Raw genomic sequence first — 55683 nt, 5'->3', positions numbered from 1 at the left:
CCGCTCCAGCACCTTTGTGGAGGGGCAGCCGAAGGTGAAGCTCACGACGCTGACGGGGGAGCCCACCAACAGGTCGATCTTGGCGTCCCAGGCGTCGTCGTCGTACGTGGACGGGCCCACCTCGGCCCCGTGCCGCACGGACTCCGCCGCGAGGTCCCTCCGGTAGCCGTCCAGCACGGACACCGGAGCCGGTGCACCGGAGGGGACGAACACGTTCACGCCGAACACGTCGGTGCCCAGCCCGCGTACCCCGCTGATCCGTTCTGCCAGCGCCTCCACGGACAGGTACCCGGCGGCCAGGGAACCCAGGCCGCCCGCGCCGTCCACCGCGTGGACCAGGGCGGGGGTGGACGCGCCTCCGGCCATGGGGGCCTGGAGGACGCGGCGCGCACCGAGGAGTTCGTGCAGATCCATGTTCCCGCCTTCCGGGATCCGGTGCGGGACGCTCCCCGCGTGACCTGCGCGCAGGCTAACAGGCGCGCCGGATCAGCCCCGGGCCGCGTCCTCGTTCCGCCGCACCGCCCAGGTGAAGTCCGCCGACTCGGGCAGCAGCCGGGTGAGGACCAGCGCGGCGGCGGCCAGGGCCAGGGCGAACCCCGCCAGGACGGACACGGCCGTGGCGATGCCCCACAGCTCCCACAGCCCGCCGAACGAACTGGTCGTGAGCGCGCTGCCGAGCAGGGTCACCACCGTCACCGCCGAGAACATCGTGTTCCGGTTGGCGTCGGTGAACATCAGCTGGCACCAGGCCCCGGAGAGCACCCCCGCGAGCCCGATGAGGAACTCGGCCGCCACCAGTCCCGCCACCAGCGGAACCACTCCGTGGGCGGCCAGGACCAGCGGGAGGCCGATCCCCATCGACAGGAGCGGGCCCCACACGTGCGGGCGGTCCTGGTGCACCCAACGGGCGGCGGCCGCCCCGGCGGCCAGGGAGAGGCTCATGACCAGGAGGACCAGCCCGTTCAGGCGCACGTCGTCGCCGTACTCGGCCAGCAGCATGGGCTGCCAGGACACCACGAGCAGCATGGTCGCGACCATCAGGGACAGGGCCAGCACGATCGGCGGGAGGAAGCGGCGGGAGGCCACCAGGACCACCGACTCCAGGACGATGGCGCCGATCCGGCGGTCCCGCCGTCCCAGCGTCGGCGGGAAGCACACGGGGGCCAGCACGCCCAGGAGGAGGACGAGGGCGCCGCCCACGGCGATCATCGTGCCCGCCGACAGCCACGTGCCCCCGACCATCACCGAGGCCGCTCCCAGCACGGAACCCAGGCGCGTGGACACCGAGCCGACCCGGACGATCCTCGTGATGCGCGCGTTCCTCTCGTGGGAGCCGATCCGGTTGATCAGGATCGCTTCGAGGGTGCCGGACTTCAGGGACATGCCGATGTTGCCCAGGCACACGCCCACCACCGTGAACACGAGTCCGTCCGCCAGACCGAGGGCCACGAGCCCCGAACCCCACACCAGGAGGCCGAGTGTCAACAGGCGCCGGTGCCCGTACCGGTCGCCCAACGCGCCGCTGGGCGCCTCCATGACCAACCCGATGAGGTGGCCCCCGGCCAGGACGAGCCCCACGGCCCAGGGGTCGGCCCCGCGCGCGAGGATCACGGTGACGAAGACCGCGCCGTAGGCGAAGTCGGCCGTGGTGCTGACCAGGGTGAAGACGCTGAGCCGGGCCAGGAGCGGGAACCGGCTCCTCTCCGGAACCGGTGCGACCCCGGGGGTCGGGTCGGAAGTGCTGGGGGACATGGGCGGCCCGCTTCCGTCGGGCCCGTGCACCGGGCCGGTGGGGGTTTCGCCGACGCTAACAGCGCCCACCCCCACCCCTCCAGGTGTTTTCCCCCGTGGCCCCACCAGGCGGCGGGGACTACGGTCCCCGATACGCTCGGCGCGACACCTGACCTTGGGAGGAACCACATGACAGCGACCGCGGTCGTCACGGGAGCCAGCAGCGGGATCGGTGCCGCCACCGCGCGCGGCCTCGCCGCCGAGGGCTACGACGTGGTCCTCGTGGCCCGCCGCGCCGACCGGATCGCGGCCCTGGCCGAGGAGATCACCGGAGCCGGTCACTCGGCGCGCGCCCAGGTCCTCGACGTCACGGACCGCCCGGCGGTGGACGCCTTCGCGGAGGCCCTGGGCTCCTGCGACGTGCTGGTCAACAACGCGGGCGGGGCGATCGGCACCGAGACCGTCGCCACCGGCGACCCCGCCGACTGGCGTCGTATGTACGAGGTCAACGTCCTGGGCGTGCTCAACATGACCCAGGCCCTGCTGCCCAAGCTCATCGCGAGCGGGGACGGCACCGTCCTGGTCGTCTCCTCGGTGGCCGGACACGGGGTCTACGAGGGCGGCGGCGGGTACGTGGCCGCCAAGCACGGCGCCCACACGCTGGCCGCCACGCTCCGCCTGGAACTGTGCGGGGAGCCGGTCCGGGTCCTGGAGGTGGCCCCCGGCATGGTCAGGACGGAGGAGTTCTCCCTGAACCGGCTGCGCGGGGACTCCGAGCGGGCCGAGGCGGTCTACGCCGGGGTTCCCGACCCGCTGAGCGCCGAGGACGTGGCCGACACCATCGTGTGGGCGATCACCCGCCCGCCGCACGTCAACGTCGATCTGCTCGTGGTGCGTCCGCGTGCCCAGGCGGCCGCGCACAAGGTTCACCGCATCAGGGAGTAGGCGACGCCCGGGAGCGATCGGGGAGGGCCTTCCCGGGAGCCGGAACGCGTGATTGGGTGTGACCCGTATTACATGGCTGGCGGAGTGGAACCGCGCTGCGCCAGCCGTGGGGTCACCCGTCCCGCACGGCTAGGAGCCTGGACTTGAGTCTGAACGCCGCCCTCCCCAGTTACGCCTCCGGTACCTCGACCACCCCGCTGCTCGGTGACACCATCGGTGGGAACCTGGCCCGGACCGTCGCCGCGCACCCCGACCGGGACGCTCTGGTGGACCGCGCCTCCGGCCTCCGACTCACCTACGCGGAGTTCGGCGCGGAGGTCCAGAGGGTGGCGCTGGGCCTGCTCGACCTCGGTGTGGTCCAGGGCGACCGGGTCGGCCTCTGGTCGCCCAACCGGTCCGAGTGGGTCCTCGTGCAGTACGCGACCGCCCGCATCGGCGCCGTCCTGGTGAACATCAACCCCGCCTACCGGACCCACGAGCTGGAGTACGTGCTCAACCAGGCGGGCGTCTCCGTGCTGGTCGCCGCCCCCTCCTTCAAGACCTCCGACTACGCCGGGATGATCGAGCGGGTGCGCGGGAAGTGCCCCGACCTGCGCGAGGCGGTGCTCTTCGACGGTCCCGCGTGGGACGCCCTGCTCGCGGGCGGTGACGGCGGCGATCCCGGGAGACTGGCCGGGATCGAGGCCACGCTCTCCCCGGACGACCCGGTCAACATCCAGTACACCTCCGGCACGACGGGGTTCCCCAAGGGTGCGACCCTCTCCCACCACAACATCCTGAACAACGGCTTCTCGGTCGGTGAGCTGCTGGGATACACGGAGGCCGACCGTGTCTGCATCCCGGTGCCCTTCTACCACTGCTTCGGCATGGTGATGGGGAACCTCGCGGCGACCACCCACGGCGCCTGCATGGTCATCCCCGGCCCCGGGTTCGACCCCGCCACGGCGCTCGACGCCGTCCAGGCCGAACGCTGCACCTCGCTGTACGGCGTGCCCGCCATGTTCATCGCGGAGCTCGCCCTCCCCGACTTCGACTCCTACGACCTCTCCACGCTCCGGACCGGGATCATGGCCGGGTCGCCGTGTCCGGTCGAGGTGATGCGCCAGGTCATCGACCGGATGGGGATGGCCGAGGTGTCGATCTGCTACGGGATGACGGAGACCTCCCCGGTGAGCACCCAGACCCGCACCGACGACTCGGTGGAGCGCCGGGTCTCCACGGTGGGGAGGGTGGGGCCGCACCTGGAGGTGAAGGTCGTCGATCCCGACTCCGGGGTCACGGTCCCGCGCGGCACCCCCGGCGAACTCTGCACCCGGGGCTACTCGGTGATGCTCGGCTACTGGAACGAGCCCGACCGGACCGCCGAGGTGATCGACGCGGGCCGCTGGATGCACACCGGCGACCTCGCCGTCATGGACCACGACGGCTACGTGGGCATCACCGGTCGGATCAAGGACATGGTGATCCGCGGCGGCGAGAACGTCTACCCGCGCGAGGTGGAGGAGGTGCTGTACACCCACCCTGACCTGCTGGACGCGCAGGTCATCGGCGTTCCCGACCACCGGTACGGCGAGGAGCTCATGGTGTGGGTGCGCATGCGCGACGGGGCCGAGCCCCTCACCGCCGACGCCCTGCGCGCCTTCTGCGAGGGCCGGATCGCGCACTACAAGATCCCGCGTTACGTCCACGTCGTGGACGAGTTCCCCATGACGGTCACCGGCAAGGTCCGCAAGGTGGAGATGCGCGAGGAGGCCGTGCGCCTGCTGGACGCCGGGCTGATCTGAGGGGCGGGCGGGGACGGCCGCCCGCCCCGGTACGGGCTACTTCGGGTCCAGTTCCTTGCCCAGCATCTCCACGAGCCCGTCCAGGGCCGCGTCCGACCCCTCGTCCTCACAGGTCAGCGTGACGGTCTCGCCGTGCGAGGCCCCCATCGCCATCACCGCGAGGACGCTGCGGGCGTCCACCGGCTTGTGGTCCGCGCGGGAGACGGTCACGGGCAGGCCGGTCTCGTTGACCGCCTGGACGAAGAGGGTCGCGGGCCGGGCGTGCAGGCCGAGGAGGGAGCCGATGACAACGGTGCGCTCGGGCATGTCAGTCCTTGGAGGGTGTCGGGCGGGGCCGGGTGGTCCGGCCCCGTTCGCGGCGGGCTGTGGCTGTGGAACGGTCGGTCAGGACGGGTCGATCCGCCAGGACGGGTCGGGCTCGGTGGCCGGGCCGACCGCGTCGGTGGCGACGTCGTCGAGGTGGGGGACGGTCGTCCCGGGGAGTGCGACGGCCGCGGTCCCCCAGGCCACGGCCTGACGGAGGCGCTCCTGGGGGGAGTGCTCTCCGGCGAGGAACCCCGCGAGCGCGCTGTCGCCCGCGCCCACGGTACTGAGGGTGCGTACCCGGGGGCCGCGCGCCCAATGCGCGTCCCGCTCCGTGACGAGCAGGGCGCCGTGGCCGCCGAGAGTGACCAGGGCCGCCTCGTTGCCCCAGGCGAGGACCTCGCGGGCGGCCTCGGTGACGTCTCCGAGGGTGGGGAGCTCCCGGCCGACCAGCGCCGCGAGTTCCTCGTGGTTGGGCTTGAGCAGGGAGATCGACCCCGCCTTGGCGGCGGCCGTCAGGGGCGCTCCGGAGGTGTCCAGGGCCAGCGGCACGCCGTGGGCGGCGGCCAGGCTCGCGACCCGCACGTACAGGTCCTCGGGGACCCCGGCGGGCAGGCTGCCGCTGGCCACCACCCAGGAGGGGGAGCGGGTCAGCTCGTCCTCCAGGGCGCCGAGCAGGGCCTCGATCTCCTCGGGGGACATCGTGGGGCCGGCGGCGTTGAGCTTGGTGGTGGTGCCGTCGGTCTCGGTGACGGTGACGTTCGCGCGGGTCTCCCCGGAGATGGGGACGGTGACGCGGGGCAGGTCGTCGAGGAGGGTGACGAGTTCGGCCCCGCCGCCACCGCCGACGGGGAGGACCGCCCGGGTGGTGATCCCGTTGCCGAACAGGGCCCGGGAGACGTTCACTCCCTTGCCGCCCGCCTGGGAGCGGGTGGCGCGCACGCGGAGGACCTCGCCTCGGACGAGGCGGTCGACCTCAAGGGTGTGGTCGACGCTCGGGTTCGGGGTGAGGGTCAGGATCATGGGTGCTCTCTTCGAGGGGTGTGACGCGCCCGGTCCGGTGCCTCCGGGGTGGAGGGGTGCGCCCGAGGAGGTGGGGGTTCGGCTGGCTGTGGGGTGGCTCCATGGTGATGTGGTTCTGTCTTTGATTATGTGTGTTTGTCTGTGTGTGTCAATGGTGTGACGCGGATCCGATGGGTCCTCTTCGGCGAACCGGGGTGGGTGGGGGTCCTGCTGCCTCCTGGTCACACCGCCCGAGGGTCGGATGATCCCTCTCCTGGCAACGCGGTGGGGTTGCTGGGATATTGGGGGGAGATACCCCTTGTGTGTCCCATGCAACACCATTAAACTCACCGAAAACCACACCGAAACACAGGTGATCCAACATGTACGCGGAAGAGCGCCAGAAGGTGATCCTCGAACGCGCCCGCCACGAAGGCCGGGTCGACGTCACGGGGCTCGCCTCGGAGTTCGACGTGACCTACGAGACCGTCCGCCGCGACCTCACCGCCCTGGAGCGGCACGGGGTCCTGCGCAGGGTCCACGGTGGCGCGATCCCCGTCGAGCGACTGGGCTTCGAGCCCGCTCTCACTGTGCGCGACTCCGTCATGACCCAGGAGAAGGAGCGGATCGCCAAGGCCGCGCTCGCCGAACTCCCCGACGAGGGCGCCATCCTCCTGGACGCCGGATCCACCACGGGGCGCCTGGCCGAACAGCTGCCCACGGACCGCGAGCTCACCGTCGTCACCAACTCCCTCTCGATAGCCCTCACCCTCACTCCCCGAACCAACATCAACCTCATGCTCCTCGGTGGGCGCCTGCGCACCAGGACTCAGGCCAGCGTCGAGGCCTGGGCCCTGCGGGCCCTCTCCGAGTGCTTCGTCGACGTGGCCTTCATGGCCACCAACGGAGTGTCCGTCGAACGTGGTCTGACCACCCCCGACCCGGCCGAGGCCGAGGTCAAGCGCGCCATGATCGCCTCCTCCCGGCGCTCCGTGCTCCTCGCCGACCACACCAAGGTCGGCAACGACCACTTCGCCCGCTTCGCCGCCGTCGAGGACCTCGACCTCGTCATCACCGACGACGGAATCGCGGACGGACTCTCGGACGAACTGGAGACGGCCGGTCCCTCCGTCCGCTCCGTCTGACGACCCACAGCCTGACCACCCCACAGCCATTCCCTTCCCGGCCGAGGCAGACCGCCCGCCGGACCTCCCAGGAGGTTCCCCCATGTCAACCCAGCAAGGCAGACTCGTCGCCGTGCGCTCCCGAGTCCAGCGCTTCGGCGGATTCCTGGCGAGCATGGTGATGCCCAACATCGGCGCGTTCATCGCCTGGGGCCTCATCACGGCGCTGTTCATCCCCGACGGCTGGTGGCCCAACGAGCACATGGCCCAGCTCGTCGACCCGATGATCGGCTTCCTGCTGCCGCTGCTGATCGGGTACACCGGCGGTCACCTCATCTACGACAAGCGCGGCGGCGTGGTCGGCGCCATCGCGACCATCGGTGTGATCGTCTCCGCCGACATCCCGATGTTCCTCGGCGCGATGCTGGCCGGTCCGCTCGCGGCCTACCTGATCAAGCAGATCGACAAGGTCCTCCAGCCCCGGACCCCCAGCGGCTTCGAGATGCTGGTCAACAACTTCAGCGCGGGCATCCTCGGTGGCCTCATGGCCATCACGGGGCTCTACGCCATCGGGCCGGTGGTCACCGCCATCGCGTCCGGGCTGGGCAAGGGCGTGCAGTTCCTGATCGACCTCTCGGTCCTGCCGCTGGTCTCGATCATCATCGAGCCCGCCAAGGTCCTGTTCCTCAACAACGCCATCAACCACGGTGTCCTCGGACCCCTCGGCGTGGTGCGGGTCGCGGACCAGGGCAAGGCCATCGAGTTCCTCATCGAGACCAGCCCCGGCCCCGGTCTGGGCATCCTCCTGGCCTGCATGCTCTTCGGCCCGAAGCTGAGCAGGGCGACCGCCCCCGGTGCGATCATCATCCACTTCTTCGGCGGCATCCACGAGATCTACTTCCCGTACATCCTCGCCCAGCCCAAGCTGATCCTCGCGGCCATCGCGGGCGGCATGTCCGGCATCACCACGTTCCTCCTCTTCGACGTCGGCCTGCTCGCCACCCCGGCACCCGGCAGCATCTTCGCGCTCATGGCGGTCACCCCGCGCGGCGACCACATCGGCGTCCTGGCCGGTGTCCTGGTCGGCACGCTCGCGTCGTTCGCGGTCGCCTCGCTCCTCCTCGGCTTCGGCCGGGCCGAGCGCAAGGCGGAGCGCGAGGCCGCCGAGGCCGAGAAGGCCAAGGCGGACAAGGACAAGGCCAAGGCCGACCAGGGCGAGTAGCCCACCGAAACCCACTCACCACCGAACCGGGAGAACCGTTCATGGCCACCATCGAAGGCTCGGACATCAAGAAGGTCGTCGTCGCCTGCGACGCCGGGATGGGCAGCAGCGTCCTGCTCACCTCGCAGCTCAAGAAGACCCTGTCCCCCCACGGCGTCAGCGTCGAGCACTCGCCGGTCGACCGCATCCCCGAGGACGCCGACCTCGTCCTGTGCCACACCGGCCTGGTCGACCGCGCCCGCCACCGCGTCACCGACACCGTGGTCGTGCCCTTCCAGATGTTCCTCGGCGACCCCGCCTTCGCCCGTGTGGAGGCGGCCATCCGGGACGGTGGCACCCTTGCCGACTGACCTCACCCTCACCGCCGAGTCGGTGCGGCTGGGCGGGACCGCCAAGGACCGCGCGGACGCCATCGACCAGTGCGGCGCCCTCCTCGTGGAGCTCGGCGCCGTCGAGCCCGGGTACGTGCCCGCCATGCACGAGCGCGAGGCCTCCATCCCCACGTTCGTGGGGGAGGGGGTGGCCATCCCGCACGGCACCGACGCCTCGCGGACGATGGTCAGGAACACGGCCCTGGCCGTGATCCAGTTCCCGGAGGGGGTCGACTGGGGCGGGCCCACCGTGCACGTCGCCATCGGCATCGCCGCCTCCGGTGACGAGCACCTCAAGGTGCTGTCCTCGCTGGCCGGGGTCCTCACCGACCCCGAGCGCGCGGCGCGCCTGCGCTCCGCCACCAGCGTGGACGACGTCCTCGAACTCCTCGCACCCGCCGCGGGCTGAGCCCGCACCACAGCACGCTCCACCGGCCGGGGCGGAGGACCCGCCCCGGCCAAGCCCCACCAGAAAGGCCCGAACATGCTCGTCGCCCGCTTCTACGCCCCAGGTGACATCCGTCTGGAGCAGGCACCCGAGCCCACCCCCGGACCGGGGCAGCTCAAGATCGCCGTCGCCAACTGCTCCACCTGCGGCACCGACGTGAAGATCTCCAAGCACGGCCACCACCACATCCGCCCGCCCCGGGTCATCGGCCACGAGATCGCGGGCCGGATCGTCGAGGTCGGCGAGGGCGTCGACGGCTGGGCCGAGGGCGACCGGGTCCAGGTCATCGCGGCCATCCCGTGCGGGAAGTGCGTGGAGTGCTCCGACGGCCGGTTCACGGTCTGCTCCAACCAGGAGTCCATGGGCTACCACTACGACGGCGGTTTCGCCGAGTACATGATCATCCCCGAGGCCGTCCTCGCGGTGGACGGCGTCAACCGGGTGCCCGACAACGTGGACCTCGCGGAGGCCTCCGTGGCCGAGCCGCTGGCCTGCGTGCTCAACGGCCAGGAGATCGCCGGGGTGGGCGAGGGCGACACGGTCGTGGTCATGGGCGCCGGTCCCATCGGCTGCCTGCACGTCCGGCTGGCCCGGGCCAAGGGCGCGGCCAAGGTGTACCTGGTGGACCTGAACCGGGGCCGCCTGGACATGTCCGCCGCCCTCGTGGAGCCGGACGCCTCGATCTGCGGCGAGGAGACCGACGCGGTCGCGGAGGTGCGCCGCCTCACCGGCGAGCGCGGCGCGGACGTGGTCATCACCGCTGCCGCCTCCGGGAAGGCGCAGGAGGACGCGCTCCAGATGGTGGCGCGCAGCGGACGCATCAGCTTCTTCGGCGGGCTGCCCAAGGACGCGCCCGTCATCCAGCTGGACGCCAACGTCGTGCACTACAAGGAGATCTCGATCTTCGGCGCGAACGGCTCCAGCCCCGAGCACAACAAGCGCGCCCTCGAACTGATCTCCACGGGTGCCGTCCCCGTCTCGGACCTCATCACCGAGCGGATGCCGCTGTCCGACGTCCACAAGGCGATCGAGACCGTGGCCTCGGGCACGGCCGTCAAGGTGACCATCGAGCCCTGACGCTCGTCGCACGGATCCCGGATCGACCCTGGCGTCGCACGCCGTTTCCGGGTTGGCTAGTCGAAAACAGACCCCCTCAGGAGAGCACACATGGAGCAGACGAACCCCACCCGGGCACTGGAAGGCATCGCGGCTGGTCCGGGTGGGGCCGTCGCTCCGGTGGCCAGGATGGCGGCCCCGCCCTCCCTCCCGGACGTCGAGCCCGAGGTGGCCGACGTCGGGGCCGAGCAGGAGGCCGCGCGTGACGCGCTGGAGAGCGTGGCCACCGACCTGGAGGGACGCGCCGCCGGGCTCGACGGTGAGGCCGCCGCGGTGCTCAACGCCCAGGCGCTCATGGCCCGGGACCCGGAGCTGCGGCGCCAGGTCGAGGAGGGCGTCGCGGGCGGCCGCGCCGCCGCCTGGGCGGTACGGGAGGCCTGCGGCCGCTACCAGGACCTGCTCCTCGCGGCCGGCGGCTACCTGGCCGAGCGCGCCGCCGACCTGGCCGACATCCGGGACCGGGCGGTCTCCGTCCTCCTGGGCCTGCCCATGCCCGGGCTGCCGGACCCCGGTCACCCGCACGTGCTGGTGGCCGAGGACCTGGCGCCCGCCGACACCGTGCGTCTGGACACCGACCAGGTGAAGGCCATCGTCACCCGCCTCGGCGGGCCCACCAGCCACACCGTCATCCTCGCGCGTTCCCTGGGCCTGCCCGCCGTGGTGGGCTGCCCGGGGGCCGCCGACCTGACCGACGGCACCGTCGTGGCCGTGGACGGGGACCAGGGCACCGTCGAGGTGGACCCGGACCCGGAGGTGGCCGAGCGGGTGCGCCTGCGGGCCGAGCGGCGCCGCGCCGTGCTGGCGGAGAGCTCCGGCCCCGGCCGCACCGCCGACGGTGTCGCCGTGTCCCTGCTGCTCAACGCGGGCGAGGGCGACCCGGACGAGGCCGGTGCGCACGACAGTGAGGGCATCGGCCTGCTGCGCACCGAGTTCCTGTTCCTCGACCGGGCGGAGCCGCCGACGGTCGCCGAGCAGACCGAGTCCTACACCAACCTGTTCCGCGCCTTCGAGGGCCGTACGGTGACCGTGCGGACCCTGGACGCGGGCTCGGACAAGCCGCTGGCCTTCGCTGACACCGGCGAGGAGGACAACCCCGCGCTGGGTGTGCGCGGTTTCCGCACCGCGCGGGTGCACCCGAACCTGCTCTCCGACCAGCTCACCGCCATCGCGGCGGCGACGAAGGCCTGCGAGGGCACCCGGGTGCGGGTGATGGCGCCGATGGTGTCCACGCCCGCCGAGACCGAGGAGTTCGCCACCCTCGCCCGCTCCGCCGGGATCACCGAGGTCGGCGTGATGGTGGAGGTCCCCGCCGCCGCGCTGCTGGCGGACCGTCTGCTGTCCCGGGTGGACTTCGTGTCCATCGGCACCAACGACCTGGCGCAGTACACGATGGCGGCCGACCGCACCCTGGGCTCGCTGCCGGACCTGCTGGACCCCTGGCAGCCCGCGCTCCTGAGCCTGATCGGCCAGGTGGGGTCGGCCGGGCAGCGGGCGGAGCGCTCCGTGGGGGTGTGCGGCGAGGCCGCCGCCGACCCGCTGCTGGCGCTGGTACTGGTGGGTCTGGGCGTGACCAGCCTGTCGGCCGCGCCCCCGGCACTGCCCGCCGTGCGCTTCGCCCTGGCGCGGCACACCGAGGAGGAGTGCCGGGCGCTGGCCAGTCTCGCTCTCAACGCGGAGACCCCCGCGCACGCTCGCGAGTCGGTCCGGAAGGCGGCCCACGCGGAGGTCACCGACCTCTGATCGCGGGAGGTTCAGGGATCGTCCGGATTCCTGAACCGCCGTAGCCCCCGAAGAGGCCCCGGGTTCCCCGGGGCCTCTTCGCGCGTCCGCCGGGGACCGGCGGGCGCGCGGCGTAGCTAGGCCTTCGGGGTGCCCACGCGCAGGCGGTTCCCGTCCGGGTCGCGGAGTTCGGTCTCGCGCGCCCAGGGAGCCTTCTCCACGGCGGCGCCGAACTCGGCGGCGACGGCGTCCACGTCCCGCACCCGCAGGTAGACCAGGGTGTCGGGGCGGGCGTCGCCCGTGTGCTCGGACAGGAAGAGCCGGATCGGCCCCCGTCCGATCTCCATGAAGGTCGGAAAGCTCGGCTCGAAGCGGTGCTCCCACTCCAGAGCGAAGCCGAGCCGCTGGTACCAGCGGAGCGCGACGGCGGCGTCGGTCACGCGCAGGACGGGGACGACCTCCTCAGCCACCATCCCGGCCCCAGTTCCCGCAGACGGCCTCGGGGACGAGGTCGAGCTGTTCGAGGAAGCACCGGAGCAGGCCGTCGGTGTTGTCGCCGCACCCCGAGTCCGCCCAGACCTGGAATCCGTTGTTGAGCGTCGCGTAGAAGACCGCCGCCACCAGGGCGGGCCGGTGGTCGGCCGGGTCCACTCCGGCGCGTTCGGCGATGACGCGCGCGAGACGGGACTGGCGGCGGGCGCAGTAGCGCATGTTCACCTCGATGAGCTCGGGGCTCCGTGAGATGAAGTTGGCCGCGCTCCCCTGGAGGTGCAGCTCCTCGCGCTCCAGCACCTCCCAGTGGTCGCGCATCGCGTTGCGCAGCGCGCGGAAGGGCGGCTCGTCGGCGGGACGTTCGCGCACGAACGAGCAGAGGAGTTCGTCGACCTCCTCGATCGCCTCCAGGACCACGTTCTCCTTGGAGGCGAAGTACCGGAAGAACGTCCGCTGGGAGACCCCCGCGCAGGCGGCGATCTCCTCCGTGGTGGTCGCCTCGTACCCCTTCTCGTGGAAGAGGCGCAGCCCGGAGTCGATGAGGGTGGTGCGCAGCTCCGCCTTCTTGCGCTCACGCAGTCCGACGTTCTCGGGGCTCGTCGTGCTCATGGACGTGCCTCCACTCCCGACTGAGACGCCTGCTTCCTGTCCCTGGAGGATACACGCGGACCGCAGTGATGTCAGTCACTGACAAATGTCAGCGATTGTCTAATGTCAGCGACTGACATAATCTCGCCTGGTACGGGAAGTCGGAAGAGAACACGGGGCGCACATGACCACCCAGGCCGAGCAGAGTCCACGAGACCCGAGGGACCAGCACCCTCCGGTCGCGAACGAGGCGAAGCCCCGCTTCACCGAGAGCCCCTGGGCCACCCTCGTCGCGATCGCCTTCGGCGTCATGATGGTCGCCCTCGACGGCACCATCGTGGCCGTCGCCAACCCCGCGATCGGCGCCAGCCTGGGCGCCTCCCTGGCCGAGCTCCAGTGGGTCACCCACGGCTACCTGCTCGGACTCGCGGTCTTCCTCATCACGGCGGGCAAGATCGGTGACCGCTTCGGCTACCGGAACACCTACCTGGTCGGCGTGATCGGGTTCGTGGTCTCCTCCGTGGCGATCGCCCTGTCGTCCGGTGTCATCATGCTGATCGCGTTCCGGATCGTCCAGGGGATTTTCGGGGCCCTGCTGCTGCCCTCCGCCATGGGGCTCCTGCGGGCCAGCTTCCCTCCCTCCAAGCTCGGCCGCGCCTTCGGCGTGTTCGGCAGCCTGATCGGCGCGGCCACCGCCGGCGGCCCGATCCTGGGCGGGCTCCTCGTCGGCGCCCTCAGCTGGGAGGCCGTGTTCTACATCAACGTCCCGGTGGGCGCCGTCGCTCTGGCCCTGGGCCTGTGGCTGCTCGCCGCCAACCGTCCCACCGACGCCGGGTCCCGCATTGACGTGCCCGGCATCGTCCTGGTGAGCGTCGCGATCTTCGCCCTGGTGTGGGCGCTGGTCGAGGCGCCCAGCATCGGCTGGGCGCACCCCGTCACCCTGGCCTCCCTGGGCGCGGCGGTCCTCTTCTTCGCCGCCTTCCTCGTGTGGGAACGCCGCCCCGAACAGCCGCTCGTCCCGCTGGCCCTCTTCGCGCACCCCTCACTGTCGATCGGTGTGGTCCTGACCGTGGCGATGGCGCTGGGCCTCATGGGCTCGCTGTTCTTCATCACCTTCTACCTCCAGGGCGTGCGCGGCCTCAGCCCCGCCCAGACCGGTCTCCAGCTCATCTCCATGACCGCGATGATGGCGATCACCTCGCCCATCGCGGGGCGCCTCCTGGACCGGGTCGGCGCCCGCCTGCCCACCACGGCGGGCCTGCTGTCCGCGTCGGCGGGCATGTTCCTGCTCTCCCGGCTGGAGGCCGACACCGGCGTCCCCTACGTCTCCGTGGCCTTCGTGCTGCTGGGCGTGGGCCTGAGCCTGGTGATGACCGGGGCCACCGCCGCGATCATCGGCAACGCGCCGGTGCGGTACGCGGGGGTCGCCGCCGCGCTCCAGCAGGCCGCCATGCAGCTCGGCGGCTCGCTGGGCACGGCGGTCCTGGGCGCGGTGATGTCCGCGACCATCGTCTCCACGCTGCCCGGCCACTACGCCGACGCCGGTCTGGCAGAACCCTCCTCCGGCGACCTCTCCGGGATGCAGAGCACCGTCGCGCAGGGTGGGGCGGTCCTGCCCGAGGGCGCGGACGCCGCCACGGCCGCCGCGGTCACCCAGGCCAGCAACCTCGCCTTCCTGGACGGGCTGCACCTGGCGTTCGGGATCGCCGCCGTGGTCATGCTGGTGGCCGCCGGGCTGTCCCTGTTCATGCGGGCGGGGCGGATGACGGACGGCCCCGCCGTGCACATCTGATCCAGTCGCGTGTGTGCCCGTCGGAACGCGTGAAGGCCCTGGTGGAGCTCCTACCAGGGCCTTCGTGTGTCCGGGACGCGACTCAGGTCGTGTAGTCGGCGTTGATCCGGATGTAGCCCTCGGTGAGGTCGCAGCCGTAGACCGTGAAGGCGCCCTCGGAGATGCCCAGGTCGACGCTGATCACCACCTCGTCGCCCTTCATGTGGCGGGCGGCGCGCTCCAGGGTCTCCTCCGTGGCCTGCTTCGGGAAGGTCTCCACGTCCCCGAACACGATCCGCACGTTCTCCGGGAACACGTCGGTCTCGTCCGAGCACTTGCCCACCGCCATGGCGACCCGGCCCCAGTTCGGGTCCGCGCCGTGCACCGCCGTCTTGACCAGGGGCGAGTTCACCACGGCCTTGCCGATCCGCTTCGCCTGGGCGTCGTCGCGCGCACCGGTGATCCGCACCTCGATGAGCTTGCCCGCGCCCTCGCCGTCGGAGGCGATCATCCGCACCAGGCTCAGCGCGACCCCGTACAGGGCCTCCTCGAACTCGGCGACGTCCACCGGTCCGGCCAGCCCGTTGGCGAAGATCGCGGCGGAGTCGCTGGTGGAGGTGTCCGTGTCGATGCTCAGGGCGTTGAATGTCCGGTCCACCACCCGGCGGAAGACCGCGTCCAGGACCGGCTGCTCCAGTGCGGCGTCGGTGAAGAACCAGGTCAGCATGGTCGCCATGTTGGGCTCGATCATGCCGACACCCTTGGCGATCCCGGTCAGGGTCGCGCCGCCGACCGTCGCGCTGGCGATCTTGGGGTGCGTGTCCGTGGTCATCATGGCCGCGGCGGAGCGGTCCAGGTCGGCCGGGGGGAACTCGGTCGGGAGCTCCTCCAGGTAGGAGCGGACGCGGTCCATGGGGTAGGGGCGGCCGATGACCCCGGTGGAGGCGATCAGGATCTCGTCGGGGTCGACCCCGGCCGCGCGGGCCACGCCCTCCTGCACCTCGCGCGCGTCGGCGGTGCCGATCTGGCCGGTCGCCACGTTGGCGTTGCGGGCGATCACGGTGACGCCTCGGGCCCGGCCGTCGGCGGCGGCCTCGCGGCTGAGCCGCACGCTGGGCCCGGCGAACCGGGACTGCGTGAACACGGCGGAGACCGCCGTGGGGACCTGGGAGACCACCGTGAAGAAGTCGTCCTGGGGGTCCTTGATCCCGATGTTTCCGGCCACGCCGACGAAACCGGCGGGAACGGGGGTCTTGCTGCTCATCGTCCTCCTCGGAACTGCGTGGCGCCAGCCTACTTCGCCCCGCCCGCGAAGCCCGAGGCCGGAGCGGTGCGCGGGGCCCGCTCCGGCCCGTGCGTGTGGCCTGGGACGACGCCACGCCACAGCGGTGTGGTTACGGCCATGACCTGCGGGGGTTTCGTACTGTTCGGAGACGGCACGGGTGTGACAAGCCGGAGTGAACGGGGTATCCGCCGAGAAGTGGGGGAGACCGCTCGGGGGGAGGCGTGTTGTGCGTGATGGTGACTGGCTCACGGAGACTGGGGCGCGGATCCGTGGCGTCCTGAAGGTGATGGTGGACGCGGACTGGTTGCCCGGTGGGGCCGCCGTGGTCGGCACCGGTGGGATGTGGGAGTTCGTGGCGGTCGGCCGGACCGACGGTGAGCACGACACCGCGCCCGACGTCGCGTACGACGTGGCGAGCCTGACGAAGGTGATGGCGACCTGGCCGCTGGTCGGGAGGGCGATCGCGGAGGGGGTTCTGGACATCAATGCCCCGATGTCCGAATACTTTCCCGGCGAGGACCTCCCCGGGGCCTGGGTGACCACCCGGCAGATCCTCACGCACACCAGCCGCCTCAACCAGGTGGCCTGGATGGAGCGGTACGTGGGCACCGACCAGGACCTGGCCGAGGCGATCCTGTCGGACCCCCTGGAGGAGCCCGGCTACCAGTACATCGACCGCGGGTTCATCCTGCTCGGCCTGCTCCTGGAACGCCTGTACGGCAGCACCCTGGACCGGCTGGCCGACGACCTGTGGGCCGACCTCGGCCTGCGCTCCACCACCTACGGGCCGCTCGCGAGGTCGCCCAGCGTGGCGCCGACCGAACGGCGCCTCGTCGGCGCGGCGCCCTCCTGGGGCGTGGTGCACGACGAGGCGGCGGCGCTGATGGGCGGGGTCTCCGGGCACGCCGGGGTGTTCAGCAACGCCATCGACCTCGGAGCCTTCGCCCGGGAGGTGCTGCGCCTGCACGACGGCGAGAGCGGGGTCATCCCGGCGTCGTTCGTCCGGGAGAGCTGGTCACCGCAGGTCGACGCGGGGGCGCGGCTGTCCAGGGGGCTCGCCTGGCTGGTCACCCCGGAGGGAGTGGTCTACCACAACGGGTTCACCGGCACGAGCCTGTTCCTGCACCCCGAGAGCGGGCGCTACGTGGGCGTGCTCACCAACGCGGTGCACTACGGGCGCGACCGGACCGGCCTGGTGGACCTGCGCACGGCCGCGCGTTCGGCGCTCACCCCGCAAGCCCACGAATCCTCGTCGTGAGTCGGCCGAGCAGGTCGGTCAACCCGGCGGGTCCGGGGACGACGAGGTCGGCGGCGTCCGCGACCGCGGTCACCTCGTCGGAGGAGGAGCACACGGTGAGTCCGGGGACCCCCTGACCGCGCAGGGCCGCGACGGCGGCGAAGGCGGGCAGGTCGCCCAGGTCGTCACCGGCGAACAGGACACTCCGGGCGGACCTCTCCTCCACCAGGGAGGTGAGCGCCGCGCCCTTGTCCACACCCTGTGGACGGAGCTCGATGACCAGCCGACCGGGCTCCACCTGGAGGTCGGCCCGCTCCGCGAGCGCGGAGAGGGGGCCGGACAGCAGTTCCAGGGCCCGCTCGGGGTCCTCCGCGCGCCGGGTGTGCACGGCCAGAGAACGCCCCTTGTCCTCGATCCACGTGCCCGAGGGCGCGCCGGAGGCGTCGATGAGGGCGGGGAGCTCCTCGCGGACCAGGGCCACGCCGGGTGGCGGGTCGGCGGCGACCACGCGCCCGTCCGTCCAGCGTTCGGCGCCGTAGTGGCCGAGCACGACGATCCCCGGCACCCGCTCCAGGCCGCCGAGCCGCACCACGGTGGCGGCTGGGCGGCCGGTGATCACCGCGACGGTCCCCAGGCGGGACGCCAGCGCGGCCAGCGCCTCCACGATCCCCGGCTGGGGCGCGGAGTCACGCGGGTCGGCGACGATGGGCGCCAGTGTGCCGTCGAAGTCGAAGGCGACCAGAGCCCCCGAAGGGTCCGAGACCAGTGCCGCGAGCGCGGCGCGCCCGGCCTCGGTGGTGGGTACGGGCAGGGCGTCTGCTGGGGACGAGGGCATGCGTGGACCTTGTCGGTGTCGGCTGCGCTGTGGTGTTTCCCGGGCGGGTGCGGCACCCGGGCGGTGGCCTGCCCTCCGGTGTCCCCGGAGGCCCCGACCGTCCTAGGCCGTGTTTTTTGGATCATTCCGCGCTCGCGACCACCTGGCTGCCTCTCGCTGCGCCGATGAAGCTCGGACAGCCAACCCCGGGCTGGCCTTCGCTCCTCGTCTTGCGAGAGATGGCCTGGACGGCCCGCTCGCATCGACGGCGGCTCCGCCACCACCGGCGAAAGCATCCAAAAAACACTCCCTAGAGCTGGATGCCCAGCTGACGGGCGTTGCGCTGACGTCTGCGGTCGGCACGCAGACGGCGCAGGCGCTTGACGGTCATGGGGTCGTAGGCGAGCGCCTCGGGGCGCTCGACGAGGCCGTTGAGCAGTTGGTAGTAGCGGGTCGCGGAGAACCCGAACTCGTCACGGATCGCCTGTTCCTTGGATCCCTCGAACTTCCACCACTGGCGTTCGAAGGCGAGGATTCGCTGTTCGCGTTCGGCGAGGGCCGACGGGCCGTCGTCGGACGGACCGATATTCGGCATGGGACACCCCCTGGACGGGTCTTTGGTTTGTCCGGATCGGCGCGACTCATGCTAGCGACTCGACATGCCGGATGAGGAGCGGAGAACCCAGGACTGGCACCAGGGATACAGTTACGTTCCCTACCCCCTGGTGTCTTGTCCAAGCCTGAATCCTGTGCACATGACAGAATCGCGAGGGTCCGGGGAGGCCCGGCGCAGCACCGACCGCAACGTTCGAGGGAGCCTGACGTGCTCGGGGGCAACAGCCGTAGCAGGACACACCAGCGCCACGTGTTGGGCGCGACGGCGGGCGCCTGCGCGGCGCTCGCCGTACTGGGACTGACGGCGGTTCCAGCCGCCGCCGACGACGTCCCCGACTTCCGGCCGGACCAGTGGGCCCTGGCCTCCATCGGAGCCCAGGAGGCCTGGGACACCAGCCAGGGACAGGGCGTCACCGTGGCCCTGCCGGGGGTCTCCGTGGACGAGGACCACCCCGACCTGCGGGACAACCTGGTGGTCGACACCGAGTTCGGAGACAACGGAGGCGACACCGACACGGGCACGGCGCTGGGCGCCCTGGTCGTCGGTCACGGACACGGCATGGACGCGGACGGCGGAGTGCTGGGCGTGGCCCCGCGCTCCGGACTGCTGGTCCTGCCCACCGGCGACGGCGGCCCGGCCGAGGCCATCGACCACGCCCTCGGCCAGGGGGCCCAGGTCGTCCTGCTCCCCGACGAGGTGCAGCAGGACGAGGACCTCCAGGCGGCCACCGCTTCTGCCGCGCGGAGCGGCACCCTGGTCGTCGCTCCGGCGGGCGGGGAGGCGGACCCGAACGTCCTGGCCGTGGGCGGAGTGGACGAGGAGGGCGTGCTCCTGCCCGACTCGCCGCCGTCCGCGTCGATCGAACTCCTCGCCCCCGGCGCCGCCCTGTCCACGGCCGGTCCGGACATGGGCCAGACCGACGTGACCGGCACGCCCTACGCCGCCGCCGTGGTCGCCGGTTCCGCCGCGCTGCTGACCTCCGAGTACCCGCAGCTCAGCACGGACCAGCTCCGGGCCGCGCTGGTCGAGGGCTCCCAGCAGGGCACCGGGGGACTGCCCTCCCTGTACCTGCCCTCGGCCGTGGCGCAGGCCTCCGGGGACGCGCAGGACATCCCGCTCATCGACGACAACCTCGTGGAGGACGACTCCCCGGCCGTGCCGGTGTGGATGTGGTTCGCCCTGGTCGGCGTGGTGCTGGCGCTGATCGTGATCGGGCTGGTGCTGTGGGTGCGCCGGACCACCAAGGACCCCTACGGGGTGGCCGCCGAGCGGCAGGAGGAGGACCAGCGGATCGCCGCCGAGCGCGCCGAGCAGGCCCGCGCCGAGGAGCGCCCCTCCCGGAGGAAGGGCGGCCGCCGCCGCAAGAAGTAGACGCGTGTCTGCGCGCGAGGTCGCGCTAGGTGACGCGCGTGCCGTGGACCGAGGGCCGTGGCGGATCGGACGAAAGTCCCGTGACGCCACGGCCCTCCGTTGGCTAGGGTCCCTTCCGCACCACCTTGACCCGGCACACACCTCGACGGCGGGAGACGGCATGGTTCGGATGCGGGACGGAAGCGCGGGAGACGCGGACTACGGGGTGATCGCCCGTACGTACACCGACCACCGGAAACCGGAACCGAGGATCGCCGCACTGCTGCACGCAGCCCTCGGCGGGGCCCGGACGGTGCTCAACGTCGGGGCCGGAGCCGGATCCTACGAACCCTCCGACCGCGACGTCACCCCCGTGGAGCCCTCGGCCAGCATGCGGGCCCGGCGCCCCGCGCACCTCCCCGCGGCGGTCGACGCCACCGCCGAGTCGCTGCCGTTCCCCGACGGCTCCTTCGACGCCGCCATGACCACCTTCAGCGTTCACCAGTGGTCCGGCCTCTCCCGGGGCCTGGCCGAGGTCCGGCGGGTGACCACGGGGCCCGTGGCGGTGCTGACCTGCGACCCCGCCCTGGTGCGCGACTTCTGGCTCTACGAGTACTGCCCGAAGGTCCTCGACACCGAGGCGAGCCGCTACCCCGAGCCGTCGGCCCTGGCCGAGGGGCTGGGCGGCACGACCACGGTCACCCGGGTGCCGATCCCCCTCGACTGCTCGGACGGCTTCAACGAGGCCTACTACGGCCGCCCCGAGGCGCTGCTCGACTCCGGGGCCCGGCAGGCCTGTTCGGCGTGGAGCTTCGTCGACGAGGCGGCCCACTCCCGCTTCCACGAGGACCTGTCCCGCGACCTGCGCGACGGCACGTGGGACGCGCGCCACGGACACCTGCGCGCACTGCCCGAGTTGCGGGGCTCACTCGTCCTCGTGGTCTCCACCCCCGACGGACCGAACGGGCCCTGACCGTCGCGTACGGTCATGCCGCTCCGACGGTCCGTGGCGCCCGGATGCGCGTGCATATGTAAGGCACGTCGAAAGCCTTGACGCGGGTACGCCGGACGACAAGGCTTTGTGGAATGTCGCCCCTCGAATCGCCCTCTCTGCCCTCACGAGGAGACAGGCGGGTCGCCACCGACCCCATGGCACGCAACCTGGTGAACGGTCGCGTGCGCCTCTCCGAACCCGACCCCAAGTGGCCCTACCTGTTCCGGCAGGAGGAGTCCCGCGTCCGGAGCGCCCTCGGGGACCGCGTGCTCTCCCTGGACCACGTCGGCTCCACCTCGGTGCCGGGTCTGGCCGCCAAACCCTGCGTGGACCTGCTCATGGTGGTCGCGGACTCCGCCGACGAGCCCGCCTACCTCCCCGACCTGGAGAAGGCGGGATACTCCCTGGTCATCGCTGAACCCGACTGGTTCGAACACCGGGTCCTCAAGGGCCCCAGCGTCAACCTCAACCTGCACGTCTTCAGCGAGGGGTGCGAGGAGGTCGACCGCATGCGGCTCTTCCGCGACTACCTCACCGCGGACGCCGGGGCCCGGGAACGCTACACCGCCGTCAAGCGCGACCTCTCCGAGCGCACCTGGAAGCGCATCCAGGACTACGCCGACGCCAAGTCCGACATCGTCCTGGAACTCCTCGCGGAGGCCGAGGCCTGGAGGGCGCTCTCCCGGAAGGACTGACCGAACCCGGCCGGACGACCGGTGACGAACCGGATGACCGGAGTCCGACCGCCACGCGACCCCGCCGAAGGGCGTGTCCAGCACGGGACACGCCCTCGCGTCGTTCCGGCGGCCTAGGCCGTGTTGTTTGGATCATTCCGCGCTCGCGACCACCAGGCTGCCTCTCACTGCGCCGATGAAGCTCGGACAGCCAAACCCGGGCGGGCCCCCGCTGTGCGAAGCTGCGGAGCTTGCGTAGCAGCGCACAGTAGGGGCAGCTTCGCTCCACGGCTTGCGAGAGATTGCCGGGCCCCCGCTGTGCGACACTGCGGAGCTTGCGAAGCAGGGCACAGTAGGGGAGACGGCCGCTCGCATCGATGGCGGCTCCGCCGCCACCGGCGAAAGCATCCACAAAAACACGGCCTAGCCGTGCGCGCCCAGGGCGCGCAGCTGCTCCTGGAACCAGCGGCGCGGCGGCAGCGCCACGGCGGCCTCGGCCAGCCGCTCCCGGCGCTCCTTGCGCTCGCCCTCGGACATCGACAGCGCCCGGTGCAGCGCCTCGGCGGTCTCCACGGTGTCGTAGGGGTTGACCAGCAGCGCGTCGTCGCCCAGCTCGTCCGCCGCCCCCGCCTCACGCGAGAGCACCAGCACCGAGTCGCGCTCGGAGAGCACCGGGCCCTCCTTGGCCACCAGGTTCATGCCGTCCCGGATCGGGTTCACCAGCAGCACGTCGGCCATCTGGAACGACGCCAGCGAACGCGGGTAGTCGTCGTTGACCTCCAGCACCAGCGGGGTCCACTCCGGGGTGGCGAACTCCTCGTTGATCTCCTTGGCGGTCCGCAGCACCGCGTCCGTGTACTCCCGGTACTCGGGTACGTCCCCACGGCTCGGGTAGGCGAACGCCAGGTGGGTGACCCGGCCCCGCCACTCCGGGTGCGCCGTCAACAGCTCCCGGTACGCCTCCAGCCCGCGCACGATGTTCTTGGACAGCTCGGTGCGGTCCACCCGGACGATCAGCCGGGTGTCGCCCACGGCCTCGCCCAGCGTGCGCCGGCGGTCCGCCACCGCCGGTTCCGAGGCGCTCTCCCGCAGGTCCTCCTCGTCCGCGCCCAGGGCGTGCACACCCACCTCGACGACCCGGCCGCCGTACTCCACGGTGCGGCGTTCGAGGTCGACGTCGGCACGGAGGATCTCGGCGCAGCAGCGCAGGAACGCGTCGGCCCAGCGCGGGCTGAGGAACCCCAGCCGGTCCGCGCCGAGCATCCCCTCCAGCAGTTCCCGCGCCATCTGGGCGGGCAGCATCCGAAAGTACTCGGGCGGGGCCCAGGGGGTGTGCGAGAAGTGCGCGATCCGCAGGTCGGGGCGGCGGGCCCGGAGGATGCGCGGCACCAGGGCCAGGTGGTAGTCCTGCACGGCCACGCGCGCGTTCTCGGCGGCACCGCTGACCAGCGCCTCCGCGAAGGCGTTGTTGTAGGCCGCGTAGTCCTCCCACAGGCTCCGGAACTCCGAGCCGAAGGAGGGGCTGTTCGGGGTGTCGTACAGCATGTGCTGCACGAACCACAGGGTCGAGTTGGCGACTCCGGTGTAGGCGCCCGCGAAGGTCGTCTCAGGGAGTTCCAGCATGTGGACACGCATGCCGTCGAGATCGTGCGCGAGGTCCAGACGGGCCCCCGGCGCCTCGGCGGCGGCCCGACGGTCGGCCTCGGACAGGGCCGCGCACACCCACAGCCCGTCGATCTCGGTGGCCACGGAGATCATCCCCGAGACCAGCCCGCCGCCGCCCCGACGGTGTGACAGCGAGCCGTCGTCGGCGGTGGAGAAGGAGACCGGGCCCCTGTTGGAGGCTATGAGGATCTGAGCCTTGTCCACGTGGTCGTCCTCTCGACGAAGGATGGTCCGGGGATCACGCATTCCCCCTAGGTCTCGCCTGCGGGCAGCGGCCCCAAACCCCCTCGGGGTCAACCGTGGACACCGTCACACGGGCGGGCGAGCCGCTCCCGGGTCGCGCCCCACGTGGACGGTGTCGTCTCACCATGCGAGCCGGATTGTGTAATCCGGATCACCCGGCGTGGAAAATCTGTCAGCACCTCAGTTACAGTGACGGTGCGTTCTCGGAGAAGAACCGCCACAACTTCATATTGCTCATCCAGAGGGGTGGAGGGACCGGCCCTGCGAAGCCCCGGCAACCATCTCGACATGTGGAACCGCGATCACCGCGGCCCGTCGAGACAGGTGCCAACTCCGGCCTGGGGTCAAGGTGGCCACCAGGAAAGATGAGGGGAGACGCCTCGCCATGGCGATTGCCGCCGCTGAACCCACCTCCGTCCGCGCCTTCGGCCCCGGGACCGCCCTGTCCTGTCGGGAGTGCGGTGAGCGCTACGACCTCGCCCCGATCTTCGCCTGCCAGTTCTGTTTCGGCCCCCTGGAGATCGCCTACGACTTCGGGACCGTCACCCGCGAGCAGATCGAGAGCGGCCCCAAGAACATCTGGCGCTACCGCTCCCTCCTCCCGGTCCCCGACAACGTGGCCGACCTGCCCAACATGAACCCCGGCCTCACCCCCCTGGTCAGGGCCGACCGCCTCGCCGCCGAGCTCGGCCTGCGCTCCCTGCACGTCAAGGACGACTCGGCCAACCCCACGCACTCCTTCAAGGACCGCGTGGTCGCGATCGCCGTCGAGGCCGCCCGCACCTTCGGCTTCACCACCCTCTCCTGCTCCTCCACCGGCAACCTCGCCGGAGCCGTGGGCGCCGCCGCGGCCCGCGCCGGGTTCGACTCGTGCGTGTTCATCCCGGCCGGTCTGGAGGAGGGCAAGGTCGTGATGGCCGCCGTGTACGGCGGCAAGGTCGTGGCCATCGACGGCAACTACGACGACGTCAACCGCTTCTGCTCCGAGCTCATCGGGGACGAGGCGGGCGAGAGCTGGGGCTTCACCAACGTCAACCTGCGGCCGTACTACGCCGAGGGCTCCAAGACGCTGGCCTACGAGATCGCGGAACAGCTCGGCTGGCGCCTGCCCGAGCAGATCGTCATCCCGATCGCGTCCGGCTCCCAGCTCACCAAGATCGACAAGGGCTTCCAGGAGCTGATCCGGGTGGGGCTGGTCGAGGACCGGCCGTACAAGGTGTTCGGCGCGCAGGCCACCGGCTGCTCGCCGGTCGCCCGGGCCTGGGCCGACGGGCACGACGTCATCCAGCCGGTCAAGCCGGACACGATCGCCAAGTCGCTGGCGATCGGCAACCCGGCGGACGGCCCGTACGTGCTGGACATCGCCACCCGGACGGGCGGTGCGATCGAGCACGTGGGCGACGACGAGATCGTGGACGCCATCAAGCTGCTGGCCCGCACGGAGGGCATCTTCGCGGAGACCGCGGGCGGCGTGACCACCGGCGTCCTGCGCAAGCTCGTCCGCGAGGGCACGCTCGACCCCGAGGCGGAGACGGTTATCGTCAACACGGGTGACGGGCTCAAGACCCTCAACGCCGTCGACTCCGGGGTCACCGCCACCATCAAGCCGTCCCTGGAGGCCTTCAAGGCCGAGGGACTGGCCTGAAGCGCGTCCCCTCCCACCACCCACGTCCCAGGAGTACGAACACCATGAGCGTCAGCGTCCGCGTGCCCACCATCCTGCGCACCTACACCAACGACGTGTCGGAGGTGACCGCCGAGGGCGGCACCCTGGCCGAGGTCCTCGACGACCTGGAGGCCAACCACCCGGGTATCCGCGCCCGTGTGCTGGACGACAACGGCAAGGTCCGCCGCTTCGTCAACGTCTACGTCGGTGACGAGGACGTCCGTTTCGAGAAGGGCCTCCAGACCGAGGTCCGCGACGGCCAGCAGATCTCGATCATCCCCGCCGTCGCCGGGGGCTGCTGACCCGAGGCACCACAGGGACGGGGCGGGTGCCGGACGGCACCCGCCCCGTCCCTGTGCGCGGACCCTCGTAACCTGGGCGGAGGATTCTTCCGGGGACGAGGGTGGCGATGTCAGCGACGCGGTTGTTGGTGCTCGGTGTGGTGCGCGTGTACGGGCGGGCCCACGGTTACCGGGTGGGCCGCGAACTCATGGACTGGGGGGCCGAGGAGTGGGCCAACATCAAGTGGGGCTCCCTCTACCACGCACTCCGCAAGCTCTCCGAACAGGGAAGACTCCGCGAGTTCGTGGCCGAGGGCGAGGTCACCGAACGCACCTTCTACGAGATCACGGAGGAGGGCGAGGCGGAGTTCGACCGGCTCCTGCGCAAGGCGCTCGGGTCCACCGAGGACCACGCCCTGCTGTGTGCCGGGATCACCCTCATGACCAGCCTTCCGCGAGCCGACGTGATCGACCTGCTGCGGGACCGGCTGGAGTGGCTGGAGAAGAACGCGAGCGGGGTGCGTGAGTCGATGGACCTCTCCGAGTCCGCTTGGGGGAAGCCGCCCCACGTGCGCGAGCTCTTCCGGCTCTGGGAGTACTCGCTCGACTCGGGCGCCGCCTGGACCCGGCGGCTGATCTCCTCGCTGGAGGCGGGAGAGTACGTGATGGCCGACGACAGCCCGCACGCCTTCGGCCTCCCCCCGGCCTGACTCCACGCGCGCTGGCCCCAGTGGGTCCCGCCGGCGTTTTCTCGGCCGCCGACCACTGCGAGGCCGACCTCGGCGTGCGTCAGCCGGTTGGGATTCGGGTGCCCGCCACGGGGCGCTCCACGCGTCCCCACCTCTCGGCCGCGAGCGGCGACTGTACCGAGCCCTCCCGCCGAATCCACGTATAAAAACTTGAATACCTCGGTCGAGTGGTGCAGTCTGGCTTCCATATTCAAGTTTTAATACGGAGAGGCCGATGATCCACACCAGAGAACTCACCCGACACTTCCGGGTGGGCAAGGAGACGGTCGAGGCCGTGCGCGGCGTCGACATCGACGTGGCCGAGGGGGAGACCGTAGCGCTCCTCGGACCCAACGGGGCGGGCAAGTCCACCACTTTGCGCATGCTCACCACCCTCCTCGAACCCACCTCCGGGACCGCCACAGTCGCCGGGCGCGACGTGCGCACCGAGCCCGCCGAGGTCCGCCGCCGGATCGGGTTCGTCGGGCAGGGCCACGGGGCTGCCGACGACCAGCGTGTCCGCGACGAGCTGTACGCCCAGGGGCTCCTCTACGGGCTCGACCGGCGGACCGCACGTGGTCGGACCGATGACCTCTTGGACATGCTCGACCTCACCTCCGTAACCAAGCGGGACGTCACCACGCTTTCCGGCGGCCAGCGGCGCCGACTCGACATCGCCATGGGCCTGGTGCACGGCCCCGGTCTGCTCTTCCTCGACGAGCCCTCCACGGGTCTGGACCCGCACAGTCGGGCCAACCTGTGGGCGCACGTCACACGGCTGCGGGAGGAGTTCGGCGCGACCGTGGTCCTCACCACCCACTACCTGGACGAGGCCGACTCCGCCGCCGAGCGGGTCCTGGTCATCGACCACGGTCGCGTGATCGCCGACGGGAGCCCGGAGGAACTGAAGGGTCGTGTCTCCGGCGACCTGGTGAGCCTCGTCTTCACCGACGAGGAGCACGCCCGGGGCGCCGCCGAGGTGGCCGAGCGGATCGCTCCGGGCAGCGGGGTCGAGGTCCACACGAGCGCCGGGACCGACCACGAGGTGCGTTTCCGGGTGGGGCGCGGCGACGCCGTCCTACCGGACCTGCTGCGCGCCCTCGACGCCGCCAACCTTGACCTGAGCACCGTCCAGGTCCAGCGGCCCACTCTGGACGACGTGTTCCTGACCCTGACCGGTCGCAGCCTGCGCGAGGAGGACCAGTGACCGCCGTAGTGATCCCCGAGACCGGTCGCTCCACCCGGCCCGGAGGCCTCGCGGGTCCGATCCGCGACACCGGCACCGTGTTCGCCCGGCAGATGCGGCCGGTGTGGCACCGGCCGTTCATGATCGCCTTCGGGATGCTTCAGCCGCTGCTGTACCTGGTGCTGTTCGCGCCGCTCCTCACCGGCCTGGCGGGCGCCGAGGGGGAGAACCCGTGGCAGTGGTTCGTACCGGGCCTCTTCGTGATGCTGTCTCTTTTCACCGCGGGGTTCGCGGGGTTCGGACTCCTGCCCGAGATGGCCTCGGGCGCGCACGAGCGGATGCTCGCCACCCCGACCAGTCGGGTGGCGCTGCTGCTCGGCCGGGTCCTGCGCGACCTCGTGATCGTGCTGGCCCAGATGCTGCTGATCCTGCTGCTGGTGCTGCCCTTCGGATTCAGGACGACCCTTCCGGGGGCCATGGCGGGGTTCGCGCTGCTGGGGGTGCTGGGGGTCGGGCTGGCCACGCTGTCCTACGTGGCGGCGATGGCAGTCAAGCAGACCTATGTGTTCGCGCCTGTCATCCAGACCGTGATGATGCCGCTGATGCTGCTCTCTGGCGTGCTGCTGCCGATGGAGCTCGCGCCGGGGTGGCTGTACACGCTGTCGCGGTTCAACCCGGTCGCGCACGTGGTGGACGCCGCGCGCGTGCTGTTCGGCGGCGGGGCCTGGGACGGTACGGTCCTGGTCGGGTGGGTGGTGGCGGTCGGAATGACCGTGGTGGCCCTCACGCTGGGCGCCCGCTCGATGCGTCGCCTCAACGGCTGAGCGAGGAGGCGATGAGGCGCGTGGGGGTTTGTCCTCGGTGTCCAACTTTCGAGAAGCTGGAAAAACGAGCCCTTGCCGCTGGTAAGTTGCCTGGTCAAGAAGTCTGCTCCCCGCGCACGCGGGGATGGTCCGGCCTACGCCGACTACCTCACGGCCCGACTCGCCTGCTCCCCGCGCACGCGGGGATGGTCCCCCTCCCGCGTAGAAAGGGGGCCCCGTGGCGGTCTGCTCCCCGCGCACGCGGGGATGGTCCCCTCATAGTCGCGTCCTCTCTGGATCGGGGGAACTGCTCCCCGCGCTGCGGGGATGGGCCCTGGTCACGGGGCCGGTGCGTACCTGGCCACCAGGTCAACCGGGGGTTCGTCTTCTGTTCGCCGAGCGCTCAAACCGGTGTGGGGTGGGAAGTCCAGCCTGGTCAGGGCTGTTTTCGCAGCTGGGGAAATCGTGACCACATCGTTTGCACTCTCCATGGTCGAGTGCTAAAAAAGGGAGTGGTTAGCACTCACCTTTGCCGAGTGCTAACCGGATCGAGGCTGCGAGACCGTGGACCTTCGGCAGCAGGGTTGCCGGAGAGGAAGCGGTCGTCCGTCGCGGGCGCACGCCTCGTCCCATCGCGTATCAGCCCGGTCACGGGAGGACAAGAACTCAATGGCAGCCAAACTGATCGCGTTCGACGAGGAGGCCCGTCGCGGCCTCGAGCGCGGTATGAACCAGCTCGCTGACGCCGTCAAGGTCACGCTCGGCCCGAAGGGTCGCAACGTCGTCCTGGAGAAGAAGTGGGGCGCCCCCACGATCACCAACGACGGTGTCTCCATCGCCAAGGAGATCGAGCTCGAGGACCCGTGGGAGAAGATCGGGGCCGAGCTGGTCAAGGAGGTCGCCAAGAAGACGGACGACGTCGCCGGTGACGGTACGACCACCGCCACCGTCCTGGCCCAGGCCCTCGTCCGCGAGGGGCTGCGCAACGTCGCCGCCGGCGCCAACCCCATCGGCCTCAAGCGCGGCATCGAGGCCGCCGTGGCCCGCATCAACGAGGAGCTCGGCAACCTCTCGAAGGACGTCGAGACCAAGGAGCAGATCGCCTCCACCGCCTCCATCTCCGCTGGTGACACCCAGATCGGTGAGACCATCGCCGAGGCGATGGACAAGGTCGGCAAGGAAGGCGTCATCACCGTCGAGGAGGGGCAGACCTTCGGGCTCGAGCTGGAGCTCGCCGAGGGCATGCGCTTCGACAAGGGCTACATCTCGCCCTACTTCGCCACCGACCTCGAGCGCATGGAGACGGTCCTCGAGGACCCCTACATCCTCATCGTCAACTCGAAGATCTCCAACAACAACGAGTTCCTGCCCGTTGTCGAGAAGGTCCTCCAGTCCGGCCGCCCGCTGATGGTCATCGCCGAGGACGTCGCTGACGGCGCCCTCCAGACCCTCGTGGTCAACAAGATCCGCGGCACCTTCAAGTCCGTCGCCGTCAAGGCTCCGGGCTTCGGTGACCGCCGCAAGGCCCAGCTCGGCGACATCGCCGTGCTGACCGGCGGCCAGGTCATCACCGAGGAGGTCGGCCTCAAGCTGGAGAGCACCGAGCTCGACCTGCTCGGCCGCGCCCGCAAGGTCGTCGTCACCAAGGACGAGACCACCATCGTCGACGGTGCCGGTGACGCCACCGCCATCGCCGGTCGCGTGAACGAGATCCGCAACGAGATCGAGCGCACCGACTCCGACTACGACCGCGAGAAGCTCCAGGAGCGCCTCGCGCGTCTGGCCGGCGGCGTGGCCGTCATCAAGGCCGGTGCCGCCACCGAGGTGGAGCTCAAGGAGCGCAAGCACCGCATCGAGGACGCCGTCCGCAACGCCAAGGCCGCGGTCGAGGAGGGCATCCTGCCCGGTGGTGGCGTCGCGCTGCTCCAGGCCAGCGTCCCCGCGTTCGAGAAGCTGGACCTCGACGGTGACGAGGCCATCGGCGCCGACATCGTGCGTCGCGCCATCGCCGAGCCGCTCAAGATGATCGCGGTCAACGCCGGTCTCGAAGGCGGCGTCGTGGCGGACAAGGTCAAGAACCTGGAGCCCGGGTTCGGCCTCAACGCCGCCACCGGTGAGTACACCGACCTGTTCAAGGACGGCGTCATCGACCCGACCAAGGTCACCCGTTCCGCTCTGCAGAACGCGTCGTCCATCGCTGGTCTGTTCCTGACCACCGAGGCCGTCATCGCCGACAAGCCGGAGAAGGCCGCGGCTCCCGCCGGCGACCCGACCGGTGGCATGGGCGGCATGGACTTCTAGCAGGTCCGTGACACCGGGCGTGAGCCCGTAGGCGCCTGAGGTCCGGATACGCGACCTCGCCCGCGACGACCGGGCGGTCCCCCAGGGGACCGCCCGGTTTCGCACGTTCCGGGGCCTGGTGCCCCGTGGGGCTCAGCCCGGGGAGCCCCCGGGCGGGCGGATCGCGTCGGCCAGCGGATGCCAGCCCCGGGGCCCCGGCAGGACCTGCGCCGACTCCGGCCCGTAGGAGCCCCGGGGGTAGGGTTCGGGCTCCGTCGACGGGTCCATCAGCGGGTCGACGATCCGCCACGACTCCTCGACCACGTCGAAGCGCACGAACTGCTCGGGACTGCCCACCACGGCGCCGTGGAGCACATGGTCGTAGGCCTCGTGCCCCCGCCCCAGCTGGCGTTCCACGTCGGCCCCGAGCACGAGGTTCGCCGCCGACTCGCTCTCCGCGCCGGGTTCGTTGAGCAGCATCTCGAAGGTCACCCCGGACCACGGCTCCAGCTGGAACCGGACCAGGTTGGCCGGTCCCGGGTAGAGGTCGGCGGCGGGGCGTCTGAGCTCTGCCACCACCTCCCACGAGGTGAGGGGCAGGTGCTTGCCCGACCGCACGTAGAACGGCACGCCCGCCCAGCGAGGGTTGTCCACCCACATGCGCAACGCGAAGAAGGTCTCCGTGGTGGAGCCGGGCCGTACCCCCTCCGTGCCGAGGTAGCCGTCGTAGCGGCCCCGGACGGCGTCCGCCGGTTCGAGGGTGCGCACGGCGCGCAGCAGACGCAGCTTCTCGTCCTTGACCACCGAGGCGTCGGTGGAGACCGGCGCGTCCATGGTGAGCAGGGCGAACAGCTGGAGGAGATGGTTCTGGAACACGTCGCGGACCGCGCCCGCCGCGTCGTAGAAGGAGCCCCGGTCGTCCACCCCGAAGTCCTCGGCCATGGTGATCTGCACGTTGTCCACGAAAGCCCGGTTCCACACGGGCTCCAGCAGGGTGTTGCCGAACCGGGTCACCGGCAGTCCCCGGACGGGTTCCTCACCGAGGAAGTGGTCGACCAGGTAGAGGCTCTCCGAGGGGAAGCAGGCCAGGAGCGCCCGGTGGAGTTCGCGGGCCGAGGCGAGGTCGTGGCCGAAGGGCTTCTCCACGACCAACCTGGCGTCGCGGTTGAGCCCGGCGTCCGCCAACGCGCGGGCCACCATGGTGAACAGGGCCGGAGGGACAGCCAGGTAGTGGGCGGTGTGGGTGCCGTCGGGCAGGACCCCGGCCAGGTCGGCGTAGGTGCGGGGGTCGTTGAGGTCGCCGGTGACCATGGTCATCCGGTCGGTCAGGGCCCGCATGACGGACTCGTCCACGGGGGTGGACCCGTCGGTCTCCGCGAGGTGCTCGGTGACCGCCTCGCAGGTCCGGCGCCGCAGCGCGTCGGTGTCCCAGTCCGAGAGGGCCACCCCGACGATCCGGGCGCGCAGCTCCCCCCGTTCCACCAGGTGGTAGAGGGAGGGGAGGAGGTACTTCCTGGCGAGGTCACCGGTCACCCCGAAGATCACCAGGGTGTCGGCGTTGGGTCCCGTGGTCATGCTGTCCCCTCGTCGGCGGCCGGTGCGCGGGCCGCGCACGTTGGCGGAGGTACCCGGTTCGGGGAGGTGCCGTGCCCAAGGGCGGGCCAAGAATGGGTGACCCGGGGCGATCCGGGGCGGCGGCGCGAGGGCTCCTCCCCGCGTCCAGGAGCCCTGGGGCGGCGCGGCGGCGCGGGGGATCAGTGCGGGTGAGCCACCAGGTGTCGCACCCACGCCCAGGACGTCGCACGCGCGGCGGGCCGCCGTTCGGCGCACACCCACAGGGGAGGGCGGTCGTCGTCACTTACGGATGCCGTCGGTCGGCGGTGTGGGTCGCCGCGCCGTGGGCGCCGCCGGTTCACGGACGGGGAGAGGGTGCCGCGCCCCGGGAGTCGAGCCAGGCGCGGACCGCCGCCTTCACCTGCGGGGTGAGGTCGGTGTCCGCGTACTCCTCCGCAGGAACCCAGCGGAAGTCCGTGTGCTCCTCGGAGAGCACCACGTCCGCCCCGTCGTGGGGGAGGGCGAAGGTGAACTGGCGCTTGCGGTACCCGTGCCGGGACACGTGGTCGAACCAGGTCACGAAGGGTTCCAGGGGGAGCGGTCCGGGTGCCCGGCCGATCTCCTCCCGCACCTCCCGTGCGAGCCCGTCCAGGATCGACTCGCCGGGGTCGACCCCTCCCGAGGGCAGGCTCTCCGCTCCGGGAAAGGAGGTGTCGTCGTCGCGGCGGCGCAGCAGCAGGATCTCCCGCCCGGAGTCCCGGTGCACGATCGCGCCCGCCGAGTACCGGTCGATCCCGTGCGCGCGGGCCCGTGCGGCGAGGTCGGCGAAGGCCGTGTGTTCCGTGGATTCCATGGGAGGACCGTACCTAGAGCAGCGGGACCGGCTCGGGACCGGCTCCGGCGGGGGACCGGAGCCGGCCCCGACGGTCTACCGGGAACCGATGATGCGCAGGGCCACCAGGGTGGCGAGCATCCACGCGACTCCGGCCACGACCAGCGTGACGGTCGCCGGTGCTCCGACGACGTGGGCCAGGCCGCCGAGCGCGAGAGGGGGAAGAACGGTTCCGCCCAGGGCGAGCAGCGCGGCCGACGCCCGCTCCGTCGGGGAGCCCGCGCGGGCCCGCCCCTTGAAGCGGGCCGAGACTCCTTCGGCGCTGAGGCTCGCCTCCATCCCGTAGGTGAAGGGGGTTCTGTCGATGTCGACGTCCGCCCGCGAGCGCGGTGCCTCCTCGTCCAGACGGAGCTCCGTCACCTCTGGTTCTTCCCGAGTTTCCCGCTCCCGTGGGAGCCGTGCCCGGGGGTCTCCCATGAACGAACCTCCAGCCGTTGGCGTACAGGGGGATGGTGCCGCTCTCTGGGTCGATGGAGGTCCAGGTCGGCACCGGTGACGCCGTAGCGCCGAGTGTCCACGCTCAGTAGCGTATCATCGAGGCGATGAAAGCGCATCAGATGCGATGATGAATGATGTATTGACGATGCTCACCTGTCACCTGTTAGGATCTTGTTAGCCTTACCAAAGATGCGGAAGTGGGGGAACGCCGATGGTCGGGATCAACCCGTGGACGTGTCCCGGCCCGTGCCGCTGCCGGAGCCGCCGCCGTGTCGAGGCGGCCGACCCTCCGTGCGAGCCCTGTCGTTTCCCCGTGCCGCCCGCGCCGTCCCCCGCGCGGTGTCTCCGGCACGCTCCGAGTTCGTGTTTCCCGCGACTCCTCGCGGACGCCCACCGCAGTCAAGCCAGAGATCGAGGTCGTGTCATGTCACCCAAGGGCACAGGAACTGAACTGACCGACGCCTCCCAGGGTCGGGGCCGGTCCGCCGGGAGGCGAGTCGCCGGGTCCCCGGCGCGTGTCACCGTCAACCTGACGTCGCGCTCCACCAAGGCGCTGGACCAGGCCGTGGCCGCCACGGGCGACACCCAGACCGACGTCATCAACCGCGCCCTCCAGGTGTACGCCTACCTCGAGTCGGTCATGGCCGAGGGCGACCGCGTCTTCGTCGAGAACCCGGACACCAACGAGCGGGAGCGTCTGCGCTTCTTCTGAACCCCTCCCTTCGTCGCGCCCGGAGTCCCCGGGCGCCCACCGCCCGTGCCCCGACCGTGAGCACCGAGTGTCCACACCACCGCAGCCCGGTCGGGCGCACGCACGTCGACGGTCGACGGAGGACGAACGCCCCCGCTGACCTCCGCCCCGACGAAGTACACCGTCGCCCCGCCCCGGGTCCGGAGGCCGCCCCGCCTCAGACCCGGAGGAGGGTGAGGTAGGCGAAGCCCAGGGTCTCCCGCTGGCCGTGCACGCGCGCGTGACGGTGCCGGTCGGCGCGGTCGCGGACCTCCTCGAAGTCCGGCGATCCGGGATTCTCCAGGAGCCAGTCCTCCCAGCCCAGGCAGTGCAGGTTCTCGAACTCGTCCCACTGGTCCACGGTGGTCTCGGCCAGCGCGATCAGCCGGAACCCGTGCGCGAGGGCGAAGTCCACCAGCTCGGGCAGGGAGCGGTACTGCTCGCGCGGGATGAACGGCATGGCCGCCATCTCGATGTCGGTCGGGGGCCGCCTCCAGTAGCACTCCGCGAACGCCGCCCGCCCCCCGGGCCGGGTCAGGTCGGCCAGCGCCGCCAGGGCGTTGGCGGTGTGCGCCACCGGTTCGCCGCCCCACACGTGGCTGGCACCGATGTTGAGCACCACGTCCGAGGGCTCGCCCCGCCACGCGCCGACGTCCCCGGCCACGAGCTCGACCCGGTCGGCCAGCCCCCGCTCCTCGGCGTTGGCCCGGCCGAGCCGGACGTAGTCCTCGCTGAGGTCGATGCCGAACCCCGTCGCGGTGGGCTCGGTGGCCAGTGCGCGGAGCAGGAGCTCCGCCCAGCCGCAGCCGACGTCCACCACGTGGCGTCCGGCCAGGGGGCCGAGCGAGCGGATCAGCCGAACGGCCCGCTCGTCGTCGAGCGGGCCGTTGAAGTCGACGTCGCGGTACATGGGGGGAATCTCGGGGGTGGTCATCCGAGGATGATCACCCGAGCGGAGCCGCGCCGTCCACCGGTTTTCGCCGAGGAGCCGGGCGGGAGGGCGGGCGCCCCCGGGGAGCGTGGAGTATCGATCAGCCCCGAGTCCCGAGTCCCGAGTCCCGAGCGCCAAGCTCCAAGTCCCGAGTCCCGAGTCCCGAGCGCCAAGCCCCAAGCCCCGAGCGCCAGACTCCGAGCCCCGCACTCCGACCCGGACTCGGACCCGCTCCCGGACCCGCCTCAGCCCCGGCCGGGCCCGCTCCCCACCGGACCCCGCTGACTCAGCCCTCCCCGTGCCAGGCGTTCCACAGCTCCGCGTAGGAGCCGCCCCGGGCGAGGAGTTCGTCGTGGGTGCCGAGTTCGACGATCTCGCCTCCGTCCACCACGGCCACCCGGTCCGCGTCGTGCGCGGTGTACAGCCGGTGGGCGATCGCGACGACGGTGCGGCCCGCCAGGACGCCGGCGAGCGAACCCTCCAGACGGCGGGCCGAACGCGGGTCGATCATCGAGGTCGCCTCGTCCAGCACCAGGACCTGCGGGTCGGCCAGCACGACCCGGGCGAGCGCCAGCTGTTGCACGTGGGCCGGGTCCAGGGCGTCCTGCCCCGAGCCCACCCGCGTGTCCAGCCCCTCCGGCAGCGACCGCACCCAGGTGGCGGCATCCACCGCCTCCAGCGCCCGCCACAGCCGTTCCCGGTCCGCGCCGTCGTCCTCCAGCGCCAGGGCCAGGTTCTCCGCGAGGGTGCCCCGGAACACGTGGCTCTCCTGGCTGAGCAGGATCACCCGTTCCCGGCGTTCCTCCGGGGAGAGTGCGGCCAGGTCGACGCCGCCGACGCGGACGGTCCCGGCCCCGGGCAGGTACACCCCGGCCAGGAGCTTGCCGAGGGTGGACTTCCCCGCGCCGCTCGGCCCGACCATGGCCAGACGCTCCCCGGGGCGCAGATCCAGGTCGACGCCGCGCAGCACCTCGGTTCCGGGCGCGTATCCGAACCGCACGCCCTCGACAGCCACGGCTCCGGGTTCCCCGGTCTCGGGTTCGGCGCCGGTGCCCGGGGTCTCCTCGGTGCCCTGGACCCCCAGCAGGCGCCGCATCCCGGTGAAGCCCACCATCACGTTGTCGATCTGGTCGATCAGGTGCTCCAGCGGCCTGGACATCTGCACCGTCAGGAACACCGCCGTGGCGATCTGCCCCAGGGACAGCTCGCCCTGGACGTACAGGAACCCCGCGACCAGGAAGGTCGTCGCCGAGGTGAACATGTACGAGAACTCCAGGGGCGGGTACCACACGGTGCGCAACCAGAGCGTGTACCGCTCGGCCAGGTACGCGCGGCGCACGTCGGCGTCGGTCCGCAGGTCCTGCCACTCCTGGCGGCCCAGCGCCTCCAGGGTGTGCGCCCCCTCCACGGTGTCGGAGACGCCCTGGGTGAGCCGGGAGTAGGTGCCCATCTCGGCCAGGTAGCCCTCCGGGGCCCGCCGGGCGTACCAACGGGTGCTCACCCAGATGATCAGTGCCGACGGCAGCCACGCGAGCGCGAGAGCCGGGTGCAGGAAGACCTGGGCCACCAGGATGACCAGCACCGTCGCCCCACCCGTGGCGAACACGGGGAGCGACTCACGGACCATCACACTGAGGGAGTTGACGTCGCGCCCGGTCCGCGACACCAGGTCGCCGGTGCCCGCGCGCTCCACGGCGCCCAGGGGCAGCCGCAGGACCGACCGGACGAACTCCTCACGCAGTTCGGCCAGCAGTCCCTCACCGAAGCGGATGGACTGGGCCACGGCGGCCAACAGCAGGGCGGCGTTGACCAGCAGCGCCGCCACGATGGCGAGGGCCATGACGTCCACACGCGCCGGGGCGGCGCCGTCGCGGACGGCGTCGATGATCATCCCGAGCACCCACGGGGCGACCAGGGCGGCCCCCGTGGCCAGCGCGTACAGCACGACCACCAGGAGCAGGAGCGGTCCGTGGTCGCGGCCCGCGCGGCGGAGCCTGCGCCACACCAGGGGCGTGGGCGCCACCGGGAGGGCGGTCGGATCCACAGGGGCGGTGGGCGGTCCGCCGGGAAGGGAGGGCGCCGCGGGTCGGTCGGCCGGGGGCCGGGGTTCGGCGGTCCGGGTCATACCGTCTCCTCCTCCAGGGTCGTGCGCAGGACGGTGGCGGCGTAGGCGTCGTGGGTGCGGAGCAGGTCCCGGTGGGTGCCCTCGGCGGCCACCCGGCCCTCCACGAGGAACTGGACGTGGTCGGTGCGGTCCAGCAGGAGCGGGCTGGTGGTGACCACTCCGGTGGTGCGGTCGGCGCGGACCCCTCGGAGCCGTTCCGCGACGGCCGCCTCCGAATGCGCGTCCACGGCCGAGGTCGGTTCGACGAGGATCAGCACGTCCGGGTCCCGGAGCAGGGCGCGGGCCAGTCGCAGGCGCTGCTGCTGGCCGCCGGAGTACTCGCGGGCGCGTTCGGTGAGTTCGACGTCCAACCCGAGGGGGGACTGGGCGAGCACGTCCTCCGCCGAGGCGGCGCGGAGCATGGCGGTGACGTGCTCGTCGGTGCCCGCGCCCCCGGGGTCGAGCTCGTCACGCAACCGACCGGAGAACAGGTGGGCGTCGTTGGCGGCGACCAGCACGCGGCGACGGACCTCCCGCAGCGGCAGCGCGTCCAGGCGGACGCCGGACAGCTCCGCGCCGCCGCCGTCCCGGTAGCGGCCCAGCCGTTCGACCACGGGCGCCACGTCGGTCTGGTCCGCGCAGACCACGCCGGTGACCCTTCCGTGTGCCAGGAGCACCCCGCTCGTGGGGTCGTGCAGGTCGTGGGGTCCGGCGGGGGCCTCCGCCGGGGCCGCGGGCTCGGTGAGGTCGTGCTCCATCCCCAGGACCCGCACCACGCGGGCGGCGGCGACCCTGGCGGTCACCACGTCGGAGGAGAAGAGCATGAAGTAGCGGACGGCCGTGGACAGGGCGCCGGTGTAGCCGTAGAAGGCGACCAGCTGTCCCACGGTGATCTCACCGACCAGCGCCAGTCGGGCTCCGTACCAGACGATCCCCACCAGGAGCAGGCCCGGGTACAGGGTGCGGACGGCCTCCAGCGCGGCGTCCATCCATCCGACCCGGACCCCGGCGGCCCGGACCCGCTGCGACTCGGCGCGGTACCGCTCACCGGTCGAGCGTTCACCGCCCACCCCGCGCAGGACCCGCAGCCCGGCCACGAGGTCGGTGGCCCGCGTGGTGAGTTCGGCCTGGCGGTCGCGGTGGGCGTGCGTGCGGTGGTTGAGCGGACGCAGCAGCGGGACCATGCCGACGACGATCAGCGGTACCGCCACCAGGACGATCAGACCGAACGTGACGTGCGACGTGAGCATGAGGAAGGCGACCACCAGGACCGCGACCACCGACGAGACGAACAGGTTGGAGCGCTCGTAGACCTCACCGATCCGGTCGATGTCGTCGGTGCCGACCGCCACCACCTCGCCTGTGGGCAGCCGCCGGGTGAGCGTCGGCCCCAGCCGTGAGGAACGGCGGGTGATCACCTGCATCGTCCGGTAGGCGCAGGCGTACCAGTTGAAGCAGCTGGCCCGCTCGTACAGGGGGGTCAGTGCCGCGCCTCCCACCGCGCACAGACCGATGAGCGCGAACCAGTACAGCAGGGTGCCGTACCCGCCCTCCGCCAGCCCGGCGTCGAGCGCGGCGCCGAGCACGAAGGACACCAGGATCGTGCAGAGGTAGTACGCGGAGGCGACCAGGGAGGCCCAGGTCAGGGAGGGCCACTCCGTCCGGGCGAGCCAGAGCAGGAAGCGGTCGGCGGAGCGGTGGTCCGGGTCGCCCGGAGGCTGGGGAAGTGCGCGCACGATTACCGAACCTAACCAGGGAGACCGGAGGAGGCCACTGGTTTTCTCGCGTCCCGCGCCATGGTGGCTCAGGGGATTCTCCGGGTGTTCCCGGATGGTGCGCGGGGGTGCCGGGAGGTGAGGCTGGTGTCATGAACGACATCCCCTCCGCCCGGCCGGGCCTCCCCCTGCGGATCGGGGCCGTCACCGCCGGTGCCGTCCTGCTGTGGTCCGGGCTGCTCCTGGTCAACGACCTGTTGCTCACCGAACCGGGGAGTCGGGGCAACGCCGCGCACTGGGCCAACGCCGTGGTCATCGCGGTCCTCGGGACCGCGCTGGTCTGGGCGGCCCGTCGGTACCTGGACCGCCGTCCGTGGTCCGGCCTGGGACTGACCGGCCCGCGCGACGCCTGGTGGCCGTTCCTCGTGGGCGCGCTCTCCTGGCTGCTGCCCGCGGCCGTGGGCCTGGGGGTGGCACTCGCCCTCGGAGCGTCGGTCACCCCGGCCGTGCCCCTGACGGAGATCGTGCTCTCCCTGGCGGCCCTCACCGTCCTCGTGCTGCTCTACGAGGCGGTCCCGGAGGAACTGATCTTCCGTGGCTACCTGTTCCGCAACCTCACCACCGCGATGTCGGCGTGGGTGGCGATGTTCGCGCAGGCGGCGCTGTTCACCCTGTGGGGGACGGGTCTGTGGGTCCTCACCGGAGGGTGGGACGTCCTCGCCGAGCGGCTGCCGTTGTTCCTCGGCATGGGCGTGGTGCTGGGCTGTCTGCGCGTGGTCACCGGGAACGTCTGGGCCTGCGTGGGCTTCCACCTGGCCTTCCAGGTCGCGGCCCAGGGGCTGCTGAACTGGGACCTGTTCGAGGTCGGCGGCCTGGACACGGTCATGGGCACCGTCTTCCTGCTGCCGTTCGCGCTCGGGGTCACCGTCACCATGCTGTTCCTGCGCGACACCGGTACCTGGTCCGGTCGGGTTCCCGACCCCGTGTTCGCCCCGGGGGAGCGGACCGCGCCCTAGGGGAGTTCGCCGCGCTGGTGGAGGAGCTCGACCAGGTCGCGCACGGCCGGGGCGCACTGGTCGCGTTCGGCGTGGGAGATCCACACCGCCTCCACGATCTCGTTGTCCGGCACGATCTCACCGTCGTGCTCGGCGGAGTAGCAGACCAGCCGCACACGGGTGCCGGGCGCCTGGGCGTGCGCCTCCTGGTCGATCTCCGCGACCAGGCGGAAGGTGCCGGGCCGCAGGACCACGCTGACCTCCTCCAGGGTCTCGCGGGCCACCGCCTCCTCGTCGGTCTCGCCCGGCTCACGCTTGCCGCCGGGGACGTACAGGAGGTCCCTGTCCTCGGGGCGCACGCACAGCAGGCGGCCGTCACGGACGTGGGCCCAGGCCAGGGCCTCGATGACGGCGGGGGGCGTTGAGGGGAGCGGGTTCGCTGACATGTGGCCACTTTAGGTCGCGGTGCGTGAGGGCGAACCGCCGACCCGTGGTGACCTGAGCCACTAATCTCGTCATGCGTACACCCACGGCCCGCACCGGCCGGGCCACGGCGAGAGTGGACGAACATGGCAGCCTCCCCTTCCGGAACCGGGCCCGGTACGGGCCCCGACCCCTCGGCCGCGCGATCCGAGGAGGACGTCCTCCCCCTCCTCGCGGAGAGCTCCTGCGGCGGTGTGCCGCCCCAGACCACCGAGCAGCGCGAGGAGCGCGAACGCGCCCACAACCTCCACAGCGCGGCGATCGGCGCCTGCCTGGCGCGGGCGGAGAAGGACCCCGCACTGGTCGAACGGGCGCGGCTCCTGCTCTCCGAGGAGGCGCGCCTGCCCTTCATGACGGCCGACGAGGTCGCCCGCGCCAACGCCGAACTCTCCCGGACCCTCCGTGAACTCCGCGCCGACCCCGCGCCGCGGCCCTCGGGTGCCACCCCGGAGGACCTCGGCCGCGAGCTCACCGACGCCGAGCAGGACGCCCTCTTCGACCTCGCGCTGCGCGACCGACTCACCGGGGTCCCGCGGGAACACCCCCGGCTGCTGCTCCTCGGAGGCCAGCCCGGCTCCGGCAAGTCCACCCTCCAGCGACTCCTCCTGCCGGTCCTGCCGCCGGGGACGGTCAGCTACGACGGTGACGACCTGCTGCCGCTCTCGCCCGACTACGAGTGGTCCATGACCGTGGACGACCGAGCCGCCTCCACCTCGGTGTCCGCGCAGGTCGGCGGGGTGCACCGGCGGGCCATGGAACACGTGCGGCGGGGCCGCCACGACGTCGTGTGCAGCCACCCGCTGGGGCGCGCGGACTGGGCCGCCCAGTGGGTCCACGGTTTCCGGGAGGCCGGGTACCGGGTGGAGGTCGGCTTCGTGGCCACGCACGCCTCCAACAGCCGGTTCTCGATGGTCGACCGCCACGAGCGCGCCACCCGCGACCAGGGATTCGGCCGCTGGCTCCCGGAGATCCACCACGACCGCTTCTACCTGGGCGTGCCCAACACCATCGAGTTCCTGGAGACCCACCACCTCGCGGACTCGGTGTACGTGCTCTCCCGTGAGGGCGAGGTCCTGTACGCCAACCACCAGCGCGGGGGCGCGTGGCGCTCGGAACCCTTCGGGCGGATCGCACTGGAGGCCGAAAGGGGCAGACGCGAGCTCTGGCGCTCGGAGGACGCGCCCTAGGATCGCTCCCCATGGACATCTTCTCCGCGAACCCCCTCCTGGTCCGCCAGCCGAAACGCTTCATGGTCGACGTCTCGGACTACGAGATCCACGACCAGTTCGGACGACAGATCGCCTGGGCACGGGAACAGGGCGCGGGCGGCGGCGTCCAGGTGCTGCGGCAGCTCTCGCGCAACACCGGCGGCTTCGAGAGGCTGGTGCACGTCACCGACCTCCACGGGGCGGTCCGGCTCGTCATCCGGAAGCACTGGTCCTGGATGACCGCGACCACCAGCGTGAGCCTGCCCAACGGCCACCCGGTGGGCAGCATCGAGCAGGACCTGAAGTTCTTCGGGGCCGCGTTCACGCTGATGGACGCGTGGAAGAGGCAGATCGGCGCGATCGAGGGCGACTTCGTCAGCCGGGACTTCCGGATCAACGACCACAACGGGCACGAGGTGGCGCGGGTCGACCGCAGGCTGCCCGACCTCGGAGAGATCCTCACGGCCGCGGACAGCTACGCGCTGCACCACCGCTACCCCTCCCTCCCGGATCCGTTGCGGACCCTGGTGGTGGCCTCCGCGATCGCGATCGACCTGGTCCTGCGTGAGGGAAAGTGATCCGGCCGGCCTAGTTCTCCAGGCGGGCCATCGCGGCGCGGTCCTCCTCCCCGAACCGCTCCTCCAGCTCCTCGGGTGAGGCGTCCAGGTCGATCCGGGAGAGCGGCACCCCGCGCGCGGACTCGATGGCGCCCAACCGCCGTAGGGCGCGGTCGCTCGCGTACTCCAGGAGCTCGCCCGGGGGGAGCTCGTAGCGCTGGGCGGCCGGGTCGCTCGGCGGGACGTCGCCGTCTCGGACGGTGCCCATGACGTGGGGCAGCAGCTCGTCGAGGCGCTCGCTCACCACGTCCCAGTTGCGGTCGTCGGCGGCCACGTGGCGCCGACAGGTGAAGGTGCCCCAGGCCATGTGGCGGCGCTCGTCGTCACCGATGTGCCTGATGATCCGGCGCATGCCCGGGAAGATGTCGCGGACGGTGCACACGTGGTTCCAGGCGTAGTAGCCGGTCAGCGCGAGGGACCCCTCGATGACGTGGTTGTAGGTGACCGAGGCGCGCACCTGGTTGCGGGGACCGGGGTCGTCCAGGAGGGCGTCCAGCGAGCGGGGGAGCTCGTCGTAGAACAGGGCGCGGTACCCGGGGTTGGTGTCCACGTACGCGTGGAGGTCCTCGCGGACACCGATGGCGTCCAGCCAGAGCCGGAAGGCCTGGACGTGCCTGGCCTCCTCGAAGGCGAACTGGGTCAGGTACATCTCGTCGCCCAGGCGGCCCTCGGCGGCCATGGCGCGCAGAAAGGGCTGGAGGTCCTCGGTGACCGCTTCCTCGCCCGCTGCGAAGAGGGCGCACAGCCGCAGGACGCGGGTGCGCGCCTCCTCGTCGAGGCTCCGCCAGTCCTCGGCGTCCTGGGAGAGGTCGATGTCGGCCGGGTTCCAGAACCGCGCGTTGCCCTTGGCGAACAGCCGGAGGGGGAGCGAGTCCCAGTTGAGTCCGCCGCCGCGAAGGGAGTGGAAGCCGTCGCGGCGCTCGGTGGCCGGTGCCTCGGTCATGAGGGGTACCTCCGTCGGGTGTACTGCCCCTCATGATTGGACACGGAAGGGGTTCGTGTAAAGCCCTGGAAGTGTCCTGGGTCACCCGAATCGCGAACCCGGTTCGGCTCCCTCGGGCGGCCCCGATACCGGCTGTGGCACCCGGCGATCCGGCCCCGCCGAAACGGTACGGTCAGGGGAGTACGACCGCATGAACGATCCGATCGGGGGACGACGTGTTCTGTGGTGATCCCGGCAGTTCCGGCTACGCCGCGTGCGCCGCCCAGTCCCAGCTCTTCGCGCTGGCCTCGGTGATCCCCGCGCTGCTCGGCCTCGCCCTGCTGTTGGCCGCCTTCACCGCGCCCTCGGTCCGGGGCGACCGCCTGCTGCGCACCCGGACCCTCACCTACTCCCTGATCGCCTGGGGCATCGCCGCCGGTACCTACGTGATCGGCGTCCTGCCCTCGCTCTGACCCGGGCGTGTCACCCGCTCAGTTCTCCTCCTCCGCGAGCAGGTCGCCCGCGTCCGCGATCCGGTACGCGTACCCCTGCTCGGCCAGGAACCGCTGCCGGTGCGCGGCGTAGTCCTGGTCCAGGGTGTCCCGGGCGACCACCGCGTAGAAGCGGGCGGTCCGACCGTCCGCCTTCGGGCGCAGCACACGGCCCAGCCGCTGCGCCTCCTCCTGACGGGAACCGAACGACCCCGACACCTGGACCGCCACCCCCGCCTCGGGGAGGTCGATCGAGAAGTTGGCGACCTTGGACACCACCAGGGTGCGCAGCTCACCCGCGCGGAAGGCGTCGAAGAGGCGCTCGCGCTCCTTGTTGCGGGTCTCGCCCTTGATCACCGGGGCGCCCAGCCGCTCACCGAGTTCGTCGAGCTGGTCGATGTAGGACCCGATCACCAGGACCTGCTCCCCCGGGTGACGCTCCACGATCTGGCGCACCACGGTGGTCTTGGTCTCCGAGGACGCGCAGAACCGGTACCGGTCCTCCGGCTCGGCGGTCGCGTACGCCAGCCGCTCGGACTCGGTCAGGTCCACCCGGACCTCCACGCAGTCCGCCGGGGCGATCCACCCCTGGTTCTCCATGTCCTTCCACGGGGCGTCGTAGCGCTTCGGCCCGATCAGCGAGAACACGTCGCCCTCCCGGCCGTCCTCACGGACCAGCGTGGCGGTCAGCCCGAGGCGGCGGCGGGCCTGGAGGTCGGCGGTCATCCGGAAGATCGGCGCGGGCAGCAGGTGCACCTCGTCGTAGACGACCAGGCCCCAGTCCCTGGCGTCGAACAGCTCCAGGTGCGTGTACACGCCCTTCCGGCGCGCCGCCATCACCTGGTAGGTCGCGATGGTGACCGGCCGGATCTCCTTCCGGGTCCCCGAGTACTCACCGATCTCGTCCTCGGTCAGGGACGTCCGCTTCAGCAGCTCGGTCTTCCACTGGTGCACCGACACGGTGTTGGTCACCAGGATCAGCGTCGTCGCCCCGGTCATCGCCATCGCGGCCGCGCCGACGATGGTCTTGCCCGCGCCGCAGGGCAGCACGACCACGCCGGAGCCGCCCGCGTGGAAGCTCTCGGCGGCCTCACGCTGGTACCCGCGCAGTTCCCAGTCGCCGTCCGCGAGGTCGATGGCGTGCGCCTCGCCGTCCACGTACCCGGCCAGGTCCTCGGCGGGCCAGCCGATCTTCAGCAGGGCCTGCTTGAGGTTGCCGCGCTCGCTGGGGTGGACGGAGACCGAGTCCTCGCTGAGCCGATCGCCCAGCATGCCCTTGACCTTCTTCGCCCGGACGACCTCCTCCAGGACGGCGCGGTCCGAGGACTCCAGGACCAGGCCGTGCCGGGGGTCACCGACCAGTCGGAGCCGCCCGTAGCGGTCCATGGTCTCCGCGATGTCCACGAGGAGCGAGTGCGGCACCGGGAACTTGGAGAAGCGGATGAGCGAGTCCACGACCTGCTCGGCGTCGTGCCCGGCGGCGCGCGCGTTCCACAGGGCCAGCGGCGTGATCCGGTAGGTGTGCACGTGTTCGGGGGCGCGTTCGAGTTCGGCGAACGGCGCGATGGATCGGCGGCACTCCGGGGCGAGTTCGTGGTCGATCTCTAGCAGGAGCGTCTTGTCGGACTGGACGATCAGGCAGGACACACGGGGCCTTCCGGCGGGAACGGGCACGGTCACGGGGACGAGGGTGGCCCCAGGTGCAACACGGGAACCCCTCCGATCATGCCCGTCCCGGGGTGGGGTTCGTTACGGAACGCCCCGGCGGAGGTCGGCGCGGGTCAGGCCCCCAGATAGAGGAGCATGGACGCGATCACCATCACCGGCAGCAGGAACACCACCGAGAACGCGGTGTAGGCGAAGGTGCACGTCCACGTGTAGCGGATGTACCGCTCCACCGCGTCCGTGTCGGGCACCTTCGTCAGGGCCATCACGCCCAGGACGATCCCGGGGACGTTGGCGAAGAGGACGAAGAACCACAGGCCCAGGGCGACACCGAGGACCTGGACGACCAGTGTGCTCACCGCCACGAGCAGGGCCGCGACCGCGCCGCCCACGCGGGGAGGCGGGCCGGACGGGGGCGGGGGTCCCGCCGGAGGTCGGCGTACCGGAGCGACGGTCTGGTACGCGGCCGGGCCGGACGGGGGCGGCGGGGGCGTCGGGGTCGCCCGGTCCGGTGGCGCTGACGGGCGCGCGGCGGGTGTGTTCGCGGGCAGGCCCGACCCGGAGACGGAGGCCCGCCCCCGCTCCCAGAAGGCCCTGGGGTCGTTCCGGTCACCGTTCACCGCTGGTCCGTGCCCCCTCACGCCGATCACCGTGTCTGTGGTCGCATACCCGCCCCACTCGGGTGGGACGCGGACGAACCCGTACGCGTTGCCCCAAACCGGGGTCAGAAGTTGACCACGGGAACGATCTGCTGGATCCAGCCGCCCGCCTGGGTGAACATCACGAAGGTCAGCACGAGCATCACGAAGAACATCACCCCCGCCGCCCCGAGGCAGTACCAGGAGTAACGGGTCAGGACCTCGGCCTGATCGGGGCGGCCCCGGTCGCGGGCGTGCGCGGCCCGCACCGCGAAGGTGATCCCGGCGATCCCGAAGATCCAGTTCATGCAGCACAGCGCGGTCGCCGCGTGCAGGATGAGCGCCATCGTGGAGCTGTTGGCGCCGCCCGTCGAACCCGAGGGGGCCGGTGCGTGCCGGTCGTCGTCGCGCTCGGGCGCCCGGTCCCGGCCCTCGGAGACGCGGTCCTCGCGCGCCCGATCACGGGGGGAGGAGGCTCCGGGGGGCAGCGGTGCGTTGCTCATGGGGTGTCCCTCGGTGTCGGTGATCGACCTACGCCACTCTAGCCCGCCGACCCCGTCGGCGTTCCGGACGCGTCAGTCGGAGGGGGCCAGCTCGGCCACCCCGGTGATGCGGTGGATGGCGAAGCGGTGCACGGCGTCCCGGGTCGTGTCGTAGGCCGTGAGGAAGCCGCCGTCCACGCTGGAGGGCTCGACGATCCGACTGACCTGGCGGCCGTCGGTGTCGGTGTAGCCGATCCACACACGGCGCTCGGCCACAGCGGCCTCCGAGAGCACCTCCATGACGGCCGAGGCCCGGGACCCGGCGGTGCCCCCCTCCGGCAGGGCCACCGGGACGCGGGCGACGTTGGCGGCCTCGTCCCCGGCCCGAAGGGCGCGCACGGTGGCCCGGGTGAGCTCGGGGGTCGGAGCGCCCTCCACGGTGGACGAGGGGTCCGGTTCGGCCCGGCGTACCTCGGGGCGGTTGAGGCGCATCGTGCCGTCGCCGCTCTCCGGCACCGGGTGGTAGCCCAGCTGGCGCAGGCGCTCGGTGAGCGCGGCGCGGTTCAGCCCGCTCACCACCACGGTCGGCGCCAGGAGCAGGAGTTCGAGGTCGGCGGCCCGGCGGTCGGAGACCAGCTCGGTCAGCAGCGCGGGCTCGTCGCAGCGCAGGTAGCTGGCGGCCGTGCCGGTGCGCAGCCTCCCGTGCCTGCGACCGGCGTCCGAGACCAGGTAGCGCAGGGCCTGCGGCAGCGGGGTACGGGAGTGGCGTTCCAGCAGCGCGGTGATGTCGGAGACCCCGCGCCCGGCGTCCAGCGCACGGCGCACGGAGTCCTCGGTGAAGCGGTACACGGTGGCGCCGCCGGTGGACTCCACGTCCGCGACCAGCGCGAGCTCCCGGGCGAGCTCGGGGACGAGCGGCCCCGGCGCCACGGCGGTGAGGTCGCCCTGCACGAGCACGTAGTCCAGGGGCTGTGGCAGCTCGGCGGAGAGCAGGCGCGCGGCGGTCTCCTCGGCGTCCTCGGCGAGCCCGAGCAGGGGTCGCGTGTGCTCGGCCAGTGCCCCCAGCCCGGTGAGGCCGAGGGCGGCCGCCTCGGTCAGGGCGGCTCCCACGAGATCGGTGTACACGGGGGACTGGCGGCGGGGGCGGTGCCAGGCCAGCCGCTCCCGGAGCGAGTCCTCGCTCGGGGCCAGGTCCGGGCCGGCCTCGCCCAGCTCGGTGAGGAGGTCGCGCCGGGCCTGCGGGGCCGCGGGTCTGACCAGCCCGGGGCCGAGCACGTTGCGCACGCGCCCGCCCGCGTCACGGGAGCCCGTCAGCGAGGCCACCCGGTCCGAACCCAGCCACGACCGGACCAGGAGCAGCCACCGTCGTTCCGGGGCGCGCTCGCGCCACAGGTCGTACTCGCGGGTCGGCAGCCACTCGCCCGCGACCCGGTGGTCGGTGCCGATCAGCCCGGCGGCGCGGACCACCTCCAGGTACAGGGCGGCCGTGTCCTCGTCGGTGTCCATGGCCTGCGCGGCCCGGCGCAGGTCGCGGACGCCCAGCCCGCCGTTGCGCAGGACGGCGGCAGGCTCCTCGGTCCACCGCTCCAGCAGCTCCTCGACAGCCCGCAGCACGGTGAACGCCTGTCCGGCGGCGGCGCGGGCGACGGCGTCGGGCGGGACCGGACGCCCCTCGAAGGCGGGCGGGGCGGTGTCGACCTCGCGGAACAGCACGCCGGAACGCAGGTGGAGGCCGACCTCGCGGGGCAGGGTCAGGGTGTCGTCACCGGTCGCCACGAGCAGGCCCCGGGCGATGAGGGTCTCGACCGGGGAGGCGGCCGTGGCCAGGTCGACCTCCCGGCGGGCGTCGCTGACGGTGCCGTTGGGCGGTCCCCAGGCCAGGTTGTCCAGCAGGCGCCGCGCGGGCGCCCCGACCTGGCCGGTCAGGGCGGCGAGCCGTCCGGGGTCCGACAGCGCTGTGGCGACCGTCTCCACGGCGCTGCTGGCGGTGCTGTGCGGGACGAGGTCGCGGGCCAACCGGCGGACGGCCTCGTGGGGGAGCGCCGCCAGGAGGGCCCGTGCGGGCGGCCCCAGCTGGGCGGGGTGGGGCAGGAGTTCACGGAGCACCTGGACGGGGCGCAGCCGCCCGTGGTCCGGCCAGATCAGGGCGAGGGAGAGCAGGGTGTCCAGGGCCGCGTCCAGCGGTTCCGTGCCCCGACCGTCGCCGGGGGACAGCCCGAGCCCGTGGGCGAGCTCCGCGGGCTGGGCCCCCACGGGCTCGGAGAGCCGGTCGTCGCCGAGCGCGACCACGGACTCCAGGACCTGGAGCGTGAACCGGTCGAGCCGTTCCAGCGCGCGCAACGCCGCGTTGCGCGAGGTCGCGCGGTGGGCCAGGGCTCCGATGTCGGCCGGGACCGGCTGCGCCAGGTCCGGACGCGCGTCCAGGAGGGCGGTCAGCTCGTCGTCCGAGCGTGAGCGCAGCCAGGCAGTGAACGTGGGGGGCCGCCCCGGCGGATCGCCGTCGGGGCCGCCCGTGCCCCGGTCGGACCCGGGTGGCGCGTAGTCGGTCATCGGATCAACGCTAAGTGATCGGGCGGGGAGGAGCACACCCCCACGCGCGAACCCCCGGTGCGGCGGCGACCACACCCGTCGCGGGTGAGTGGGTGGAGGAGGGCACCCGGGCCAGCCGCGCCGCCGGAGCCGGGGCCCTGTCCCTGGCCCTGACGATGCTGACCCTGGCGGTGCTCACCCCCCTCGGTGAGGAGTTCCTGTTCCGCGGGGTCGTGACCACGGTGCTGCTGCGCTACGGCGCGTTGGTCGGTGTCGTGGGCAGCGCGGTGGTGTTCGCGCTCATGCACGGCGTCAACGAGGTCCTGCCCGCGGCGGTGATCGTGGGGCTGATCGCCGCCGAGCTCTACCGGCGCAGCGGATCGATCTGGCCCGGGGTCCTCATGCACGCGCTCTACAACGCCATCAGCCTCGCGCTGCTCGCCCTCGCGGCCATGGCGGCCTGACTCCCGCGGGGGGCCGTGCCGAGCTGGCCGCGTCCCTCCTCGCGGACCCCGGAACGAGCGAGGACGCCCCGGGGTCCGCGCGGTGGCGGGGTTCGTCCGGGCAGGTCGAACGGGTGCCACCCCGGGAGGCGCTCACGCGGTGTGAACCGTATGGGGGGAGAATTCCTGGACCGAAACGGAGGGGGAGGGTTAAAAGGCAGGTCAATGTCGGCCAATATGGGGCCATGACCCAGCGCTCGGAACAAGTGGTACTCGACTATCTCTCCGAGGTCGGACTCGCGCTGTACGGTCGTGTGACGCCCCGGGAACGGACCGCCTACCTCGCCAGCCTGCGGGCGCGCATCGACGAACGTCGCGAGGCGGCCGACCTCGACGACGTCGACACCGTACGGCGTATCCTCCGTGGCTTCGGATCCCCCGAACACCTCGTGCGGGAGGAGCTCACCGGCCAGGCGGTCGACCTCGAGGACGACGAGATGATCCCGCCCAAGCCGCGGCACGCCGACCGTCCGCCACCGCCCTGGCGGGGCGGCCCCAACCAGGGGTTCATGTCCCTGCTGGAGGGGCCCAGCCAGACCGACCTGCGCATGGACGGCAGGGTCGCCCGCAAACCCGGGGTGACCCGCAACGGCCTCATGATGCTCCGGCACCACCCGCCCGAGGCCGTGGCCCTGCTCATGCTCGTCCTCGCCGGAGTGTGGTGGGACGTGGCCTTCCTGTGGGTGCTCGGCGCCGCGCTCATCGTGCTCAGCCAGGTGTGGAACGCCCGGGACAAGTGGGTCGGTGCGGGGCTCCCCCTGCTGGCCTGCGTGGTCGGCACGGCGCTGTGGACGGGTGAGGCGAAGTTCGTCGACCAGTACATCCAGCAGGCCCTGCCCGCCACCGGGGTCCCCGCGCTCGGTCTCACCTCGCTCGCGTGCGTGCTGTACCTCTTCCCGAAGGCCGCCCGCGCGGCCCGGGTCGCGGACCGTTCCGTGCGGAGCTGATCGGTCGGGGAACCCGAACGCCCCCGAACCGGTCCGTTCCGTCATTGGTTGGCAAACCCTGGGGAATAACCTTTTCCGGTCGGCCCGTTGGCGCGTATCCGCGGACGTCGGGTCGGGTATTCATGTCGGTACACCGCCGCTGTCGCATCGAGGCGGTGCACGACAGGTGGTCCGGCCTCCAGCTCGGGCACCGGCTCGTCGACGACGTCCCTGACTCCGCCGAGTCCCGTCCCACACTCCGCACCCAGCGGTGACGGGGCGCCGTCGACGCCACGAGGCCCGGGTGAGCCGTATCCGGGCCTCGTTCCGTGTTTCCGGGCCAGGGGCGGAGCGGTGGAATCGGACCCGCCCATAATCCCTCGCCTTGGTGAGCCCTCGGGCACTAATCTGGAACCACCCATGGAAACCAGGGGCCGCCCGGGGCGGGGGAACAGGTGGACCATCGTTTCCTACGTCGCGCGCGCCCGTCAGTGAAAGCATGAGGTCTCTACGTGCCCACCGGCAAGGTCAAGTGGTACGACGGCGACAAGGGTTTCGGCTTTCTCACCCAGGACGATGGCGGTGAGGTGTTCGTGCACTCCACCTCGCTGCCGACCGGAACCACCACCCTGAAGCCCGGCCAACGGGTCGAGTTCGGCGTGGCCGACGGGCGCAAGGGCGCCCAGGCGCTCCAGGTCAGACTCCTGGACACGCAGCACTCCGTGGCGAGGGCGCGCCGCAAGAAGCCCGACGAGATGGTGCTCATCACCGAGGACCTCATCAAGCTCCTGGAGAACGTCTCCAACGGCTACCGGCGCGGCCACCACCCCGACAGGCGCGAGGCTGCCCGGGTCGCCGCCGTGCTGCGCGTGGTGGCCGACGACCTGGAGGCCTGACGACCCCCGGGGTACCTGGTCAGGGGCCGTGGCGGACGCGTTCGGCGTCCACCACGGCCTTTTCGGCGCCTCGGGACCCTTCGATCGCGCCCGGTGTCCGCTGGCCGAAAAAACGGGTGACTTTCTGTCCCGAACCCCCGGAATCACGGTCGGTGGGCGCCCAGATCACCCGTATCCGCCGTCCCTGGTGGCACAAGACTCCGTCATGAGGTCGTATCGGCCGAACCTTGACCCGCGTTATGGTCAAATCGGTGCCCGCGATCAGTGAGAATGGTGAACGTGAGCCCTTCTCGACGTTCTCCTGTACCGGACAAAGCATGTGTCGACGCGGTGGATCTGGCCCGCTCGGTTGCGGCGGAGGTCGGGCGACCCGAATGGGTCGGTGAGCACCTCACCGCCCAGGTCGAGGACACGCGCCTGGTCACCCACTACTTCCAGTGCCTGGACCCCTCCTACCCGGGATGGACCTACTCGGTCACCGTCGTCCGCGCCTCGCGCGCCAAGGACGTCACGGTCAACGAGGTCGTCCTGCTGCCCGGCGAGGGTGCCCTGGTCGCTCCGAACTGGGTGCCCTGGAAGGAACGACTGCGCCCGGGCGACGTCGGTGTGGGGGACCTGCTCCCCACCGAAGAGGACGACGAACGCCTCGTCCCCGGCTACGCGCAGGTGCCCGACAGCGAACTCGACGCCGAGGGCATGGACAAGCAGATGGTGTGGGAGCTGGGACTGGGCCGACGCCAGGTCCTCTCCGAGGTCGGCCGCGAGCAGGCCGCGGAGCGCTGGTACAACGGCGAGCCCGGACCCCGCAGCCCCATCGCCACGGCCGCTCCGGCGGCCTGCGCCACCTGTGGGTTCCTGACCCCGCTCGCCGGTGAGCTGCGCCAGATGTTCGGCGTGTGCACCAACGAGTACGCGCCCGACGACGGCAGGGTCGTGTCCCTCGACCACGGTTGCGGAGCCCACTCCGAGGTCCGCCGCCCCGGCCCGCAGAACGAGCCGGTCGCACCGGTCGTCGACGAGATGGGGTACGACCACATCGTCTTCGACGACACCACGGAACTGGAACTGGTCTCCAGCGACTCCTGACGAGCCGACCAACACGGGCAGATCCACCTGAACAACGGGCCCCGTCGCACACGCGGCGGGGCCCGTTCCCGTCCCCGCCCGGCGCGCACGCCACGCGGTCCCGACCGGACCCGAACCGCCGCGGTCGTGGGCTAGGGTCGACCTACCACCAAGCTCGCCCTGTCGCTCCCGGCACACCCGTGTCGGGTTGATCGGACCGCGCGCCCAGCGCAGGAGGAGACCACCATGGCCGATCCGGTGACCGCTTCGGTGGACGACACCTTCGACACGGCCGAACTGCGCCGCCGCGTGCTGTCGGCGTGGGCCGACGCGCCCGCCCGCTTCCGGGAGGACGCCAACGCCGAGGAGGACTTCGCGCTCGGCGGGTACCGCGACCGGGTCGTGGTCGAGCTCGCGCAGAACGCAGCCGACGCCGCCCGCCGCGCGGGGGTTCCCGGCAGGCTCCTCCTCGCCCTCGACGGCGACCGCCTCACCGCCGCCAACACCGGCGCCCCGCTGACCTCGGAGGGCGTGGAGTCCCTGGCCACGCTGCGGGCCTCCAGCAAGCGCGACGACCACGGTTCGGCGGGCCGGTTCGGGGTCGGCTTCTCCGCCGTGGTGTCACTCAGCGACGACGTCACCGTGGACTCCGGCGGCACCGCCGTGCACTTCTCCGCCGAGCGGGCCCGCGCGGTGGTCACCGACCTGCTCGACGCCGACGGCACCCACGCCGACCTCGCGGACGAGGTGGGCCGCCGTGCCGGGCACGTGCCCATGCTGCGCCTGCCGTTCGCCGCCGACGTCGTGCCCGAGCGCCCCGAGGGCGCCTACGACACCGTCGTCACGCTGGTCCTCCGCGACGAACGGGCCCGCGAACGGGTCCTGGAACTGCTGGACCGCACTGGGGAGGCGCTCCTGCTCGCCCTGGAGGGGATCTCCGAGGTGCGCGTCGTCGTCGACGGCGAACCGAGGACGCTCACCCGCGCTCCCGGCGACGACGGCAACGACCTGGTCACCACCCACAGCGACGCCGGGGGCAGCAGGGTCACGCCCTGGCGCGTGCTGCGCCGGTTCGGCGAGTTCGCCGCGCACCTGCTCGCGGACCGCCCCACGGAGGAACGCGAACGTTCCACGTGGTCGCTGACCTGGGCGGTGCCCGTGACCCCTGACGGAAGCGTGGCCACGCTGCCCGCCGACGTCGAGCACGTCGTGCACGCGCCCACCCCCACGGACACCGAACTCGACCTGCCCGCCGTGCTCATCGGCACGTTCCCGCTGGGCGCCGACCGGCGCTCCGTACAGCCGGGCGCCGCCACGGACCTCCTGCTCATGGAGGCGGCCGACGCCTACTGCGCGCTGCTGCGCCGCTTCGCCCCCGCCGCCGCCCTCGACCTCGTGCCCGCCACCCGGGTGGGTGGCGGAGCCGTCGACGCGGTCTTCCGCACCCGCGTCTCCGAACCGCTCCAGGACACCCCGTTCCTGGCCACCGCCGCCGGTCACCCGGTCGCCCCCCGCGACGCCGTGCTCGTGGACACCGGGGGAGCCAGCGGTGCCGCCGACCTCGTCGACCTGCTGGTCGACCTCGTTCCCCCGGTGCTGCCCGGCTCCTGGAGCCCCCGCCACCCGGCCCTGGCCGCGCTGCGCGTACGCCGTCTGGGCCTGGCGGACCTCGCCGACCTGCTGGGGGACACCCAGCGTTCGCCGGAGTGGTGGCGCGGGCTCTACGCGGCCCTGAGCACCGCCGGGAACGGCGGTGCCGACCTGGACGAACTCGGCTCCCTGCCGGTCCCCCTGGCCGACGACCGCCTGGTCCGTGGTCCGCGCTCGCTGCTGGTGCCCACCGACGACTGGGCGCGGGTCGCGGACGCCGAGGGCAACCGGCTCGACCCCGCCGTCCTCGCCACACTGGGCGTGCGCGTGGTGCACCCCGAGGCGGCCCACCCGCTGCTGCTGCGCCTGGGCGCGGTGGAGGCCGGTGCCGCCACCGTCCTGGCCGACCCCCGCACCGAGGCGGCGGTCCGGGACTCCTTGGACGCCGAGGACCCCGAACCCGTCGCGGAGGCCGTCCTCGACCTGGTGGCCGCGTCCGGCACGACGGTCCGGGACGCTCCCTGGCTGTCCGAGCTGGCCCTGCGCGACGACGAGGACGGCTACTCGATCGCCGCCGAACTCCTCGTGCCCGGCGCTCCCCTGGCCGACCTGCTGGTGGACGACGCCCCGTTCGGCACGGTCCACGACGACCTCGTCCAGCGGCACGGCACCGACGCCCTCCGGGCCGTCGGCGCCCTGTGGGAGCTCACCGTGGTGCGTGCCGAGGAGGCCGCCCTCGGTGAGGCTCCGCTGGCCTTCGAAGGAGCCGGAGACGAGGGCCCGGACGGTCTGGACGACTGGGCCGACGACGTCCTGGAGCGCGTGGGCGACCCCGAACTGCCGCCGGTCGTCCCCGAGCTGGTGTGTGTCGCGGACCTCGACTACGTCTCCGACGACGCCTGGCCGCAGGCCCTGGCTATGCTCTCCCGGGAGCCGCTGCGCGAGGCGGTGGTCGAGCCCGCCCGCCTGCTCATGCCGGACGGCCGGGTGGTCGACGTGCCGTCCTACACCGCCTGGTGGCTGCGTACCCGGGCGCTCCTGGGCGGACGCGCTCCGGTGGAACTGCGCACCGCCGACGCCGAGCCCGCCCTGAACGGGCTCTACGACGAGGTGCCCGCCGACGTCGACCCGGAGTTCGCGCGGGCGCTGGGGGTTCGCACGACCCTCTCGGACCTGCTCGCGGACCCGGACGGCCCGGACGATCTGCTCCAGCGGTTGGCCGACCCCGCGCGGCACGTGAGCCGCACGGCCCTGCGCCGCCTGTGGACGGCGCTGGCCGAGGTCGACGCCGACCTCGTCTCCCCGCCGTCGCTGGTGCGTGCCGTGAGCGAGGGGGCGATCGTGGTCGCCGACGCCGAGGACACCGTCGTCGTGGACTCGCCGGACCTGCTGCCCCTCGTGACGGACCGGCCGCTGGTGCTGGCCGAGGCCGCCGCCGCCGAGCGGCTGGCCGACGTGCTCGACCTGGACCTGGCGTCGGAGAGCGTCACGGGGAAGGTGAACTCGGCAGGGCGTGTCCGCGCGGTCCCCGACGAGGCCGCCCTGTTCCTCGCCGGGGAGTCGGACCGCACGTACCTGCACCACCAGAAGCTGACCGTGGACGGTGTGGAGGTGGAGTGGTTCGTCGGGGACGGCGCGATCCACGCCTCCGGGGCGGAGGGACTGGCCCGGGCCCTGTGCTGGCGGGCCGGTCAGTGGTCCCGCCGCCACCTGCTCGCGGCCGTCCTGCGGGACCCGTCCTCCGCCGCGCGCCTCCTGGCCGAAGCCGACCTGGAGTAGCTCCGTCGCGGCGTCCACCGCCGTCGCGCCCGGCGTCCACCGCCCGGCTCTCCAGGACACGTGGTCGTCCGGGGGCGTGCTCCCCGCTCCTG

General features: G+C 72.0%; 51 protein-coding genes, 1 CRISPR repeat array and 1 riboswitch (1 of these 53 cut by a window edge). Of the genes, 29 read left to right on the top strand and 22 right to left on the bottom strand.

The features are described from left to right. On the bottom strand, positions 1–414 hold the beginning of the coding sequence (locus ACFW3L_RS08395; protein WP_378737831.1) for a nitronate monooxygenase. It extends 630 nt beyond the left edge of the window; only the first 414 of its 1044 coding nucleotides appear in the window; its start codon is at positions 412–414; its stop codon lies off the left edge, out of view. 72 nt (positions 415–486) lie between these two features. After that, a complete protein-coding gene (locus ACFW3L_RS08390; protein WP_378737829.1) occupies positions 487–1752 on the bottom strand; it encodes an MFS transporter in 1266 nt (421 codons plus the stop codon). Positions 1753–1920: 168 nt separating this feature from the next. Between ACFW3L_RS08390 and ACFW3L_RS08385 the strand changes: the two genes are divergently transcribed. Both ACFW3L_RS08385 and ACFW3L_RS08380 read left to right on the top strand, forming a co-directional pair. After that, positions 1921–2676 (top strand): SDR family oxidoreductase, encoded by a 756-nt coding sequence (locus tag ACFW3L_RS08385; protein ID WP_378737827.1) that lies wholly within the window; start codon positions 1921–1923, stop codon positions 2674–2676. Positions 2677–2825: 149 nt separating this feature from the next. Continuing rightward, complete coding sequence (locus ACFW3L_RS08380; RefSeq protein WP_378738303.1) at positions 2826–4460, top strand: AMP-binding protein; 1635 nt, start codon at positions 2826–2828, stop codon at positions 4458–4460. Between the two features lie 36 nt (positions 4461–4496). Here the strand turns inward: ACFW3L_RS08380 and ACFW3L_RS08375 are convergent, their stop codons facing one another. Together ACFW3L_RS08375 and pfkB are read right to left on the bottom strand one after the other, a co-directional pair. After that, the gene (locus ACFW3L_RS08375) at positions 4497–4766 is read right to left on the bottom strand and encodes an HPr family phosphocarrier protein (protein WP_378737825.1); all 270 of its coding nucleotides are present in this window, start codon (positions 4764–4766) and stop codon (positions 4497–4499) included. 78 nt (positions 4767–4844) lie between these two features. Beyond that, a complete protein-coding gene (gene pfkB / locus ACFW3L_RS08370) occupies positions 4845–5786 on the bottom strand; it encodes a 1-phosphofructokinase (RefSeq protein ID WP_378737823.1) in 942 nt (313 codons plus the stop codon). Between the two features lie 362 nt (positions 5787–6148). Between pfkB and ACFW3L_RS08365 the strand changes: the two genes are divergently transcribed. The 6 genes from ACFW3L_RS08365 to ptsP all read left to right on the top strand — a co-directional run bounded on the left by ACFW3L_RS08365 (position 6149) and on the right by ptsP (position 11786). Then, entirely contained in the window at positions 6149–6910 is a 762-nt protein-coding gene (locus ACFW3L_RS08365; RefSeq protein WP_352388129.1) for a DeoR/GlpR family DNA-binding transcription regulator, read from the top strand. Positions 6911–6992: 82 nt separating this feature from the next. After that, the gene (mtlA, locus tag ACFW3L_RS08360) at positions 6993–8111 is read left to right on the top strand and encodes a mannitol-specific PTS transporter subunit IIC (RefSeq protein WP_378737821.1); all 1119 of its coding nucleotides are present in this window, start codon (positions 6993–6995) and stop codon (positions 8109–8111) included. 41 nt (positions 8112–8152) lie between these two features. Beyond that, positions 8153–8461: a PTS lactose transporter subunit IIB gene (locus tag ACFW3L_RS08355; RefSeq protein WP_378737819.1), complete on the top strand. Its 309-nt coding sequence runs from the start codon at positions 8153–8155 to the stop codon at positions 8459–8461. After that, complete coding sequence (locus ACFW3L_RS08350) at positions 8451–8891, top strand: PTS sugar transporter subunit IIA (protein WP_378737817.1); 441 nt, start codon at positions 8451–8453, stop codon at positions 8889–8891. The genes ACFW3L_RS08355 and ACFW3L_RS08350 overlap by 11 nt, the downstream gene beginning before the upstream one ends. Positions 8892–8966: 75 nt before the next feature. Continuing rightward, on the top strand, positions 8967–10007 hold the full coding sequence (locus tag ACFW3L_RS08345) for a zinc-dependent dehydrogenase (protein ID WP_378737815.1): 1041 nt from the start codon (positions 8967–8969) through the stop codon (positions 10005–10007). A gap of 90 nt (positions 10008–10097) precedes the next feature. Continuing rightward, positions 10098–11786: a phosphoenolpyruvate--protein phosphotransferase gene (gene ptsP / locus ACFW3L_RS08340; RefSeq protein ID WP_378737813.1), complete on the top strand. Its 1689-nt coding sequence runs from the start codon at positions 10098–10100 to the stop codon at positions 11784–11786. 116 nt (positions 11787–11902) lie between these two features. Here the strand turns inward: ptsP and ACFW3L_RS08335 are convergent, their stop codons facing one another. Next, entirely contained in the window at positions 11903–12238 is a 336-nt protein-coding gene (locus ACFW3L_RS08335; RefSeq protein WP_378737811.1) for a glyoxalase superfamily protein, read from the bottom strand. Then, the gene (locus ACFW3L_RS08330) at positions 12228–12866 is read right to left on the bottom strand and encodes a TetR/AcrR family transcriptional regulator (protein ID WP_378737809.1); all 639 of its coding nucleotides are present in this window, start codon (positions 12864–12866) and stop codon (positions 12228–12230) included. Before ACFW3L_RS08330 ends, ACFW3L_RS08335 begins: the two co-directional genes overlap by 11 nt. A gap of 163 nt (positions 12867–13029) precedes the next feature. On the opposite strand from ACFW3L_RS08330, the gene ACFW3L_RS08325 reads away from it, so the two are divergent. Further along, a complete protein-coding gene (locus tag ACFW3L_RS08325) occupies positions 13030–14637 on the top strand; it encodes an MFS transporter (protein WP_378737807.1) in 1608 nt (535 codons plus the stop codon). Positions 14638–14719: 82 nt separating this feature from the next. Here ACFW3L_RS08325 and argJ read toward each other — a convergent pair whose 3' ends face one another. Then, positions 14720–15880 carry a bifunctional glutamate N-acetyltransferase/amino-acid acetyltransferase ArgJ gene (gene argJ, locus ACFW3L_RS08320; protein WP_378737805.1) on the bottom strand — a complete coding sequence of 387 codons (1161 nt, stop codon included), beginning with the start codon at positions 15878–15880 and terminating at the stop codon, positions 14720–14722. Between the two features lie 247 nt (positions 15881–16127). Between argJ and ACFW3L_RS08315 the strand changes: the two genes are divergently transcribed. Beyond that, the gene (locus ACFW3L_RS08315; RefSeq protein WP_378737803.1) at positions 16128–17159 is read left to right on the top strand and encodes a serine hydrolase domain-containing protein; all 1032 of its coding nucleotides are present in this window, start codon (positions 16128–16130) and stop codon (positions 17157–17159) included. On the opposite strand, the gene otsB is transcribed toward ACFW3L_RS08315, so the two are convergent. Both otsB and ACFW3L_RS08305 read right to left on the bottom strand, forming a co-directional pair. Next, positions 17128–17973, bottom strand: coding sequence for a trehalose-phosphatase (otsB, locus tag ACFW3L_RS08310; RefSeq protein WP_378737801.1), 846 nt, complete (start codon positions 17971–17973; stop codon positions 17128–17130). The genes ACFW3L_RS08315 and otsB overlap by 32 nt on opposite strands. 289 nt (positions 17974–18262) lie before the next feature. Continuing rightward, a complete protein-coding gene (locus tag ACFW3L_RS08305; RefSeq protein ID WP_378737799.1) occupies positions 18263–18547 on the bottom strand; it encodes a DUF3263 domain-containing protein in 285 nt (94 codons plus the stop codon). A 228-nt stretch (positions 18548–18775) separates the two neighbouring features. On the opposite strand from ACFW3L_RS08305, the gene ACFW3L_RS08300 reads away from it, so the two are divergent. The 3 genes from ACFW3L_RS08300 (at position 18776) to ACFW3L_RS08290 (ending at position 21607) form a co-directional block, all read left to right on the top strand. Beyond that, positions 18776–19939, top strand: a complete 1164-nt coding sequence (locus ACFW3L_RS08300) for a S8 family serine peptidase (protein ID WP_378737797.1) — start codon at positions 18776–18778, stop codon at positions 19937–19939. A 160-nt stretch (positions 19940–20099) separates the two neighbouring features. Then, the gene (locus ACFW3L_RS08295) at positions 20100–20891 is read left to right on the top strand and encodes a class I SAM-dependent methyltransferase (RefSeq protein WP_378737795.1); all 792 of its coding nucleotides are present in this window, start codon (positions 20100–20102) and stop codon (positions 20889–20891) included. Between the two features lie 113 nt (positions 20892–21004). Further along, the gene (locus tag ACFW3L_RS08290) at positions 21005–21607 is read left to right on the top strand and encodes a GrpB family protein (protein ID WP_378737793.1); all 603 of its coding nucleotides are present in this window, start codon (positions 21005–21007) and stop codon (positions 21605–21607) included. 402 nt (positions 21608–22009) lie between these two features. On the opposite strand, the gene ACFW3L_RS08285 is transcribed toward ACFW3L_RS08290, so the two are convergent. Then, entirely contained in the window at positions 22010–23455 is a 1446-nt protein-coding gene (locus ACFW3L_RS08285) for a trehalose-6-phosphate synthase (protein ID WP_378737791.1), read from the bottom strand. A gap of 270 nt (positions 23456–23725) precedes the next feature. Next, positions 23726–23866, top strand: a riboswitch (SAM riboswitch). 13 nt (positions 23867–23879) lie between these two features. Between ACFW3L_RS08285 and thrC the strand changes: the two genes are divergently transcribed. From thrC to groL, 6 genes are all read left to right on the top strand, one after another. Beyond that, positions 23880–25139: a threonine synthase gene (thrC, locus tag ACFW3L_RS08280; protein WP_378737789.1), complete on the top strand. Its 1260-nt coding sequence runs from the start codon at positions 23880–23882 to the stop codon at positions 25137–25139. Between the two features lie 44 nt (positions 25140–25183). Beyond that, entirely contained in the window at positions 25184–25462 is a 279-nt protein-coding gene (locus tag ACFW3L_RS08275; protein ID WP_378737787.1) for a ubiquitin-like small modifier protein 1, read from the top strand. 107 nt (positions 25463–25569) lie between these two features. Next, a complete protein-coding gene (locus ACFW3L_RS08270) occupies positions 25570–26151 on the top strand; it encodes a PadR family transcriptional regulator (protein ID WP_378737785.1) in 582 nt (193 codons plus the stop codon). Positions 26152–26404: 253 nt separating this feature from the next. Then, entirely contained in the window at positions 26405–27376 is a 972-nt protein-coding gene (locus tag ACFW3L_RS08265) for an ATP-binding cassette domain-containing protein (protein ID WP_378737784.1), read from the top strand. Beyond that, a complete protein-coding gene (locus ACFW3L_RS08260) occupies positions 27373–28179 on the top strand; it encodes an ABC transporter permease (protein WP_378737782.1) in 807 nt (268 codons plus the stop codon). The genes ACFW3L_RS08265 and ACFW3L_RS08260 overlap by 4 nt, the downstream gene beginning before the upstream one ends. Before the next feature lie 101 nt (positions 28180–28280). Next, positions 28281–28493: a CRISPR direct-repeat array (repeat unit 28 nt; unit sequence CTGCTCCCCGCGCACGCGGGGATGGTCC). A 334-nt stretch (positions 28494–28827) separates the two neighbouring features. Further along, a complete protein-coding gene (gene groL, locus ACFW3L_RS08255; RefSeq protein ID WP_378737781.1) occupies positions 28828–30459 on the top strand; it encodes a chaperonin GroEL in 1632 nt (543 codons plus the stop codon). A 132-nt stretch (positions 30460–30591) separates the two neighbouring features. Here the strand turns inward: groL and zwf are convergent, their stop codons facing one another. The 3 genes from zwf to ACFW3L_RS08240 form a co-directional block, all read right to left on the bottom strand. After that, positions 30592–32013, bottom strand: a complete 1422-nt coding sequence (gene zwf, locus ACFW3L_RS08250; protein WP_378737779.1) for a glucose-6-phosphate dehydrogenase — start codon at positions 32011–32013, stop codon at positions 30592–30594. Positions 32014–32350: 337 nt separating this feature from the next. Next, on the bottom strand, positions 32351–32845 hold the full coding sequence (locus tag ACFW3L_RS08245; protein ID WP_378737777.1) for an NUDIX hydrolase: 495 nt from the start codon (positions 32843–32845) through the stop codon (positions 32351–32353). A gap of 75 nt (positions 32846–32920) precedes the next feature. Then, positions 32921–33244 carry a hypothetical protein gene (locus ACFW3L_RS08240; protein WP_378737775.1) on the bottom strand — a complete coding sequence of 108 codons (324 nt, stop codon included), beginning with the start codon at positions 33242–33244 and terminating at the stop codon, positions 32921–32923. Between the two features lie 502 nt (positions 33245–33746). On the opposite strand from ACFW3L_RS08240, the gene ACFW3L_RS08235 reads away from it, so the two are divergent. Then, complete coding sequence (locus ACFW3L_RS08235) at positions 33747–34034, top strand: hypothetical protein (protein ID WP_378737773.1); 288 nt, start codon at positions 33747–33749, stop codon at positions 34032–34034. Between the two features lie 196 nt (positions 34035–34230). Here ACFW3L_RS08235 and ACFW3L_RS08230 read toward each other — a convergent pair whose 3' ends face one another. The 3 genes from ACFW3L_RS08230 to ACFW3L_RS08220 form a co-directional block, all read right to left on the bottom strand. Beyond that, positions 34231–34986 carry an SAM-dependent methyltransferase gene (locus ACFW3L_RS08230; protein ID WP_378737771.1) on the bottom strand — a complete coding sequence of 252 codons (756 nt, stop codon included), beginning with the start codon at positions 34984–34986 and terminating at the stop codon, positions 34231–34233. Between the two features lie 283 nt (positions 34987–35269). Continuing rightward, on the bottom strand, positions 35270–37108 hold the full coding sequence (locus ACFW3L_RS08225; protein WP_378737769.1) for an ABC transporter ATP-binding protein: 1839 nt from the start codon (positions 37106–37108) through the stop codon (positions 35270–35272). Continuing rightward, positions 37105–38823 carry an ABC transporter transmembrane domain-containing protein gene (locus ACFW3L_RS08220; RefSeq protein WP_378737767.1) on the bottom strand — a complete coding sequence of 573 codons (1719 nt, stop codon included), beginning with the start codon at positions 38821–38823 and terminating at the stop codon, positions 37105–37107. The genes ACFW3L_RS08225 and ACFW3L_RS08220 overlap by 4 nt, the downstream gene beginning before the upstream one ends. Positions 38824–38954: 131 nt before the next feature. Between ACFW3L_RS08220 and ACFW3L_RS08215 the strand changes: the two genes are divergently transcribed. Continuing rightward, positions 38955–39818 carry a CPBP family intramembrane glutamic endopeptidase gene (locus ACFW3L_RS08215; protein WP_378737765.1) on the top strand — a complete coding sequence of 288 codons (864 nt, stop codon included), beginning with the start codon at positions 38955–38957 and terminating at the stop codon, positions 39816–39818. On the opposite strand, the gene ACFW3L_RS08210 is transcribed toward ACFW3L_RS08215, so the two are convergent. After that, positions 39815–40243 carry an NUDIX domain-containing protein gene (locus ACFW3L_RS08210; RefSeq protein ID WP_378737763.1) on the bottom strand — a complete coding sequence of 143 codons (429 nt, stop codon included), beginning with the start codon at positions 40241–40243 and terminating at the stop codon, positions 39815–39817. The genes ACFW3L_RS08215 and ACFW3L_RS08210 overlap by 4 nt on opposite strands. A gap of 123 nt (positions 40244–40366) precedes the next feature. On the opposite strand from ACFW3L_RS08210, the gene ACFW3L_RS08205 reads away from it, so the two are divergent. Beyond that, the gene (locus tag ACFW3L_RS08205) at positions 40367–41467 is read left to right on the top strand and encodes a zeta toxin family protein (protein WP_378737761.1); all 1101 of its coding nucleotides are present in this window, start codon (positions 40367–40369) and stop codon (positions 41465–41467) included. An 11-nt stretch (positions 41468–41478) separates the two neighbouring features. Beyond that, positions 41479–42066: an LURP-one-related/scramblase family protein gene (locus tag ACFW3L_RS08200; protein ID WP_378737759.1), complete on the top strand. Its 588-nt coding sequence runs from the start codon at positions 41479–41481 to the stop codon at positions 42064–42066. Positions 42067–42076: 10 nt separating this feature from the next. Here the strand turns inward: ACFW3L_RS08200 and ACFW3L_RS08195 are convergent, their stop codons facing one another. Then, complete coding sequence (locus tag ACFW3L_RS08195) at positions 42077–43048, bottom strand: R2-like ligand-binding oxidase (RefSeq protein ID WP_378737757.1); 972 nt, start codon at positions 43046–43048, stop codon at positions 42077–42079. A 215-nt stretch (positions 43049–43263) separates the two neighbouring features. Between ACFW3L_RS08195 and ACFW3L_RS08190 the strand changes: the two genes are divergently transcribed. Beyond that, positions 43264–43500, top strand: coding sequence for a hypothetical protein (locus ACFW3L_RS08190; protein WP_378737755.1), 237 nt, complete (start codon positions 43264–43266; stop codon positions 43498–43500). Positions 43501–43518: 18 nt separating this feature from the next. Here the strand turns inward: ACFW3L_RS08190 and ACFW3L_RS08185 are convergent, their stop codons facing one another. The 4 genes from ACFW3L_RS08185 to ACFW3L_RS08170 form a co-directional block, all read right to left on the bottom strand. Continuing rightward, positions 43519–45165 (bottom strand): DNA repair helicase XPB, encoded by a 1647-nt coding sequence (locus ACFW3L_RS08185; RefSeq protein WP_378738301.1) that lies wholly within the window; start codon positions 45163–45165, stop codon positions 43519–43521. 134 nt (positions 45166–45299) lie between these two features. Further along, positions 45300–45575: a hypothetical protein gene (locus ACFW3L_RS08180; RefSeq protein ID WP_378737753.1), complete on the bottom strand. Its 276-nt coding sequence runs from the start codon at positions 45573–45575 to the stop codon at positions 45300–45302. Between the two features lie 332 nt (positions 45576–45907). After that, on the bottom strand, positions 45908–46324 hold the full coding sequence (locus ACFW3L_RS08175; protein WP_378737751.1) for a hypothetical protein: 417 nt from the start codon (positions 46322–46324) through the stop codon (positions 45908–45910). A 72-nt stretch (positions 46325–46396) separates the two neighbouring features. Continuing rightward, positions 46397–48853 carry a helicase-associated domain-containing protein gene (locus ACFW3L_RS08170; RefSeq protein WP_378737749.1) on the bottom strand — a complete coding sequence of 819 codons (2457 nt, stop codon included), beginning with the start codon at positions 48851–48853 and terminating at the stop codon, positions 46397–46399. Positions 48854–48945: 92 nt separating this feature from the next. On the opposite strand from ACFW3L_RS08170, the gene ACFW3L_RS08165 reads away from it, so the two are divergent. From ACFW3L_RS08165 to ACFW3L_RS08145, 5 genes are all read left to right on the top strand, one after another. Beyond that, positions 48946–49296 carry a CPBP family intramembrane glutamic endopeptidase gene (locus ACFW3L_RS08165; protein ID WP_378737747.1) on the top strand — a complete coding sequence of 117 codons (351 nt, stop codon included), beginning with the start codon at positions 48946–48948 and terminating at the stop codon, positions 49294–49296. A gap of 224 nt (positions 49297–49520) precedes the next feature. Next, positions 49521–50282 carry a hypothetical protein gene (locus ACFW3L_RS08160; RefSeq protein WP_378737745.1) on the top strand — a complete coding sequence of 254 codons (762 nt, stop codon included), beginning with the start codon at positions 49521–49523 and terminating at the stop codon, positions 50280–50282. Positions 50283–50773: 491 nt separating this feature from the next. Then, complete coding sequence (locus tag ACFW3L_RS08155) at positions 50774–51157, top strand: cold-shock protein (protein ID WP_378737743.1); 384 nt, start codon at positions 50774–50776, stop codon at positions 51155–51157. Positions 51158–51487: 330 nt separating this feature from the next. Then, on the top strand, positions 51488–52243 hold the full coding sequence (locus tag ACFW3L_RS08150) for a DUF3027 domain-containing protein (RefSeq protein ID WP_378737741.1): 756 nt from the start codon (positions 51488–51490) through the stop codon (positions 52241–52243). Between the two features lie 225 nt (positions 52244–52468). Beyond that, on the top strand, positions 52469–55591 hold the full coding sequence (locus ACFW3L_RS08145) for a sacsin N-terminal ATP-binding-like domain-containing protein (protein WP_378737739.1): 3123 nt from the start codon (positions 52469–52471) through the stop codon (positions 55589–55591). Positions 55592–55683: the final 92 nt, after the last annotated feature.

Source organism: Nocardiopsis sp. NPDC058789, from assembly GCF_042745575.1.
Classification (GTDB): Bacteria; Actinomycetota; Actinomycetes; order Streptosporangiales; family Streptosporangiaceae; genus Nocardiopsis; species Nocardiopsis eucommiae.
The sequence above is the reverse complement of the archived record's forward strand: the minus strand, read 5'-3'. Positions and strand labels throughout refer to the sequence as shown.

Bases quoted from the DNA above. Each gene is read 5' to 3' on its own strand.
- ACFW3L_RS08390 (WP_378737829.1), bottom strand. From the start codon at position 1,752: ATGTCCCCCAGCACTTCCGACCCGACCCCCGGGGTCGCACCGGTTCCG.
- ACFW3L_RS08385 (WP_378737827.1), top strand. From the start codon at position 1,921: ATGACAGCGACCGCGGTCGTCACGGGAGCCAGCAGCGGGATCGGTGCC.
- ACFW3L_RS08375 (WP_378737825.1), bottom strand. From the start codon at position 4,766: ATGCCCGAGCGCACCGTTGTCATCGGCTCCCTCCTCGGCCTGCACGCC.
- pfkB (WP_378737823.1), bottom strand. From the start codon at position 5,786: ATGATCCTGACCCTCACCCCGAACCCGAGCGTCGACCACACCCTTGAG.
- ACFW3L_RS08365 (WP_352388129.1), top strand. From the start codon at position 6,149: ATGTACGCGGAAGAGCGCCAGAAGGTGATCCTCGAACGCGCCCGCCAC.
- mtlA (WP_378737821.1), top strand. From the start codon at position 6,993: ATGTCAACCCAGCAAGGCAGACTCGTCGCCGTGCGCTCCCGAGTCCAG.
- ACFW3L_RS08355 (WP_378737819.1), top strand. From the start codon at position 8,153: ATGGCCACCATCGAAGGCTCGGACATCAAGAAGGTCGTCGTCGCCTGC.
- ACFW3L_RS08345 (WP_378737815.1), top strand. From the start codon at position 8,967: ATGCTCGTCGCCCGCTTCTACGCCCCAGGTGACATCCGTCTGGAGCAG.
- ptsP (WP_378737813.1), top strand. From the start codon at position 10,098: ATGGAGCAGACGAACCCCACCCGGGCACTGGAAGGCATCGCGGCTGGT.
- ACFW3L_RS08335 (WP_378737811.1), bottom strand. From the start codon at position 12,238: ATGGTGGCTGAGGAGGTCGTCCCCGTCCTGCGCGTGACCGACGCCGCC.
- ACFW3L_RS08330 (WP_378737809.1), bottom strand. From the start codon at position 12,866: ATGAGCACGACGAGCCCCGAGAACGTCGGACTGCGTGAGCGCAAGAAG.
- ACFW3L_RS08325 (WP_378737807.1), top strand. From the start codon at position 13,030: ATGACCACCCAGGCCGAGCAGAGTCCACGAGACCCGAGGGACCAGCAC.
- argJ (WP_378737805.1), bottom strand. From the start codon at position 15,880: ATGAGCAGCAAGACCCCCGTTCCCGCCGGTTTCGTCGGCGTGGCCGGA.
- otsB (WP_378737801.1), bottom strand. From the start codon at position 17,973: ATGCCCTCGTCCCCAGCAGACGCCCTGCCCGTACCCACCACCGAGGCC.
- ACFW3L_RS08305 (WP_378737799.1), bottom strand. From the start codon at position 18,547: ATGCCGAATATCGGTCCGTCCGACGACGGCCCGTCGGCCCTCGCCGAA.
- ACFW3L_RS08295 (WP_378737795.1), top strand. From the start codon at position 20,100: ATGGTTCGGATGCGGGACGGAAGCGCGGGAGACGCGGACTACGGGGTG.
- ACFW3L_RS08290 (WP_378737793.1), top strand. From the start codon at position 21,005: ATGTCGCCCCTCGAATCGCCCTCTCTGCCCTCACGAGGAGACAGGCGG.
- thrC (WP_378737789.1), top strand. From the start codon at position 23,880: ATGGCGATTGCCGCCGCTGAACCCACCTCCGTCCGCGCCTTCGGCCCC.
- ACFW3L_RS08275 (WP_378737787.1), top strand. From the start codon at position 25,184: ATGAGCGTCAGCGTCCGCGTGCCCACCATCCTGCGCACCTACACCAAC.
- ACFW3L_RS08270 (WP_378737785.1), top strand. From the start codon at position 25,570: ATGTCAGCGACGCGGTTGTTGGTGCTCGGTGTGGTGCGCGTGTACGGG.
- ACFW3L_RS08265 (WP_378737784.1), top strand. From the start codon at position 26,405: ATGATCCACACCAGAGAACTCACCCGACACTTCCGGGTGGGCAAGGAG.
- groL (WP_378737781.1), top strand. From the start codon at position 28,828: ATGGCAGCCAAACTGATCGCGTTCGACGAGGAGGCCCGTCGCGGCCTC.
- zwf (WP_378737779.1), bottom strand. From the start codon at position 32,013: ATGACCACGGGACCCAACGCCGACACCCTGGTGATCTTCGGGGTGACC.
- ACFW3L_RS08245 (WP_378737777.1), bottom strand. From the start codon at position 32,845: ATGGAATCCACGGAACACACGGCCTTCGCCGACCTCGCCGCACGGGCC.
- ACFW3L_RS08235 (WP_378737773.1), top strand. From the start codon at position 33,747: ATGTCACCCAAGGGCACAGGAACTGAACTGACCGACGCCTCCCAGGGT.
- ACFW3L_RS08230 (WP_378737771.1), bottom strand. From the start codon at position 34,986: ATGACCACCCCCGAGATTCCCCCCATGTACCGCGACGTCGACTTCAAC.
- ACFW3L_RS08225 (WP_378737769.1), bottom strand. From the start codon at position 37,108: ATGACCCGGACCGCCGAACCCCGGCCCCCGGCCGACCGACCCGCGGCG.
- ACFW3L_RS08215 (WP_378737765.1), top strand. From the start codon at position 38,955: ATGAACGACATCCCCTCCGCCCGGCCGGGCCTCCCCCTGCGGATCGGG.
- ACFW3L_RS08210 (WP_378737763.1), bottom strand. From the start codon at position 40,243: ATGTCAGCGAACCCGCTCCCCTCAACGCCCCCCGCCGTCATCGAGGCC.
- ACFW3L_RS08205 (WP_378737761.1), top strand. From the start codon at position 40,367: ATGGCAGCCTCCCCTTCCGGAACCGGGCCCGGTACGGGCCCCGACCCC.
- ACFW3L_RS08200 (WP_378737759.1), top strand. From the start codon at position 41,479: ATGGACATCTTCTCCGCGAACCCCCTCCTGGTCCGCCAGCCGAAACGC.
- ACFW3L_RS08195 (WP_378737757.1), bottom strand. From the start codon at position 43,048: ATGACCGAGGCACCGGCCACCGAGCGCCGCGACGGCTTCCACTCCCTT.
- ACFW3L_RS08175 (WP_378737751.1), bottom strand. From the start codon at position 46,324: ATGAGCAACGCACCGCTGCCCCCCGGAGCCTCCTCCCCCCGTGATCGG.
- ACFW3L_RS08170 (WP_378737749.1), bottom strand. From the start codon at position 48,853: ATGACCGACTACGCGCCACCCGGGTCCGACCGGGGCACGGGCGGCCCC.
- ACFW3L_RS08160 (WP_378737745.1), top strand. From the start codon at position 49,521: ATGACCCAGCGCTCGGAACAAGTGGTACTCGACTATCTCTCCGAGGTC.
- ACFW3L_RS08145 (WP_378737739.1), top strand. From the start codon at position 52,469: ATGGCCGATCCGGTGACCGCTTCGGTGGACGACACCTTCGACACGGCC.